This window comes from Snodgrassella sp. B3800 (genome assembly GCF_026535865.1).
Taxonomy (GTDB): Bacteria; Pseudomonadota; Gammaproteobacteria; order Burkholderiales; family Neisseriaceae; genus Snodgrassella; species Snodgrassella alvi_E.
In genome coordinates this window covers 210,364-262,674 of record NZ_JAFNPH010000004.1, presented here as the reverse complement: position 1 = coordinate 262,674, position 52,311 = coordinate 210,364, and the positions used below count along the sequence as shown (strand labels likewise).

Genomic DNA, 52,311 nt, shown 5'->3' with positions numbered 1-52,311 from the left:
TTCGGGCTGCATTTGCTGCTGAAACTGCTGCTGACGCTGCTGTTCGCGAATGATTTGCTGTTGCTGCTGACGGTCTAGCTGGGAAGCTACTTCTGTTACCGGAGAGGCGTAAACACTTATAAGACCACTAGCCAAGAAATTGATAAGCAATACGATTTTTTGTAGATACATTTTGCTCTTTAAATATGAAAGTAAATTATGACTGCCTGTGATCCATGTAGCTCTCAAGATAGGCAATATTGCCTTTAATAATGAGGCTGGTATTTTCGTCTTTAAATGGATAGTTAAGAGTAGAGAATATGATTTTATGGAGATTTTTATTCATTTAATCTGGCTGGTTTATAAAAAATATTGCGTTGTGGAATGCTGCCCCTATGCTAAAAATGAAGCAATTAGTCTGAAGATTTCAAATACTGTTTTATTTCCATTTATTTCCACATAATTTATAAAGAAAATTACTTGAGGTTAGACTTCTGTTTATTGCAACTACAATAATGGACAAATCTATAAAAATATTAGTAACAGGAAGACAATTGTTTCAGAAAGTTTCCAAAAATTATAATCGTCATGATTGCTTTTTAATATTAATTTTTATTAAGAACAATGGAATTTAGTCTATTTAATTACTACTAATATGCATATATAATATTAACAAATTAAATAAATATTATAATAACATTATGATATATATAATAAATATTTTTATTCAAATTTTATTCAATATTATTTTCAGATAAAGACTTTAGCATTAATGAACTGTTAATTTTTAGCAACAATATTAGCATTATCTCTTGATTGCCTATCTAAAATATGAGCCATATGCCATAAAAGATAATGAGATTAATTGATTAAATAGGGGTAAATAACCTGATTCTACTCATGATGTAGTAACTTTGAAAAATCGCATCGTGAAGGTTACTGAAATTTCGAAATCTGAAAAATTTCAAATATGCTATTTGTATGGAGTTGGTTTTATGAATGAAGGGAGAAATAAGCAATACATGTAAGAGACATACTTATAGTCTGCGTATTCAGACTTAGCGAGCCTTTCTTACATCTTTTCTACTCTAATTAAAATCAGTTTTTTTAAAAAGTCTATATGAATTATTTGGAAAAAATATTGGGTGACAAATCACTATATTGAATTGCAATTGCCCAGATGTAGATCTTAAACTTAATAGGAGGAAAAAAGATTTTTATTCTAAACATTTGTTTGCAGTTAAATAACTGATTTCCTTTAATACTTGGTCATTATCAATAAAATGAATAGTTTGCCATCCTCTTTTTTGAGCGGCTACACAATTTTCTTCTGTGTCATCAATTAGGATACAGTGTTGCGCAGTTGTGTCGGCTTGTTGCTCAGCTATTTGAAAGATGGTCTGGTCTGGCTTTCGGCAGCCAACCTTACAAGAATCCACTATTATATCCAGCACGTCATCAAGGTTTATCATAGGCCGCCAGTAAGCTTCCCATTCTCTGACATTATTGGTTAATAAACCTATGGTGAATCCGGCTTTCTTTAGTTGCCGAACTTTATCTATCATAGGTGTATTTGGTTGAATATTTTCAAACCATTGACGCCCGAAATGTTCCAGATCGGCTTTTGAAGTGTCAATATTTGGTTGGAGCTGGGTCAATCTGTTTTTTACCCGTCTGCCCCACTCTTGCTCACTGATTAAACCAATTTCTAGAGGCTCGAGTCCTGTATAGCCAAATTCAGCAGCAGTGTCTTTTACAGCTTGCAACATGATATTTGCTGGTAATTGGGTTTTCTGCTGGTATTGATAGATAATTACTTTAATTGGTGGCGTAAGTACGCCCCCGAAATCAAACCAGAATATAGGCTTATTCATGATAATGACTCTGCTTTAATGGGATAAAATTTTAAAGGTGACGTCAACACTCGCCATTGTTTTGTCTTTCTGTTTTATCACAATAGGGAACGTAATGGTCTGATTTTCTTGTGAGGTGTCCAGTACCATTTTTGCTTTATCTATCACGCAATCTACATCTGACCCTAATTCACAAAAGGCTTTGAAATTCAGGCAGCAAGAGATTAACTCAAGCAGATTTGCCGGTAGTTGAAAACATTTTCTGATAGCGATAAGAGCTGTTTGTTTGCAAAGTTCTACTAAGACCATGCCTGAAATATGGTCTACTTCATGGTCACAAAGTGCCGAATAGCCGGGATCGAAACCTAAAGTTGTTTGAATAGTTGCGTGATTTTCAATCAGGTTAGTTGCTACGACATTTTTACTCAGGTTTTTACCAACCATAAATGCTGGAAGAGGAAAGTAATTTTCAGAATAATAATCGTTGCCAAGCGAAACGGATTGAATGGCTGTTTTTTTTCTTAATTTGGTCCATAGTGCTTGGTTTAGCCAGTGCATGGTGGTCTGTGAATGAGCACACGGTAAATTGTTAATATAAAGTTGTTCACTTAATGTTAGACCGGTTAAAGTATCGCGTTTGGTTTTAAATGTCAGTATTTTAATGTCTATAAACACATCAGCTGGATGGTTAATCATTTTTAACAATTGATGATTTTTAATTTGTAATTGTGTGTTATCAATGATGAAAATATTGGAAAATGGTATCTGATAGAATTGATGTGTGATGCTAATGGCTGCCTGCCGAAATATTTCCTGTAGCAATATCGCATCATAATATCCCGTAAGATTATCATTGAAATACATATGCGTACGCGGAAGCTGTGCCGTGACTAGAAACTGATCTTGTTTGGTAGATTTTATTGAAGTGATAAACACTTCACTGATGGCACGTTTATGTACCAAATTTTTGTTAATACATTGAGCAGAATATGCCTTTGTACCCGCACTATTTTCAAGCCATAAATCCATTTTTCAGCCCCTATTTAAAATTTTATATTAATCTTTAAGTGATTATTATTATGTTTTGTATAGGTGGCAAATATAATCCGTGAATTATTTTAATGTGTTGTAAATTTTCAAAAAAATTTTAATTGAGTATTTATATTCAGGCTCGTTTTGAATTTTTATTTTCGGATACTTTGTAGTTATCAATTCTTCTCAATGCCGTTTGGTGGCCACACATAATATTAAGAAGTTTATATTAACTAGCTTTCTGATTGTGTCTGAATCGTTGTATTTTTATATATTTTGGCTTGCATTGTTATTTTGAGTATTACAGTAAAATATAAAAAGGAAGTTTTTTCTTTAATAAAGAAAAAACTTCCTTTCATGGCTAATAACTTTATGATTAATATCTATTGCTAGATGATGTAGGTTCGTGTAACGCTTTTTAATTGTTGCCAAAGTGATGATGCTGTATCCGTTGATAGTTGTACCAGTTTTTCTGATTAGCCATTAAATTAGTTTGGTTATGTTGCAGCTGATTATAATTTTGAGAATCATCTTTAATGTCCATACCGTCTTCATGAGTTTCTGCAACGGTAACACTGCCTGACTGGACTTGTTGCTGAAACTCCATTTTGCGTGCTTTCTTATCGAGCATGGAAATGTGAATTTCAGTATCGTATATGCTCTTCAGCTCCAGCAGCTTTTGATATGTGGCAATTAATTCTTTGTTTTCAGGCGTGCGCATGATTTGCCCTTCAAGAAATTCACGGCACTTATTAAATTCTTCGGTTCTCATGGCTGTCTTATTTTGATATTCATAATAATAATTAATTTTACACCATTTAATCTTTTACGCGTTGGAAAAATGAGTATATGACAAATTTATGCTCAAGTTGTATTGAAGCTACAAGTCAAATCTCCAGTGGCATTGAATTAATTGGATGAATCTATTGATATTTATGTTTCAAAATAAGAAATTGATTTGTTGTTGCTGAATGGTTTGTATATTGGATGGTTTTTCTGCTTAAATTTTAAGCACCTTAAAATTGGATTGATTCATCTTGTTTTTTTTAAGTTATCCACAGATATACTCACAAATTTTGTGAAATTTTAGTCAGGCATCTGCCCTAACAGCATAAAATGTATTTAGCATATAAATATTCTTTACAATATGATTTATATAAATTTTTATATTTTTATGATGTAGCACAAACTTTGCTTAATTTTTAAATATTGCGCGTTACTAAGGAAAGAGGCATGTCTGATTATGCTTTGAAGTTTGATACAGTTTTGGTTCCGAAGTTGGGGCGATGATGTTCATAAAATCAATTGTTTCTTATCATTATGGAAACAATCTATCAATACAATATAGTGATAATTCAATGCTGTTTAGGTGTGAGGAATTGAGCAATCTAGGCTGTTAATAACATCACTATTTATTAAATTTATAAATCAGCAAGTTATAAATTAGACTCTATTTTAGCCATTTTAGGTCTTGACATTAATTTTCTCATACCAATATATCTATTAATTAAAATTTTAATGAAGGAAATCTGATGCGATTCGATAAGCTTACAGCAAAGTTTCAGCAGGCATTGCAGGATGCTCAGAGCATTGCTTTGGGTCAGGATGCCGGATATCTTGAGGCTGTTTTTGTATTGAAAGCCTTGCTTGATGATGTGGATAGTGGCAGCGCTGCAATATTGACACAGGCTGGGGCCAATCTGGCACAAGTGAAACAGCAAGTTGAAACCACTATTAATGGTTTACCTAAGGTATCTGGTCAGGGCGGTGAAATTCTGCCGAGTACCGAGTTACAGCACATTTTGAACTTGATGGATAAGGCAGCTACCAAGCGCAATGATGCGTATATCGCCAGTGAATTATTTCTGCTAGCTGCGGTACAGGAAAATGGGCAATGTGGCCGTATTTTGAAACAAGCAGGCGCTACTGAAGATAAATTAAATATGGCTATTGATGCCGTACGTGGGGGGGCAAGTGTGGATAATCCTAATGCAGAAGACCAACGTGAAGCACTGAAAAAATATACAACAGATTTAACAGAAAAAGCCCGTGCCGGCAAACTGGACCCTGTAATCGGACGAGACGATGAAATCCGGCGCACTATTTTGGTGCTGGAACGGCGTACCAAAAATAATCCGGTACTGATTGGTGAACCGGGTGTAGGTAAAACTGCTATTGTTGAGGGCTTGGCTCAGCGGATAGTTAATAATGAAGTACCAGACTCTTTACGCAATAAACGGCTGCTGATGCTGGATTTGGCGAGTTTGATTGCCGGTGCTAAATTCCGAGGTGAATTTGAAGAACGGCTCAAGGCTGTATTGAACGATTTAGCTAAAGATGAAGGCAATACAATAATTTTTATAGATGAAATTCATACTCTGGTTGGTGCTGGTAAAGCTGATGGAGCCATGGATGCAGGTAATATGCTCAAGCCAGCGTTGGCGCGTGGAGAATTGCATTGTATTGGCGCAACTACTTTGGATGAATACCGCCAGTACATTGAAAAAGACCCAGCCTTGGAACGGCGTTTTCAGAAGGTGCTTGTGAAAGAGCCTACGGTTGAAGATACCATTGCAATTTTGCGTGGCTTGCAGGAACGGTATGAAATTTATCATGGTGTAGAAATTACCGATCCGGCTATTGTGGCCGCAGCTGAATTGTCTAACCGGTATATTACTGACCGCTTTCTACCCGATAAGGCAATTGACCTAATTGATGAAGCTGCTTCACTGATTAAGGTGGAAAGCCAGTCTATGCCGGAAAGCATGGATAAGCTGAAACGGAGAGAAATTCAGCTAGAAATTGAGCGCGCATCTTTGGTGAAGGAAGATGACGAAGCCAGTAAAAAACGTCTGGCTTTACTGGATGAAGAACTGGATAACGTTAAGCGTGAATTTGCCAATCTGGATGAAATCTGGAAAGCCGAGCGTGCTAAAGCCCAAGGCAGTGTAACCATTAAAGAACAGATTGATCATCTTAAAGTTCGTATGGATGCACTAAAACGTGAAGGCAAATGGGAGGATGTGGCCAAGCTGCAATATGAGGAATTGCCACGACTTGAAGCTCAGTTACAGGCAGCAGACAGTGGTCAGCATGATACACAGCCAAACAAACTGTTACGCACTAAAGTTGGCTCAGAAGAAATCGCAGAAATTGTATCGCGTATGACAGGTATCCCTGTATCGAAAATGATGGCTGGTGAACGTGAAAAACTGCTGAAAATCGAAGAAGTATTGCATGAACGTGTGGTAGGTCAGGATGAAGCTGTTAGAGCTGTAGCTGATGCAATTCGCCGCTCACGTTCTGGTCTGGCTGATCCTAATAAACCTTACGGCAGCTTTTTATTCCTTGGACCTACCGGTGTAGGTAAAACAGAGCTATGCAAAACACTGGCTAGTTTCCTGTTTGACAGTGAAACTCATCTTATTCGTGTAGACATGTCGGAATATATGGAGAAACACTCTGTAGCACGCCTGATTGGTGCGCCTCCCGGCTATGTTGGTTATGAAGAAGGCGGTTTCCTGACCGAGCAGGTACGACGTAATCCTTATAGTGTTGTGTTACTGGATGAAGTGGAAAAAGCCCACCCAGATGTTTTTAACATTTTGTTACAGGTACTGGATGATGGGCGTTTGACAGATGGACAGGGACGTACTGTCGATTTCAAAAACACGGTAATTGTGATGACATCTAATATTGGTAGTCAGGAAATCCAGAAGATGGCGAGTGATGATTACGAAGCCATTAAAGCGGTTGTAATGGAAGAAGTGAAACAATACTTCCGCCCTGAGCTGATAAACCGTATTGATGAAGTGGTGGTTTTCCATAGTTTGAATCAGTCTAATATCCGTGCAATTGCGAATATTCAGCTCGCAGGGCTGCGCAACCGTTTGGAAAAAATGGATTTGCACTTGCAAGTTGACGATGCTGCTCTGGATGTACTGGCTAAAGTGGGTTTCGACCCTGTATACGGTGCCCGTCCTTTGAAACGCGCTATCCAGACGGAAATTGAAAATCCGCTGGCTAAGGAATTATTAGCCGGTGATTACGCACCTGACAGTACGATTATGCTAACTGCTCAGGATGGTGTTCTGACTTTTGCCTGATTGTTGTAAAAGAAACCTGCTCAAAAGCAGGTTTCTTTTTAATAATGCATAACAATTGTATAAGCATAATTTTTGTATGATCAGAATTTGATTGATGGGTCACGAAATAGTCAGTTTCTAACTACATCTTTATTATTAACTAATTTCTCAACAATCTTATAAATGAATTCTCATTTATGTATTCTAATATTTAAACTATATTCGTTTAAATAATTAAAATTATTAATTTTCAGAATTTTATTTATTAATATCATTCAAAAACTTTGATTTTAATCTCTACCAGGTCTATATCTATTAAAATATAATTTATTAACATATTTACAACTCTATTTTAAAAGTAAGATAATGTTATTATCGCTTTTAAATATATTAGCGATGCATTACTTTTTATAGTTGTGATATTTTTTGGGAGATTTATATGCACTCTTCTTTAAAAACAATAAAAATAGCGCTATTAACATTATGTCTTTCAGCCGCCTTTAACACTCAGGCAAGCACAATTCAGAATAATTGTAAAACGCTACATCTGAATAACTGCCCTACACCTGTTGACAAAAAACTGCCAAATGTTAAAAACATGCTGACATGGAATCAGCAGCAGCGTGCAATTGGTTTTCGTAATGATTACCGCTCGTATGCTGGTGATGTATTTCATGCAGCAGGCGGTAAACCTTTACCACGTGCAACACAAAATCTTAATCAGGTAAGTTATCAGCTTCATGGCCAGTCTTATCTGTTGAAAGACTATTTAAAACGCAACAATGTAACCGGTATGATGGTTATAAAAGATGGTAAAGTGGTTTGGGATTATTATGCCAACGGTAATAACCCAACAACTTTATGGACGTCCCGTTCTGTAGGTAAATCGATTGTATCCACCCTAGTGGGTGTGGCTCTTAAAGAAGGTAAAATCAAATCTCTAGATGATAAGGTAGTCAAATATAATCCTGATGTACGTGGTACTGCATGGGAAAACGTTACAATTCGTCAATTGTTGCAACATACTTCTGGTGTTAACTGGAACGAAGACTACACCAATCCTCAATCTGATTTTGCGCAGCTAACCCAATGTGAAGCACATCCCAACACTTATACCTGTGTCAACAATCTAGTCAAAAACCCACAACGTAAGGCTTACGCCAAACCAGGTACAGCTTGGTCTTATTCTTCAGGTGGCGCATGGTTGCTAGGTGATACTCTTGAAAAAGCCACTGGTGAAAATATTGCCAAATATCTTCAGGATAAAATCTGGCAGCCTTTTGGCATGAGTCGTGATGGTGTATGGCATAGTTATGCGGTGGGCAAACATGATGTTGGTGCTCATGGTTTTAATGCCACACTTGAGGATTGGGGTAAATTTGGCCTGTTTGTGATGAATAACGGCAAATTACCAAATGGTCAGCAGATTCTGCCGGCAAACTGGGTAAAAGATGCGCGTAGCTGGAATCAGGCAAAAAATTCAGTAAGCAAGCTACATCCAGAGGGTACTTATGGTTATGAATGGTGGAATAATAGTGTACCGGCTAATGCTGCTGATGTAGCACCCAAAACTGGGCTAAACAGTAAAGATACCATGTGGGCTCTGGGTATTTACGGGCAGATTATAATGGTTAATCAGGCGCAGAAACTGGTTATTGTACAATGGTCTACATGGCCGAAAGCTGAGCCTTCTATGCTGGAGCAGCCATTGGAAGCATCACTGATGTTTAATGCCATTGCCAACAAACTGGCTTCTTAACTGCTATTATTAAGCTTAAGACCACTGCACCAGCAAGCTAAAACACGGTTGCTGGTGCTTTTTCTTGTATATATTAGATGAAAGAAATTGATTGTGGCAAAAGAGATTGAACGTAAATTTCTGGTAACAGGCAATAACTGGCGGGGTCTGGTACCTGCAAAACATTATTGTCAGGGCTACCTTTCCACCATCAAGGAGCGCACAGTGCGTGTGCGTTGCTGTGAAAATGAAGCATGGCTAACCATTAAAAGTACAACTCAAGGCATTACGCGTACAGAATTTGAATATCCTATACCGCCGGACGAAGCACGATATATGATTCAGCATCTGGCCGAACAACCTATTATTGAAAAATATCGTTATTGCATACCATTGAATGGTCTTGTGTGGGAAATTGATGAATTTCTGGGCGCTAATCAAGGACTGATTGTGGCTGAAGTGGAACTAAACCATGCACAGGATGAAATTATTTTGCCAGAGTGGATTGGCGAGGAGGTATCAGATGATCCACGCTATTACAACAGTAATCTGGTCAGCAAGCCATTTAGCCAATGGTAAAGTAAACTTTTATTGAAGCCAAACTGGCTTAACTGACCATAGATGTGTAGTTTATTCTTCACCCAACAGTTGTTCCCGACTTAGCAAGAATACAAAACCATCGCCACCGCTAGTGGATAGCCATGTAAATGGCAATTCTGGAAATGCCTGCTCAAGTATTTCTCGGTTATGACCAATTTCTACCACTAATACGCCATGAGGATTCAGATAACGAGCAGCCTGCTGAATGATTTGTCTGGTTACATCCAGCCCATCTTCACCACTGCCAAGTGCCAGCTCAGGTTCATGTAAATATTCTTCCGGCAGCTGCTCAACAGACTCTGCATCAACATATGGCGGATTAGAAACTATCAAATCATACGTATTGTCTATACCAGTAAATAAATCTGTATGAATTAAATTAATTCGTTCCTGCAATCCATAGTTTTCCACATTGATTGCGGCTACTTCAAGCGCATCTAGACTGATATCAACAGCATCAATTACCGCATCTGGATAGCAATGCGCCATCTGGATTGCCAGCGCCCCACTACCAGTACACAAATCCAGTGCACTGTGTACCAGCTCGTCATATTCAATCCATAACCGCAGAGGTTCGCCTAATAGTTCGTAAATAAATGAACGTGGCACAATCACACGTTCATCCACATAGAATTCATATTCGCCCTGCCAAGCCTGATTGGTTAGATAAGCTACAGGTATACGCTCACTGATACGGCGCTGTACCAGATGAAGCAAGGTACCTTTTTCTGTATCCAGTAACCGCGCATCTAAAAAAGGCTCCAGAGTATCCAGCGGCAAATGTAAGGTATGCAAAATCAAATAGGCAGCCTCATCATAGGCACTATTATTTCCATGGCCGAAAAACAGTTTGGCTTCTTCAAACTGACTGACAGTAAAACGTAAAAAATCTCGTACACTATGCAATTGCTGTGCAGCTGCATCAAATACAGACATGAATCACTCCGGCAATAAAATCAAATGCAGATTATATCAGCTTGTGCGGGAATCTTTCGGAGGCTATTCTGGCTTGCTGTACGTTCAGTAATGAGGGAGTAAGCGCTGATTATGCGGATGATTGACAAACGGCTTCAGCAAACGACGGAAATAGAGTAGATGCGAATGGTGTCTACTATCACCGGCCAGTGCCAGAAAATAATCTTGTACCAGTTGTGCCTGCTGCTCCATATTAAGCTGGCCGAAGTATTTAATTTCATTCAAAGGCGGATAACGGTAGGCACGGCGGTGATGATAACCTGCTTTCATTGCCAGGTAGACACCGGCCAATAAAACCGGAAAACCATGCTGGCTCTGCCATACATGTATTAATTCATGAATTAGCCATGCTTGCCGGCTTAAAGAGGTAGCTACAAAATCATCTGTGAAATAAGCAGCTGGAAAATAAATACGATTGCCGCAGGTAATGGCTGCATGCTGATGAAACTGCCACCAAGCTCCGAAAACAATCTTTACTTCTGACCAATTAGCTGCATGACCAAGTAAATTTGTAACCAGACGCAATTCATTATCTGTTAACGAACGCTCTATCATATTAATTCCGGATATTACGGTGTGTTTTTCTGTACGCTGCTACCCAATTCCAACCATTCCAGACCAAAAAATAGCCGAGAGTAGCCAGAATCATCCCTAGTACAGGTACGCCAACAAGCAAAGGTTTGCCAAATTGTATCACCCATTGCCACAACTCCGAACCCAGATGACCAATGGTTAAAGCCGGCAAGGCAGGCATTTCTACACCCCATTGCCCATACATCAGACCGGCACCTATTTCATAAGCACAGTAATAAAGAGGCACATAAGTTAACGGATTAGTATAGAGTGTAGTTAACAATGCCAGTGGTAAATGTGTACGAACAAGGTAAGCCACAATAAGTGCGGTAAAAAATTGTGTTGGACCCGGCATCAGACCACAAAACATTCCAACAGCCACTGCCGAAGCAGCCCGTTCACGATTAAGCTGCCAAAAATAGGGTTGGTCAAACCAGCGTGCGAATGGCTTAAACCAAGGCGAGGCAAATAATGAAGCTTGTGTCGGCATTTTGTATTTAATCTGCCGTATCCATTTAGCCTTTTTATTACGCATTACATCTCTCGGGACAAGAAAGCTGCATTGTTAAATATTCCTATACAGATCTAACTGAGTTGATGAAGTCGGAACCCTTTTTTGTTCATCTGCAAAAATTAATTTTTCTACAGCATACGATGTTTCTTTTTAACCAAAACATACACAGCACCATCATTGCGCTCATTAGGCTGAGCATAGGCAAGAACTTCGGGATGGGCCATCAGCCAGCGCCGTACCAGCGTTTTTAATATCGGCTGATAGTCTTTGGAACCCAGACCACTGCCATGAACAATTTCGCCCACGACACCGTATTGCTGTATATATGCGATAAATTCGTTAAGCACTTCCTGTGCTTCTTCTTGTCTGTAACCATGTAAATCCACATAAGCCACTATCGGCCAATGTCTGGCTTGCAAACGTTTAATATCAGCCATACCACGGCCATTTTTACTAAACACCACAGGTGTACTATCTTCCTGATTTTCACCAATATAAAAATAGCTTTCCGTATCCAGCAGCTCTTCCTGCTTCTGACGCGGTTTAATCGGACTAGTGTCACGTGGATGCTGAAACTGATTTCTGGCTTTTAACGGCACAATATCCTTACCCATCGCTTCACTGAAAGTGATATCTGTTTGACGCTTTGCTGCTTGCTGTGCCCGTTGCTGCTCTTCAGCCTGACGCTGGGCTCTGGCCAGTTTACCCAGTTGTTGCAACTTTTCTTGAAATGAATTTTCAGCCATATGAGTAACCATTCATATCTAAATACCATTTCCATGATTTTAGCAGAGGCGCAAACTCCAAGTTAAGCTTGACCTTTATTAACTTTGTAAGCGTTTAAGATAGGATTCGTGCTGATTTTCAGTTATCCTAGTGCTGTATAAAATATATTCATTCAGGAACAGATTTTATGACGGCAACCAATGTCTCTCCAAGCTCAGGTAAAGAAACTGATGTCATTATTGTCGGTGCCGGTCCGGCAGGATTGAGTCTGGCACGCGCACTGGCACCATCAGGACTATCAATTACCGTAGTAGAAAAGCAAGATTCGGCTACGCTGGCAGAACCACCGTTTGATGGCAGGGAAATTGCCCTGACCCATTACTCAAAGGAACTCATGCAACAGCTGGATATGTGGGACAAAGTACCGGCAAATGAAATTTATCCTTTGCGTGATGCCAAAGTAATCAATGGTTACTCGAATTATCAACTACATTTCGAACAACCCACTATGGCACGCGGTAAACCAGCTAATACTTTAGGTTTTCTAATCAGTAATCATCATATCCGCCGTGCGGCCTATGAAGCTGTCACCCCATATAAAAACATCAACTTGATTGGGGGACATAGCATTATTGATGTCAGAAATGAAGATAGCAACCACATCGAAGCCACTCTGGATAACGGGCAAACCATCAGCGCCAGATTGCTCATTGCTGCTGATAGCCGCTTTTCCAATACTCGCCGTCAATTAGGTATATCCGCTCAGATTCATGATTTCGGTCGTACGGTGATTGTATTCCGCATGCGTCATACCCTGAGCAATCAGCATACTGCGCTGGAATGTTTCCATTATGGCCGTACATTGGCCTTGCTGCCCTTAGAAGAAAATATGACCAACTGCGTGGTCACCATTAATAATGAACGCGCTGGTGAAATTCTAAATATGTCTCCTGCACAACTGGCGGCTGATATTACCAAGCAGCTGAAAGGCAAATTGGGTGACATGCATCTGGTCAGCACTGTGCATCATTACCCGCTTGTTGGCGTTCACGCCAATGCATTCTATGCCCATCGTAGTGCCCTGATTGGTGATGTCGCAGTAGGTATGCACCCAGTTACCGCCCATGGTTTCAATCTAGGTCTGAGTGGAGTTGGTATCCTGTCTAAACTGATCATTGAAGCGGTACAGAAAGGTAAAGACATTGGCAGCCAAACCCTATTGGCACAATACCAGCGCCAGCATATGCCGCATACACGGATGCTTTATCATGGCACCAATGCCATGGTGTCGTTGTTCACCAATGACAGCCATCCTGCTCGGCTGATGCGATCTCTGGTATTACGTATCAGCAATAATCTACCACCAGTGAAAAAACTTATCAGCAAACAGCTCACTGGCTGATATACAGATAATATTATGAAAAAATGCCTGCTGTAATTAATTTATAGCAGGCATAATTACATAAAATTTTCTGAGCTAAATTAGACCCTGATTGATTTGCTGTAACAATGCCGAAGGATGCTCACTTTGAGTAATTGGACGCCCCATAACCAAATAGCTGCTGCCTGCAGCCAAAGCAGCTTTAGGCGTCATGATTCGACGCTGATCGTCTTTGATGTCAGTACTGAGACGAATACCGGGTGTAACCAATAAAAACTCTTGTCCCAGCTGCTGACGCAATAAAGTGGCTTCCTGTGCAGAGCAAACTACGCCATTCATACCCGCTTGACGGCTCAATTCAGCCAAACGAACAACCGCTTCATCAATTGGCAGGTTCATGCCGGTTTCAGCCAGCTCTGACTGGGTCATACTGGTTAAAACTGTTACTGCAATCAATAATGGAGGCTGACTGTAATTGCTGACCGCTTCGGCTGCAGCTTCCATCATTCTGCGCCCTCCCGAAGCATGCATGTCTACCATCCATACACCCATGTCAGCAGCCACCTTACAGGCAGAAGCAACAGTATTGGGAATGTCGTGATATTTCAAATCCAGAAATATTCGATAGCCTTGCAACACCAATTGTTCCACCAGATACCGTCCGGTAGCGGTAAACAACTCTTTGCCGATTTTGAGTTGACATAGACTTGGTTCCAGCTGCTGCACAAAATCAAGCGTTTTTTCCGCACTGGCAAAATCCAGCGCCACAATAACTGGCTTAGCTGGTTGATCAATCAACGTGGTATCAAGCATTAATGGATTCATACTTTATATAGAAAAAATTACAAAATAATAAGGACTACTTAGCTTGTCAGAAGAGGGTTATCAGTCTGAATGGTTCTGCTTATAAAAAAGATAACTAAACGCTAAGTCCGCTTAGACCAATCCGTATCAGCTTGCAAACTAAATATCAATGCGGTTTGGGGTAAACGTTTCCCATTTATTGCAGGCTGGGCAATGCCAGAAAAACACTTGTGATTTGAAATGGCAGTGTCGGCAACGATACATCACAGATTTTTGCATCTGCAGTCCCACTACCGAACGCATCATATCCACTTCCGCCTTCCATTTCGGGTTTATACTATTCTGCAAAACCCCGAGCAAACGATAAGTTCCCGTGAGTGTAGGTTTGCGCCGTACCAAATCAATCACAATTTCCGTGGCTTTATCCTCACCATATATAGGTACTGACTTTTCATAAATCACGCCGGATAAATCCAACTGAGGAAAGGTCTGGGCAAATCCAATCAAAACTTCAATACCGTCGGCAGCTTTATGTAAACCATCATAAGCATCATACAGGCGCTCACCTACCTGACTCAGATACTCATAATTTTGCTTTTCTATGGCACTATAAGCATCTATCGCGGCCTGATAATTATGTTGTTTCAGCTCTACATCACCCAAAATCATATTCGCACGGCAGCATTTACGGTTTACCGCCAAAGCCTGAAAAATATATTCGCGCGCTTTATTGTATTCCGAATGGTATAAAGCCAGCTGAGCCAGCTCACAATAAAACTGGGCAATTTCAAACTGATATGTCTGATCACCAGTGCTTAACTCTTCAGCAAGTTTAATTGCTTTTTCCCAGTCGCGATCCTGCTGATAGATATTCAGTAGAATTTGTCGTGCCTGCCGAGCCTTACTGCCATCAAGCAAACCAACCAATATTTGTTCTGCACGATCTACTAGTCCGGCTGCCTGATAGTCTTGTCCGAGCTCAAAAGCAACAGTATCTCGTCGTTCTGCGATGGTTTCCGGTAATTCAAGCAAGCTTTGATGCAGAGCAATGGCTTTATCGTTTTCTCCACGCTGGCGATACAGCTTACCTAGTGTCAGATGCAATTCATATGTACTCTGTCTGGCATCATTCTGCTGATCCACTACTTCAGCAAGCTCACGTACCGCAACCGCACTTTTGTGTTCCGCCAGCGCATCCAAACTTTTGTAAAATCCTTCTGGAATAGCTTTTGCCTGTTTCAGCACAGCACGCATATCCACACGTGCTGCAAACCAACCCATAGCAAAAAATACCGGTAATAAAAAAACTGGCGCCAGCCACATCCAAAAATCATTGCTATCCATGCTGATTATTTACCTTCTGCTCTTCAGAATGATTTTGGCCGTTCACACCAGCATTGGTGGCAATAGTTTCAGTATGGACTGACTGACTGGCAGCTTTCGTTTGCTTATCAATTTTAACCTGCAATTGATTAACCTTACTGCGCAGTCTTAACAGACGACCAAACATAGCAAACACCCCAAACACCGCACCAATAATAAAAAATATCAGCAACAGTACAATCAGCGGTAAATTCAGCATCTGCCCAGGCAGATAATTAAATGTAATCAGTTGTGTATTACTTACAGCCAGTAACAGCAAAGCCAGTAACACCACTATCTTTATTAATGTGTAAATAATCTTCATACCCGTCTACCCCGTAAAGTACTGTTTTCAGAAAAAACAATCATATGCCAGATAACAGCCTGTTTAGCCGAGAAACAACACAGTTTAAACGATTTCACGGCTTTTTAGCAAAAGCAGCCCATGTTTTCAGCATTGGCAAGCAAAACAGGCAGTGTATAATATTTATGTTTACATAAAGTAACAGCAACCACTGGCTAAAGCTAAGACCTTAGGCTGTTGTTACATTGATTCTTGCACTGCCCAAGTCTTAGACCCAGTTTTGCCCTATCCCATGCAGAGCTGAGTTTCGGCCACGCAGCTTAATGTCTTATTTTGGAGAAGTTTTACTATGTCTATGGCCGATCGCGACGGTTTTATCTGGTTTAACGGTAATCTTGTCGACTGGCGAAATGCCCAAACACACGTTTTAACACACACATTACATTATGGCATGGGCGTATTCGAGGGTGTCCGTGCATACGAAACCTCAAAAGGTGCCGCTATATTCAGATTGCAGGATCACACCAAACGCCTGTTTAATTCCGCAAAAATTACCGGCATGCACCTGCCCTATACACAAGAACAGATTAATCAGGCTCACATTGAGGTAGTAAAGGCCAACAAACTGTCCTCCTGCTATTTCCGCCCTATGGCTTTCTATGGTTCTAACAAACTGGGGGTAGCGCCGGATCAGAATGATGTACAAGTCATAGTAGCAGCTTGGCCATGGGGTGCTTATCTTGGTGAAGAAGGCATGCAGCGTGGTATCCGCGTGCAAATCAGTTCATTTACCAGGCATCACCCTAATATCACCATGATTAAAGCCAAAGCAAATGGCAACTACATGAATTCTATTATGGCCAATACTGAAGCCACCCGTAATGGCTACGATGAAGCCATTATGTTAGATGCTAATGGATTTGTAGCAGAAGGTTCAGGTGAGAATGTCTTTATTATCAATGATGGTAAACTTTACACGCCAGCACTGGATGCCGCACTCGATGGCATTACACGTCGTACTGTAATGGCCATTGCTGCAGATATGCAGTTAACGGTAACTGAAAAACGCATTACCCGTGATGAAGTTTATTGTGCCGATGAAGTATTCTTTACTGGTACCGCAGCTGAAGTTACCCCTATCCGTGAAGTTGATGGACGCACAATCGGCTGCGGCGCACGTGGCTCCCTGACTACTGAAATCCAGCAGCGATACTTCGACATCGTTCACGGCAAAAATGCTAAATATGAATCATGGTTAACCTATATTGACTAAAACTCAGCCAGCAGGCCTGAATAAAGGTATTTCCGCCTATCAAGCCTGCTGGATTTTTTTTGTCTTATTGCCGATGTAAGGAAAATATAATGAGTCATTCAGCTCCATCTATGATCACCATCACTCCGCATGATTTACCACTGATATGCACCGGACCAGAAAACGAAACTTGGAACGGACATCCACGCGTATTCTTACCTATTCAGTCAAACAGCAGCATAGAATGCCCATATTGCGGCCAGCATTATCATCTGAATGGGATTGCTGAACAGCACCATTGATAAATAATTATTCTGCATAATAGTGTCAATATTAATCAACCGCGGGTATTGTGGTACAGTAATTAATAATTTTTCACTCAAGCATTGCAAGCATAAGAAGGATTTGTCATGACAGAAACCACACACAGCCGTCTGATCATTCTCGGTTCCGGACCTGCCGGCTATACCGCAGCCGTATACGCTGCCCGTGCTGGATTGAATCCTACTCTGATTACCGGTATGGCACAGGGTGGTCAGCTGATGACAACTACAGAAGTTGATAACTGGCCGGCAGATGTGAATGGCGTACAGGGTCCAGAACTGATGGAACGCTTTCTGGCTCACGCTGAACGTTTCGGTACCAAGATAATTTTCGATCACATTAATCAGGTACAGTTGCAGCAGCGTCCATTTACTCTCACCGGTGATATGGGTACATATAGCTGTGACGCATTAATTATTGCCACCGGTGCATCGGCTAAATATCTCGGCTTACCTAGTGAAGAAGCATTTGCCGGCCGTGGCGTTTCCGCCTGCGCCACCTGCGACGGATTTTTCTATAAAGATCAGGATGTAGCAGTGGTAGGTGGTGGTAATACAGCCATTGAAGAAGCACTCTATTTAGCCAATATCGCCCGTACTGTAACCGTCATTCACAGGCGAGAAAGTTTTCGTGCCGAAAAAATCATGATTGATAAGCTACTGGAACGGGAAAAAGAAGGCAAAATTATTCTGAAACTCAATGCCAATGTAGACGAAATTCTGGGTGACGATTCTGGCGTCAACGCAGTAAGAATCAACTATACAAACAATGAAAGTGAGCTTCTGGCCGTAAACGGCATTTTCATTGCCATCGGTCACCAACCCAATACCCAGATTTTTAAAGGCCAGCTGGATATGGATGCCACCGGCTATCTCATTACCAAAGGAGGCAATGAAGGTAATGTGGGTGCTACCAATATTCCAGGTGTATTTGCTGCTGGCGACGTAAAAGATCACATATACCGTCAGGCCATTACCAGCGCCGCTTCCGGCTGTCAGGCAGCTCTGGATGCAGACCATTATCTTTCCGGCTTAAGCAGCTAATAATTTTTTCAGATATTACCGGCCTATCGGCTTAGTAGCCTGCGGCCGGTTTTAAAGTTTCTACTCTATACTAGCATTTCGCCTAAAAGTAAATATTAGTTATAATGCGGGCTTTAAGCTAACACAAATCACGTTCAAGGATAATAAATATGGGCTTTTTGCAAGGCAAAAAAATCCTCATCACAGGTATGATATCGGAACGCTCTATTGCCTATGGTATTGCCAAAGCCTGTCACGAACAGGGTGCGGAACTGGCCTTCACCTATGTCGTAGACAAACTCGAAGAACGGGTACGTAAAATGGCAGCCGGCCTCGGCTCAGAACTGGTATACCGCTGCGATGTGCAGAGTGATGATGAAATCAATCAGTTATTTTCTGACCTCGGTCAGAGCTGGTCGCAACTAGACGGACTGGTACATGCCATTGCTTTTGCACCCAAAGAGGCTTTAAACGGTGATTTTCTCGATAGCATTACCCGTGAAGCCTTTATGACAGCCCATGAAGTATCTGCCTATAGTCTGCCTGCACTGGCCAAAGCGGCACGCCCGTTAATGACTGGTCATAACAGTGCCATTCTGGCGTTGACCTATCTTGGTGCAGTTCGTGCCATTCCTAATTATAACGTAATGGGTATGGCTAAAGCTTCGCTGGAAGCTGGTATCCGCTTTACTGCCGCTTGTCTGGGACAGGAAGGTATCCGCTGCAATGGCATTTCTGCCGGCCCGATTAAAACCCTGGCTGCCTCTGGTATTGCCAATTTCAGCCGCCTGCTGTCCCACGTTTCAGCACAAAACCCAATTCGCCGGAATATTACCATTGAAGAAGTGGGCAATACGGCAGCTTTCCTATTATCCGATTTAGCTACTGGCATCACTGGAGAAATCACCTATGTTGACGGTGGTTACAGCATCAATGCATTGGGTGTACCGGAAGATCTAGTCAGTACCCACAATAATGCTTGATTAACAAAACGTTGTTCCAAGCTGCCTGAATTCAGAATCAGGCAGCTTTTATTATTTTTACACTGCATAACGCTTTCCCTGCATGCCGGCTGGTTTAATCGCGCTAATATAAATACGCAAGTATTTCATTTATAAGCCAACCATGGAGGCAAATATGAAATTTTTAGAACAGTTTAAAGCTTTTTTAATGCGAGGCAATGTCATTGATCTCGCTGTTGGTATGGTAGTCGGTACTGCATTTACCAATATGGTTAAATCATTGGTTGACGATGTAATCATGCCCCCTATTGGCTTACTAATTGGCGGAGTAGATTTTTCCAATTTGTTCTTTACCTTGCGTGATGGTGCCAAAGCCCCCGGCCCTTACGAGACACTGGGTGCCGCTCAGGCAGCCGGAGCCGTGACCATTAATATCGGTTTATTTATTAATACAGTTATTAGCCTGATTATCGTTGGCTTTGCTATTTTTATGGTGGTAAAAGGGATCAATCGTCTGCATAAAAGCCCACCACAGCAAAGCCATACCAAGCAATGTCCTGAATGCTGTACCGAAATTCCGATTGAAGCAAAACGTTGTCCGAATTGCACTTCTGAGTTAAATTAATTTAAAAGATTAATCAGCATCCAAACCTAGTGTACACTGCACACAATTAATTAATTGATTCATACCCGATATGCAAAAGCTACATAAACCCTGTAGCTTTTTTTGCGCCGAAACCAAATGAGCATGTTACACGCCACTATGACAACAGATTTGCCTCAATAGTTGTCATCACATTTAAATGCTCATGTAAATTGTTTTGCCAGAATAAATCAATCAGACCAACAGGAACAGCCATGCAGAATCAACCCACTCCATTTTATAACCCTCTTCTAAGCTATGAAGAAAACTATCAGCAAGGTCCTTTTGGTGCATTCAGTCTGACACCACCATCTATACCAGAGAAAAAACAGCCAGAAACTTTTCTAAATCTGGAAGTGAATTTGCCTTTCGGTATTCCTGCAGGTCCATTACTGAATGCCAGCTTTATCAAAGCAGCATTTAACTATGGTTTTGATTTATGTGTGTACAAAACCGTACGTAGTCGTGCACATGCCAGCCACCCCCTACCTAATGTATTATCGGTGCACCCTGAAAACCAATTGTCTGCCGGCGTAGATACAGTTTTAGCTGATACCAATTACACCACGCCGTTATCAATTACCAATTCTTTTGGCGTGCCTTCCTTTAATCCTGATATCTGGCAGCCTGATATGGCTGCAGCTGTAAATGCTGCACATAAAGGGCAATTTCTGATTGGCAGTTTTCAAGGCACCGCAGGTAATGAAGCCAGTATCGAAAAAGATTATGCCAAAACTGCCCTTCTCGTAGCAGAAACAAAAGCCCCCATATTGGAGGCCAATTTAAGCTGCCCCAATGAAGGGGTAAACCAATTATTGTGCTTTGATTTTCCTAAGGTCGAACGCATAGCCAAGGAAATCAAAAACGCCGTACCTGATAAACCCCTATTTCTTAAACTTGCTTATTTTGCTAATGATGAAGCTATTTACCCGCTGCTGCACGTATTGGACGGTGTGGTAGATGGCTACAGTACCATCAACACATTGTCAGCTAGGCCGGTAAATGCAGATGGAGAACCAGCGTTGGGACAAAACCGACCTACAGGCGGGGTTTGTGGTGATGCTATTCGCTGGGCTGGCCTAGAAATGGTAGAACGTTTGCACAGATTAAGAACCCGACTAAATAATCACTTTGCCATAATCGGCGTAGGTGGTGTCAGCAATGCAGAGCATTATCTGGCTTATCGAGCAGCCGGAGCTGATGCAGTGATGAGTGCAACCGGTGCGATGTGGAACCCTCAACTGGCTTTGCAGATAAAAAGCAGTCTGAATAAATAAATAATTGCCGGTAACTTGATTAAGCTTACCGGCATTTTTATATCAATCCTTATTTCAGCGGCAGATACGATAAGGTTCATCCATGATGACAAAATCTTTTTCTTCAAGAGCTTCAGCAATCCACTCAGCCACCGCTTCGGTAGTACATATAGTTTCTATGTAATGGTTCAGAATGTTTGAAACAGGTATCTGATATCCTTTCAATCTCAAGCACATCGGAGCATAAAATGCATCTGCAATGCTAAAATCACCAAACAGATACGGGCTTTCAGATTCTGCAAGCAAAGATGATAAATGATTATCTAAAAAATTGATTTCATCTCTGAGTGTTGGAAAATCACGAAGTTTTATCTGTCCGATTTCAGGTAAGACTGCCTCAATATTCATGGCTAAATGCTGGCGTATATGACTATAACCACTGTGCATTTTGGCCGTTACGCTTCTTGCTTTTGCGCGAATTTTATAATTTTGAGGCCATAAAGGAAGTTGAGGATGCCGTTCGGCCAGATATTCGCAGATAGCAAGAGAATCGCTTATCACCAGTTCATCATCTGATAAAATCGGTACCGTACCATAAGGATTTAATGGCAAAATGGTTTGTTTGAACTTTGAATCGGCATCGAAGTTGTCAAAACGCACCATTATTTCTGTAAAATCTATCTGAAAATGTTTCATCACTAGCCAAGGTCGCATAGACCAAGTTGAATAATTTTTATTACCGATATAAAGAGAATAGCTCATCGCTTATGTTTTCCTTATAGAAAAATTTTTGTCAAAATAATTAATTTATTTACCTATTTTTTCTACTATATTAGAACATTTATACCATAAACAATGAAAGCCGAATCTTTCACCCTAATGCATAAATTCGGTACAATAAGAACTCAAATTTATTAGTCTTTACAACAGTCACACATACATGCTCAGCTATCGTCATGCATTTCACGCCGGTAATCATGCCGACATTCTAAAACATTATTGTCTGATATCAGTTCTAGAATATTTTAAGCTTAAAGACAAAGCATATTGCTATATAGACACCCATGCTGGAACAGGTCTATACAGCCTGAACAGCAAAGAGGCTCAAAAAGTAGGCGAATACCGTGAGGGAATTAAAAGAATTTTAGATGAAAAAAATCTGGATGCCAGTCTGCAAACTTTCCGTGAAGTAGTTATAGCCAGCCTACCAGATACAAAAAATTATTATTGTGGTTCACCATGGCTTGCTCAGGCAGTGGCTCGCGAACAAGATCGTCTGAGACTGTTTGAATTACATCCAACAGATGCAGAATTATTACGAAGTAATATGCGCAATATAAAATTGCCCAACCGAGCTCAGGTCTTTTGTGATGATGGATTCAAGGGTTTATTGTCAATGCTGCCGCCACCCAGCCGTCGCGCAGTAGTATTAATCGATCCACCCTATGAAGTAAAACAAGATTATCAGCAGGTTGTGGATACACTTAAAGCTGCAATAAAAAAATTTTCTAACGGCTGTTATATGGTTTGGTATCCTTGTCTGAGCAGCGTAGAAAGCCAGAAGTTGCCTATAAAACTGCAAAAACTTGTTCCAGATAACTTTGTACAAGCAGAACTTCACGTTAAATCCCCGCAGCCAGACGGTTTTGGTATGCATGGCAGTGGAATGTTTATTATTAATCCGCCTTACACCCTGCCTCAGCAATTAGCAGAAGTTTTACCAGCATTAACCCAGCTACTGGCACAGGATAACAGTGCCCAGTTTGTTTTACAGTCTCACATTGCCTGAAAATCATCTGCTTATCAGTCAAGCAAACAAGGCTACTGTATAATGGCCTAGAATTTTAAAAGGGAGTATTTGCATGTCCGTTTTACTGTCTGATTATTTGTATCAGCAACAACAAAACTATGCAGTCACACCATTATTACCTGAAGTTATCACCAGCATCAGCAATGCGTGTCTACTCATCAACCGCGAAATCCGCTTAGGTGCACTGGATAATATATTGGGTAGTGCCCATACTGGCAATATTCAGGGCGAGGAGCAGAAAAAGCTGGATGTACTGTCCAACCGGATAATGATTGATACATTGTCTTCCAATCCAGCCATCGCCGGTCTGGCTAGTGAAGAAGAAGATTCCTTTGTAAGTGCTAATAGCGATGGTCAATTTCTGGTTCTCTTTGACCCACTTGATGGCAGCTCCAATATTGATGTCAATATTTCCATCGGTACCATTTTTTCGGTGCTGGCAAAACCCACTGGTGCCCTGACTACCGAAAGCTTTTTACAGTGCGGCCGTCAGCAGCTGGCCAGCGGCTATGTTCTGTATGGTCCACAGACCATACTGGTACTGACGCTGAAACATGGCATCGCCATGTTTACCCTGAATGAACAAAACCAGTTTCAGCTGACACAGGAAAATCCGCAAATACCAGCCACTACAGCAGAATTTGCTATCAATATGTCCAATCAGCGACACTGGCAGCCGGCAATGCAGAAATACATAGCCGAACTGCTAGCTGGTAAAACCGGCAACCGCGGTAAAGACTATAATATGCGTTGGGTAGCATCCATGGTAGCGGAAGTGCATCGTATTCTAATGCGCGGCGGTATCTTTACTTACCCGCAGGATAATCGTAATCCTGACAAGCCAGGCAAGCTGAGATTAATGTATGAAGCTAATCCCATGAGTCTGTTAATTGAACAGGCACAGGGTGCAGCCACTGATACCAAACAAAATATTCTTGATATCCAGCCATGTGGACTACACCAGCGAGTTGCTGTCGTACTCGGTAGCAAAGAAGAAGTGGATTACGTCACTGCCATGCATCAAGCAAATTAACCATTGCAGCTAAAAGCTGCAACTTTTTGTTTCACTCCCGTCTGGAGATTTCCATGATTAAATTAACTACCAATTTCGGCGTTATCGGCATCGAATTAGACCATGACAAAGCACCGAAAACCGCAGCCAACTTCGAACGTTATGTACGTGAAGGTTTCTATGATGGCACCATTTTTCACCGTGTAATCGATGGTTTCATGATTCAAGGTGGCGGTTTCGACAAAGACATGCAACAAAAACCTACACATGAACCAATTGAGAATGAAGCGAATAATGGCCTGAAAAATGACCAATATACCATCGCTATGGCACGCACCATGCAGCCTCACTCAGCCAGCGCACAATTTTTTATCAACGTAAAAGACAATGACTTCCTGAATCACACCAAACCTGATTTACACGGCTGGGGTTATGCCGTATTCGGTAAAGTGGTTGAAGGACAGGATGTAGTTGATAAAATCAAAAGTGTTAAAACTGGTAATCATGGCGGCCATCAGGATGTACCAGTAGAAAATGTAGTAATTGAAAAAGCTGAAATTGTTTAATTAGCACAACAACAAAGCAGCCTTGACCGGCTGCTTTTTTAATATAGATATGCGTATAAAATTATAGAATTAAAATTTTGAACGCACAAAAATACCCAATCTTTCAACAGACAGGGTATTTTATTTACCTATTTATTGTAGCGGCTTCATATTCATTACTTCCATAAGGAAGTTTGTAAAAGCCGGATTGGCTGGTTTAGAACGCATTACCGGCCAACGCTGCTGCCAGCCAGACAAAGCATTCTGTATATAGGCCTTGGATTGTGCAGTATCAATTGTACCCTGCTGACTTTCCACTGCACTACGCAAATAAATGGCAAACATGTCATCGTCAACCATATTATGTCCTACCTGAGCCAAACGAAACTGATCCAGCAATTGTGCGGCCTGCACTTTGGTTATGCTACCCTGTGAAACCTGAAAACTTAAACGGGTAGCCTCATCGCGGATTTTGGCTACATCAGACCAGTGGCTGCTGGCCAGATGATACTCATTATTTACCGCAGTGCCGTCAACTACCTGTACCGGTTTGACTTCTTTATTTGCCTGCTTCGCGGATAAAGGTACATCTACAGATGAACAACCACCTAAAAAGGCTGCTACGACACATAATGCTAATGTTTTTTTCATCATTTGTTTACTCAACGTATATTGCTTAAAACAAAAATAAAAGCTAGCTAGCTTGAGCGTGTGGCTGTACATGATATCAGAAAAGAGGGTGTAAGCGACGCCTTTTGCTTCTCCAATGGTAAAGTTCCGAATATATCCACATACTGGTCTTTACATTTACACTGTTTATAAACAGATTTAAATAACTGATTTTTTTATGGATTTACAGAATTAAATCACTAAAAATTATTTCCTTCAATTTTATTAATTAATACAATATTTGTTTCATAAATAAATACATCGTCTATTTCTGATTTATGAACTAAACAAGAACCAACATGTTTTTTTTATGTATATAACCATTCTCTTTTTTAAGAATGAATATTATCGAATAATTTATAATCAATATAAGGATGGATAATTGAAACAGGTGCCATATATAATTTCCCCGAAATTTATGAATCTTAACTGAAGTAATGACATATAATTTATTTTTATAGTCTTTAGTTTCTATAATACGAATACATAAACAAACATCGAGATGATGATCCCTTATTGTTAAGGCAAGTGTATCCTTTTGTTTATCAATAATTGTAAAAAAATGGACTTTACTGCCTATATCTGGCTCTGTTTCTTCCAATTTATTGAATACATAAATTGATTTGATTCCGACTATTTTGCCCAAAAAATCCCTTATTTTAAAAAGCCCTGCCAACCATTTTAGTTGGTGGAAGGTCATCAATTTATAAGCTTCGTAGGCAGTGACATTTCTGCAGACTTCCTGAGACTGATAGCTTAAATAATCAACCTTTTCGTCTACTAATGTTATGTTACTCAATAAACCATTGAGTCTTTCAAAAGAAAGCTTTTGTTTTTTTCATAAGCCAATCAATTTTATATTGCTTTTGTTTCATAATTTAGTCAAAAAATATACTTTTATTTAAAATATTTGTTTCACAGCCTTGACTGCATAAAAAAACCGAACCTTTTTTCCGGTTCGGTTGCAATCATAGGGTTAAAATTTAGGCTAAATCTGCGAACAATGGTGTAGAAAGATAGCGTTCACCATAAGAAGGAATCAATACCACAATTAGTTTGTTTTTGTTTTCCGGTCTAGCTGCCAGTTGCAAGCCAGCCCATACCGCTGCACCAGATGAAATTCCCACTAAAATACCTTCTTTAGAGGCCATTGCACGAGCAGTATCAAAACAAACATCATTCGGAACCTGAATGATGCCATCATAAACATGGGTATTGAGGATTTTAGGTACAAAACCGGCACCAATACCCTGTATCGGATGTGGTCCTTTGCAACCACCAGACAATACGGCAGAAGCTTCGGGTTCTACAGCATATACTTCAACTTCAGGTTTTTTTTCTTTTAAAACTTCGCCTACGCCGGTGATAGTACCACCCGTACCAACACCAGCAACAAAAATATCTACTTTACCATCAGTATCGTGCCAAATTTCCTGTGCAGTAGTTTCACGATGAATTTCTGGATTTGCCGGATTTTCAAACTGCTGTGGCATAAAATATTTCTGCGGATCTGAATCCACGAAAGCCTGTGCACGTGCAATCGCGCCAGACATGCCTTCTGCTCCGGGTGTCAACACCAGTTCAGCACCGTATGCACGCAATAGCATGCGCCGTTCCTTACTCATGGTTTCCGGCATAGTAATAATTAATTTATATCCACGTGCAGCACATACCATTGCCAGTCCAATACCGGTATTACCACTGGTTGGTTCCACAATCACCGTATCAGAATGAATCTTACCCGCCTTTTCTGCCGCATCAATCATGCTAGCTGCAATTCTGTCCTTGACACTGTTGCCGGGATTAAAAAATTCCAGTTTAACCACCACTTTGCCCGGTAAACCGGCACTCAGACGGTTGAGTTGTACCAGCGGGGTGTTACCAATCAGGTCAGTGATGCTAGAGGCGATATTCATTGTCTATCCTTTGTTATGAGAAACTGCATTGATTATCATCATAGATTAAAACCACTATCAACCTAAATAATTTATCAGTGGGTTAATACAATTAATATTTATATAGGCGGTGAAAAAGGGAATTTCTGCTGAAATATGATTTTTTCTGATTATTACCTTAGAATGAGGTGATTAATTATAGCAGTAAGCCGCTGAATAATTCATATAATTTCTTAGTTGATGGCTAATTTAAGTAATCCAGCAGCCAAAGCTTAATGTTTAATTTTTAGCGCCATTTAAAAAAAGGACTACCTTTACGGTAGTCCTTTTTTAAGCCACTGATAAAATGCCGTTATTAGGCATCTACCTTGGCTGCTACATCTACATAATCCTGAATTTCATTAAAGTTCATATAGCGATAAATTTCGATGCCTTTATCATTAATAATGGCAATATTTTCGCGATATTCATCGATGTTCGGGATATGTCCGAGTTTAGAGCAAATTGCCGCCAGCTCTGCTGAGCTCAGATAAACTTGCGTATTCTTACCTAATCGGTTTGGAAAGTTACGAGTCGAAGTGGAAACTACAGTAGAACCTTCACGTGCCTGCGCCTGATTGCCCATACACAAAGAACAGCCAGGCATTTCCATCCGCGCACCTACTCGACCCAAGATACCATAATAGCCTTCATCAGAAAGTTCTTTGGCATCCATTTTGGTCGGAGGAGCCACCCACAGACGTACAGGTAAATCTGTTTTACCGTCTAACAAAGTAGAAGCTGCACGATAATGACCAATATTAGTCATGCAGGAGCCAATAAATACTTCATCAATATGTGTACCTGCTACATCAGACAAAGTTTTTACATCATCAGGGTCGTTCGGGCAGGCTAGAATCGGCTCTTTGATTTCATCCATATTGATATCAATAATGGCAGCATATTCTGCATCCGCATCGGCTTCGAGTAATTTCGGTTCAGCCAACCATTGTTCCATTTTCTGAATACGGCGTTTCAGCGTACGGGCATCCTGATAGCCATCGGCAATCATATTTTTTAAGAGCACTATATTGGATTTCAAATATTCTTCAATCGGCTCTTTATGCAGTTTCACTGTACAGCCGGCAGCAGACCGTTCCGCAGAAGCATCAGTCAGTTCGAATGCTTGCTCTACTTTCAAATCCGGCAAACCTTCAATTTCCAGAATACGACCGGAGAAAATATTCTTCTTACCTGCTTTAGCTACGGTGAGAAGTCCATCTTTTATAGCCTGCAAAGGAATGGCATTTACCAAATCTCGCAGGGTGATACCCGGCTGCATTTTACCTGAGAAGCGTACCAATACGGATTCAGGCATATCCAATGGCATCACGCCAGTAGCCGCAGCAAATGCTACCAAACCAGATCCAGCAGGAAAAGAAATACCCAGAGGGAAACGTGTGTGTGAATCACCGCCAGTACCCACCATATCCGGCAACAGCATCCGGTTTAGCCATGAGTGAATAATTCCGTCACCAGGACGCAAAGCTACACCGCCACGAGAAGACATAAATACTGGCAATTCCTTGTGGGTTTTGACATCCACTGGTTTAGGATAGGCTGCGGTATGACAGAAAGATTGCATCACCAAATCAGCACTAAAGCCCAGACAAGCCAGGTCTTTCAGTTCGTCTCGTGTCATCGGGCCGGTAGTATCCTGCGAACCGACAGTAGTCATTCGTGGTTCACAATAGGTACCCGGACGAATACCCTGTCCTTCCGGCAAGCCGCAAGCACGGCCAACCATTTTTTGTGCCAGACTAAATCCAGCTGTGCTCGGTGCAGGAGCCTGTGGTAAGCGGAATACTTCAGAATGTCCCAGACTTAATGCGTCACGAGCTTTTGCAGTCAGACCGCGGCCAATTATCAGATTAATGCGGCCACCGGCCTGTACTTCATCTAGAATAACCTGAGATTTGAGCTCAAATTCGGCGACAGTTTCGCCATTTTTGATTATTTTTCCTTCATAAGGCAGAATATCCACTACATCGCCCATGTCGAGTTTGGATACATCTACTTCAATCGGTAACGCACCTGAATCTTCCTGTGTATTAAAGAAAATTGGCGCAATTTTGCCACCTAAACATACTCCACCAAACCGTTTATTCGGTACATACGGAATATCTTGACCGGTATGCCAGATTACAGAATTCGTAGCTGATTTACGTGATGAGCCAGTACCTACAACATCACCAACGTAAGCCACCAGATTACCCTTGGCTTTCAACTCAGCTAATTGTTTAATCGGGCCTACTTCACCTGGTTTATCTGGATGTATGCCTTCACGTGGATTTTTAAGCATAGCCAGTGCATGTAGCGGAATATCCGGCCGGCTCCATGCATCCGGTGCCGGTGACAAATCGTCAGTATTGGTTTCACCCACTACTTTGAATACGGTAACAGTGATTTTTTCCGGTACTTTTTCACGAGAAGTAAACCATTCAGCATTAGCCCATGACTCTATTACTTCTTTTGCATACCGGTTACCGGCTCGCATTTTTTCTTCCACGTCGTGGAAAGCATCAAACATCAGCAAAGTATGTTTTAAAGCATTTGCCGCAGTAGCCGCCAACTCTTCATTATCCAGAAACTCAATCAGAGGCTGAACGTTGTAACCACCCAACATGGTACCCAGTAGCTCTACCGCAAACACGGGCGTGATTAATGGACTACTTACGGTTTTCTCCGCAATAGCACCCAGAAAAGATGCTTTGACCTTAGAAGCATCATCTACACCAGGCGGCACTCGATGTGACAGTAAATCAACCAGAAATTTTTCTTCCCCTTTGGGAGGATTTTTTAGTAATTCAACCAACTCTTCTGTTTGCTTCGCTGTTAGCGGCAGAGGCGGAATACCCAGTGCTTCACGTTCAGCGGCGGCTGCGCGGTAGGCTTCTAACATCTTGAACATCCTTAATGTAATGGTTTTTTAAGTTTTTCTTGTAGATTTATTATGCATTACTGCTGCAATAATATGAATGATAACCGAAAACAGGGGCGATTGAAACAATTTGTAGTGTGATGTAGTCAATATTAGAAAATGTAAAGATTAAAATAAAAGCAGCCCGTTACAGGCTGCTATAGAGTAATAAAAATGAATACAATCATGGTGATTTCACATTGATTACACCATTTTAATATTTCAAACTTTCTGAAAAATCTTAGAAACGATTTCTCTTCTTACCACTGGCATTTTTGCGCAAGCTTGAGCCCGCCTGACTATACTGGCTGCGACCGGTAGGATTTTGCAAAGCCGGCTGATTTAGTCTGGCCTGCTCATAAATCGGCATAACTTCCGGCAGCATTTTTTTCAGAGAGCTAATGCGTGCATTATTGCTCGGATGGGTAGACAAAAGGCTAGTACCATTATTATTGCCCAAAACCTTATTCATTTTCTCCCATACTGTTATGGCAGCATTGGGGTTGTAGCCCGCCTGTGCCATTAGCCTCAGACCGCCTGCATCTGCCTGAGATTCCTGATAACGGGAAAAAGGTAAAGTCAGGCCATATTGACTTAGCACATCTTTATACACACCGACATTATCTGCATTGGCACCGGTTTTAGATTGCACCACTGCACTGCCTACTTCCAATGCCACGCTAGTCAAAATTTGCTGGCCAGCAGCTTTTTTACTGTGCTCCTGCAATGCATGTGTCATTTCATGCCCAATAATCGCAGCAATTTCATCATCGGTTAAATTCAGACGATCAACAATGCCTGTATACACCACCATTTTACCGCCTGGCATGGCAAAAGCATTTGCTTCATCACTACGGATAACATTAAGCTGCCAGTCAAAAGGAACTCCAGTAGTGTTTGCTTGATTGGCGTAAGGTACCAGTCGTTGAAATACATTGCGTACCCTTCTGGCAACAGGTGTGTTGGTTTCAATCACCCCTTCTGCTTTAGCCTTACCTATCATCTGAGTATAGCTTTTGGCCGCACTGCTATTAAGAGTTTGGGTGTCATAGCCCATCACATCAGCCACCTGCGCACATCCACTTACAGCTATAAGCATGGCAGCCAGTGTAATTAGTTTAGATTGCCGTTTGATTGAATACATGATTTATCCACGGTAATACAACTGGTTGAAAAAATATCACTTTTTAATGTCCTACATTCAGTAATAAATGTAAAAAATGGTTTTATTATATGGTGTTTATTTAATTTTAAAACCACTCTTATAACATGTACGCATAACAACACTTATGCGTATATAATAAAAACAAAGATAAATGGCTCAGATTATCCATCAAAATTAATAATATTCAGCAAATTATTAGTAACATCCGTCTTTGCAACAGAACAAATATAACAAAATGATTAGAGCCAGCTTTTTTATACTTGTGTCGCGGTTTTACACCAATATTTGCACGCGGCACCACAAAGGCTACAATGCTATTGATTACCACAGAGATGATGTAAATTACGTGAAAATCCTTATTTTAGGCTGTGGACAAGTAGGTTCGACCATTGCCAGCAATCTGGCCAGAATGCCCAATAATGATGTCACTATTATTGACGTCAATGAAACTGCTTTACAGAAAATCAATCAGCGACTAGACGTACAAACCATTGTCGGCAACGGCGCGTGGCCGTCTGTCTTGTCTACAGCCGGTGCTCAGGATGCTGACATGATTCTGGCTCTGACCCAAAATGATGAAACCAATATGGCTGCCTGCCGAATTGCTTATGCGCTTTTCAATACGCCAAATCGTATTGCCAGAGTACGCTACAGTGATTTCGTTGAATTTGAAACAGGCAACAATCAATACAAAACCAGTTTAGACTTATTTAACATCACCGAAGCCATTAGCCCTGAACAACTTGTAACCGAACAGATAGTTAATTTGCTACTGCATTCTAGTGCCTTACAAATCCTGCGATTTGCCAACGACAAAATCCGTTTACTTGTCATCCGCGCTCAAAATGGTGGTATGCTGATTAATCAACCTATTAGTGCACTGAAACAGCATTTGGAAGAAGGCGTGGATTGCCAAATTTGCGCTATCTACCGCAATAACAGATTGCTGGTTCCCACTGGCAGCACTATCCTGCAGGAAGGTGATGAAGTTTTTGTTTTAACGCCAACTGCTTATTTGGAAAACATTATGCGCGAACTACGCCCAGTTACCAAGCGGACACGTCGCATTATGATTGCCGGTGGTGGCAATATTGGCTACCGCGTGGCTAAACAGCTGGAAGCTAGATTAGATATTAAAATTATCGAACGCAAACAAAATCGTGCAGAATGGCTTGCTGAAAACCTCAACAATTCGCTGGTTCTGGTAGGAAATGCTTCGGATGAAAGCCTACTGGAAAACGAATATATTGATGAAATCGATGTATTTTGTGCACTGACCAACGATGATGAAAATAATATCATGTCGGCCATGTTGGCAAAAAACCTCGGTGCCAAACGCGTGATGGCCATTATCAATCGTTCCAGTTACGTGGATTTATTGCAGGGCAGTGCTATCGATATTGTAATTTCACCGCATCTGATTACTATTGGTTCTATTCTGACTCATGTACATTTGGGCGATATCATGGCAGTGTATCCATTACGCCGCGGTTCGGCAGAAGCCATTGAAGTTGTATTGCACGGTGACCGCCATACTTCTAAACTTATCGGCCGCACCATGTTCCAATTACGTTTGCCCGCGGGGTGTTATTTTGGCGCGGTAGTACGTAACGAAAATATCACTATGTACCATCAGGATACAGTACTAGAAGATGGAGACCATGTAATCTTTTTCGTGGCTCGACGCAAAGCGGTGCAGGATCTAGAAAAAATGATTCAGGTTAAACTGGGCTTTTTTGCATAGGCAGCATGTTATGAGCCATTTCAGCAACCGCTTTACTGTGCATCATAAGGCATCAGGTTTCGTCAACAAAATTGCGCCCACCGCTCATATTGTGGCCAAAACCGGTTTTTTATTCTCATTATTGCTACTGGCACCGACGGTAGTCTCATTACTGTACATGGATCATGTGTTTTCAGCATTTGCAGTTACGGCTGCTATTAGCATGAGTGTGTGTGCGCTGACTTGGCTGCTGACGATGCGCTATAACCGTGAGCTGCGACCGCGTGATGGCTATACATTGGTCTTCATGCTGTGGATTGGCTTTGCCCTGATTGCCTGCCTACCCTTTTATATCTACTTGCCCGGACTGGGTTTTACTAATGCCTATTTTGAAGCCATTTCCGGTCTCACCACCACAGGTGCCACCATCATCACCAGTCTGGATACACTTGCCCCGTCACTAAATTTCTGGCGTCATATGCTCAACTGGCTGGGCGGCATGGGGATTATTGTGCTGGCCGTAGCCGTCATGCCGATGCTAGGCGTAGGCGGAACTCAATTATTTAAAGCAGAAATACCGGGTGTAAACAAAGACAGCAAAATGGCACCACGTATTTCAGAAACGGCCAAACGCTTATGGAGCGTTTATGTATTATTTACCTTTGTTACATTGCTGGCCTTACGTCTGGCCGGCATGAGCTGGTTTGATGCGGTTTGTCACGCCATGTCAGCTTTTTCCCTTGGTGGTTTCTCTACACACGACAACAGCATTTCCTATTTTAATTCTGTACCGATTGAAATTATTCTTAGCATTGCTACCATACTAGGTGCTATTAATTTCACTAATCATTTTAATGCGCTACAAAAAAAATCATTACGTTATTACTGGCGTGATGAAGAAGTCCGTGTACTATTATTTGTTTTGTTGTTCAGCATCATTGGCATCAGCTTGTATTTGTGGTGGCACAGTTTTTATTCGCTAGGTGAAGCATTTCGATACACGGCTTTCAATTTAATATCTATCGGGCTGGCAAATGGCTATTCCGATACTGATTTTGCCAAATGGCCATTAATCGCCTCCTTATGGATGTTTTTTCTGGCCAACATACTTTCTAACGGCGGATCAGCCGGCGGTGGTATTAAAACAGTGCGTGCGCTTGTACTCTTTAAATTCAGTTTGCGCGAAATGTTGCTGATGCTGCATCCCAATGCGGTAAGTATGGTTAAAATTAACGGCAGCCATATTCCCGACCGGCGGGCTTTAACAGTGATGGCCTTTGTGTTTGTGTACGTAATCACCATTATATTATTCAGCTTTGCCTTGATGATGAGTGGAATGGATTTTCTGTCTGCCCTGACAGCCGCAATCAGCTGTATCACCAATGCTGGCCCTGGGCTGGGTACTGTGGGTCCAGCCAATAACTTTGCTTTTCTTTCAGACCTTCAGAAGTGGTTATGCATCATCATCATGCTGCTCGGACGTCTGGAAATATTTACCGTCTTTATCTTGTTTACCCCTGCTTACTGGAAAAAATAAAATACAACTTGAGAAAATTTGAAGGAAAAAAATTGATTAAACACTTAAAGATGCTAAAAGCAAAACTGACTAACCAACAGCATCTCATTTCCGGCACTTTGCTGCTCCTTACCGCATGCAGCAACCAGCACGAAGTCGCGCTCCAGCCCATCAACAAAAACAGTGGTCAAGCCATCCTGCCGGGTACGCAAGCCACTGAAGCACCGGACAAAGTCATCAGCAGTTTTCAGCAATATCAAAATGCTCTTAAAGCAGCCAAAAATGGCGATGATATTTTACCGGCTCAGTTTCTGGCTCATCAGCCAGACAGCGCCATGAGCAATAGCATACGCAATAGTTGGTTACAGCAGTTAGGTAAACGTGGCAACTGGACAGTATTCCGCCAGCAATATGATTTTCTGGATAAAAATTTCCGCGATATGGAAACACGGTGCTATGCCGCACAAGCAGGCATAGATAATGACAATGAGTTATTAGCCAGTTTGAGCATGGAATCTGGCAATCTGCCATTAGGATGCAATCGCTGGCTTGAACAGGCTGCTGCACGCCAACAAATTAGTGCCCAAAATGGGTGGCGACGTGTACGCAACCTGTTGGCACTGAATCAAATTACTAATGCACGTAATTTAGCTCAAGCTTTAGGCAGTCCCTTACCAGATCCGTTGGGCAGCAGCACCGGTGGAAGTCAGGGCGCACAAGAAGCTTTACTGTATCAAGTTATCAATAAGGATAATCGTAACAAAGACAGTGCCGCTAGCACCCTAGAGCAACTATCAGCCAGTCTCACCAAAGAACAAATTGGCTTCGGCTGGGCGCAATTGGGCTTGGCTCAAGCAAATAGTCTCAATTCTGCTAAAGCTCTGAATTATTTTGACCGAGCCACCCCATCACAGATGAATAACGAAATGTGGGAATGGTATGCTCGCTCAGCACTGCGTCTGCAGCGCTGGCAAAAACTTAATAGCATCATCCTCAGCATGCCAACAGCGCTACAGCAGCAAGTTACGTGGCAATATTGGCTGGCTCGCAGTTACCGCTCATTGGGGCAAAATAGTCAGGCGAACGCCATATTCCAAAAAACAGCTCAACGCGGACATAATTTTTATGCGTTGCTAGCTAAAGAAGCTTTGGGCAGCAAAGCCAACACCAGCAGCACTGTGGGCAAAAGCAGCCAGCAAGTTCAGAACAGAATAGCAGCTGACGGTAATATCCACCGTGCGCTGACATTATTTAAAACCGCACAAGCAGAAAATAACTGGCCAATGCGCCGACTGGCTCAGCAAGAATGGCGTTATGCTACACGTAACTTCAACGACGACACCCAAATCGCAGCTGCCACCCTTGCAGAAAACAATGGTTTTTATGAAATGGGAATTTACAGTGCAGACAAAGCGGATAACCTCCTCAACTACGAATTGCGTTATCCGGCGCCATTTAAAGAGCTCGCCGTACCATTTGCTCAAGAAGCCGGTATAGACCCTGCGTGGGTATATGGCTTAATCCGTCAGGAAAGCCGCTTTATGATCGGCGCCCGCTCCAACGTTGGTGCAGCCGGCCTGATGCAAGTGATGCCGGCTACAGCCCGTGACATCGCCAGCCGGCTAGGTATGGATAGTAATGAGCTGTATACCATGCGCGGCAATATCCGTATGGGAACTTGGTATATGGGCAATGTACGCAAACAGTTTGGCGATGAAGTGCTCACCACCACCGGCTACAATGCCGGACCTAGCCGCGCTCGCCGATGGCAGGCAAATACACCTCTGGAAGGGGCCATTTATGCCGAAACTATTCCATTTGACGAAACCCGTACCTACGTCAAAAATGTTATGGCCAATACCACTTATTATGCCAACCTTTTTGGCGAACCGCGTACCACGCTGACAGAACGTATGGGTACCGTACCGGCACGGTAACCTGCTGGCACTTACCAGCCTTGCCAGCCTTAACCCGTACTTACTTTCCGCTACCTATAAATAATGCATAATTATCGTGTAAATTACTCAACCCTTGGGAAAGCAAATTATGTTGTTAGACCGCAAACGCTCCGCCGTATTAATGATTGATTTACAGACACGCTTGCTGCCAGCCATCAGCAACACCGATGAACTACTAAACAGCAATGTATGGCTGGCCGAATTGGCAAATGATATGGCCATTCCAACCATCATAAGCGAACACTGTGTCGATAAAATTGGCTCTACCCGTGAAGAAATCATTACCGCTGCGCCGCAGGCTAAAATTGTACAAAAACAAAGCTTTTCTGTATATTCTGCTGGTGTACTTACAGCTGATAATCTGCAAAATGCAAGCCAGATTGTCATATCCGGTATAGAAGCGCATATTTGTGTATTACAAACAGCTCTGGACCTACGTTCGCAAGGATATGAAGTATTTGTTGTAGCCGATGCCATAGGTTCTCGCCGTCAACGTGATCTGGAGCTGGGTCTGTCTCGCATGCAGTCTAATGGATGCAATATAGTTAGCCGAGAAATGATAGCATTTGAATGGCTAGGTTCAGCCAATAATCCACAATTTCGAGAAATTCACAAAAAATTCATTCGTTAATTTAGTCTGAGTCCTCACATTACCACTGCACCCTTAATAAAAAATGGGTGCAGTTTTATTTTCATCCTCAGCACAATATTACAAAATAAAAAGCCGAATCCGTACCACCCCAGATTCAGCTTCATTTAAAGGATAATATATCCATTCTCAATTTCTGAATAAACCAGCGTTAGCCTTTAACCTTCCCCATTAGTATCACTTCGGATAATCAAGAGCGGCAAATTAGTTTCACGCATCACTGTTTCAGCAAAACTACCCATAAGCAAATGCATTAGACCACTGCGTCCATGTGTACCTAAAATAATTAGATCACTACTTTTTTCGTCAGCATAATCCACCAGCATCTGAGCCATTTCCTTTGCTCCTTTATTAGCTATCAGCAAATGGCGGTGTACTCTGTCCTGCGGCAATTGTTTCAAAGCCTTATTTACCGCATCGTCCAGAACAGTATTCCCTTCAGACAATGCAGCCGCTTCGTAACTTTCATGCTGCAGAAACTCAGGTGCCAGCGCCATATATTCAGTCGGATTGGCCACATTTACCACTGTTAATTCTGCTTCTTCACTTTTAGCCAGTCCAATAGCATGCTCCAGAGCATTTTCTGAAGTATGGCTGCCATCCACCGCCACAAGTAAATGTTTGTACATGAAACTCTCCTTATCGTTTTTGCAATTCGAATCATCAGGCAGATACAGTATAATACCACTACCTGCTAAAAACGGCTTTTTGGATTTTACTACGTGTCGCAGATGTTCCATTCCTCAGTAAATTATCAGCGCCGCTTCGGTGGTATTGCACGATTATACGGCGAAGACTCCTTACAACGATTCGCCTCTGCACATATATGCATTGTTGGTCTCGGTGGCGTTGGCTCATGGGCTGCAGAAGCATTGGCACGCAGTGGTATCGGCTCTCTTACACTGATTGATTTGGACAACGTAGCTGAATCCAACATCAACCGACAGCTACCGGCTTTAATCAGCCTGATTGGCAAGCCAAAAGTAGAAGCACTGGCCGAACGCATTGCCGACATTAATCCCGATTGTCAGGTTAACTGCATCGAAGATTTCGTCGAGGTTGACAATATTAGCCAGATATTTAAACAACCCTTTGATTTTGTTATTGATGCTATTGATCAGGTGCGTGTCAAGGCAGCCATGGCTACTTACTTTATCGCACAGCACCAACCATTTATTGTTTCCGGTGGCGCCGGCGGACAGAAAAATGCCGCCCTAATTCAAAGTGCCGATTTAAGCCGTGTAACTAATGACCGCATGCTGGCCAGTATGCGTTACACCTTGCGCAAACGGCATGGTTTCAGTCACCAGCCGGCAGACAAGATGCACATACCCTGCATTTATTCGAGCGAAAATATTACTCCGCCACAAGCAGGTAGCTGCCAGACAGAATCAAGCGCTCCACAGGGGCTTTCCTGCGCTGGATATGGTGCTTCCATGGTGGTCACAGCCAGTTTCGGCCTGCGTTGTGCACAGGCGTGTCTTGATCATCTATGCAGACATACCTGAGCTCAAGCATGAATACCGTTAACCCAGCAGAACACACTGTTGCCATTTTATTCGGACAAGCTGTCACTGAAATTCCTCAGGATTTGTTTATCCCACCCGATGCATTACAAGTAGTTTTACAAAGCTTCGAGGGACCGCTGGATTTATTGTTATATTTGATCCGAAAACAAAATATCGACGTTCTCGATATTCCAATGCTCACCATAACCGAACAGTATCTCTCATACATTCAGCAGATGGAGCAGCATGAGCTAGATTTAACGGCTGAATATCTGCTAATGGCAGCGGTGCTGATTGAAATCAAAACTCGCCTGCTCCTTCCTGCTCCACCGGCCGCGGAAGAAGAAATTACTGACCCGCGCGCAGAACTGGTTCGCCGCCTGCTTGCTTATGAACAGATGAAACTGGCCGCAGCCGGACTCGATGCCTTACCTCGTTCTGGACGAGATTTCGGCTGGGCATGGCTACCAGTAGAACTCATTGCCGTCACTCAGCCACCTCAGGTACAGGTGGCTGATTTAACCCGCGCATGGTTAGCGATTCTGGCGCGTTCACAGCACAATCGCAGCCATAATGTAATTAAAGAAACCCTGTCAGTACGTGCCCAGATGAGCATGGTTTTGCGACACCTGCAAACTCGGCAGCAATGTTGTTTCACCGAACTTTTCTGCCGTAATGATAGTTTGGCTTTGGTCGTTACCACATTCATTGCACTGCTGGAGCTCGCAAAAGAAGGTTTGGTGTACATTACTCAGCAACAAACAGATGATCCGATATCAATTAGAGCTGTCAGTAATGAATCTACTGACAATTAAGCGCCACATCAGAGACCAGTCACATAGTGACAAGTTTATTGAAAAACCCTAATATAAATAAATTTATATATCTGGATAAAGTCATGGCTGTCAACCCTACTATATTTAATACCGCTTTTAATACTTGTCTGGATTTACCTCATTGCCGTTGGCTAAAAATTTATGGTGAATGCACATCCGATGAACCTGTCATCTCTGTTGACTGGAGAGATGAACTGCTGGAAAACAAAGAAAGTAGCAATATCCATGGTGGTGTTATTACGACGCTAGTAGATATGGCTTCAGCCTGTACTCTTGCCTCCCAGTTCGAACGGTTTGAATCTATAGCAACATTAGATATGCGAATCGATTACCTGAAACAACCTGTACCCGGACAAGCTATTCACGCACGTGCACATTGTTACAAAACCGAAGGACAGATCGCCTATATACGCAGCCATTGCTATCAAGAAGATGAAACCCAACCATTTGCGCTGGGCATGGCTACCTTTGTTCACAGACTAATATCCCTTTCAGAGCTACAGGTAACAGTGAAACAGCTCAAAAATGAGCGATCCGAATTAAAAAGAGCCACAATTAATTATGACGCAGAATTGAAAAGAAGAGCTTATGAGTTGATGCCTTACAGCAAAGCCATTAATCTAAAAATCGGTACAGATAGCGAAAATAGACGAATATATTGTCTACCTTTTTCTCAAGACCATATAGGTGATTTTATACAGATGGCATTACATGGCGGCTTAATTGGTGGTTTTTTACAAAGCTGTATAAATTTACATGTGATGGAAGAGCTAAATCTTTCTTCACCAGCCCGAATTATTGACTATTCAACTGATTATTTACTAAGTGGCAGGCCGGAGGACAGTTATGCCCGATGTGAGATCATTCATGCAGGTAAGCACATTTCACAGGTCACCGCAACCATGTGGCAAAGCCGAATTGAAAAGCCTATAGCTTTTGCTCGGGCACAGATACAAATGCCTGTAGTTGAATAAAGAAAATCAATTGTTTGTCCATTTCAGAAATTCAGTTACTCAATTTCTGTAACAGCAATATTTTAGTGAGTTGACCCAGCGTTATGGCTATTGATACCAACCGCCCGCCGATTATCCAGTCCTTACTGGACACAGACCTGTATAAATTCACCATGCTTCAGGTAGTCCTGCACCAGTTTCCACAAGCTACTGGGGTTTATGAATTTCGCTGTCGCAATAACCATGAAACCGCTTACCCGCTTGGGGATATTCTGGAAGAGCTTGACTGGGAATTAGATCGTCTATGCCAGATGAAATTCAACGAAGATGAATTACTATATCTGCGAAGCCTACGCTTCATCAAAAGCGATTTTGTCGACTACATGGAGCTGTTTCAGTTAAAACGTCGGTTTATCAGTACCAGTATCGATAACAATCATTATCTTAATATCCGCATAGAAGGCCCGATCATACAGGCCATGTTTTTTGAGATATTTGTTTTGTCGATAGTCAATGAACTTTACTTCCGTCGTCTAGAAACTCCTGAAATAATTGCTGAAGGAAAACGTCGATTAAAAAATAAAGCTGAGCTGATACACCAATATGCTAATGAACAACAACAATATAGCTCACCTTTTATTGTTTCCGATTTTGGTACCCGCCGACGCTATCGTTATACATGGCAGAAACATGTCGTAAAAACCCTTCGCGAAGCCGCTCCCAGCGTATTTCGCGGTACCAGCAATGTTCACATAGCCAAAGAATTTGGCCTAATACCTATCGGCACCATGGCACATGAATTCCTTCAGGCCTTTCAGGCGCTGGATGTACGTTTACGTGATTTCCAAAAAGCGGCTCTCGAAGCATGGGTACACGAATATCGCGGCGATTTAGGTATCGCTTTAACTGATGTAGTCGGCATGGATGCTTTCCTGCGCGATTTCGACCTATACTTTGCAAAGCTGTTTGATGGACTGCGCCATGACAGCGGCGATCCGTATATCTGGGGTGAAAAAGCCTACGATCATTATCAGAAACTGCGCATTGACACTCGTACCAAAATGTTAACATTCAGTGATGGACTCGACTTGCAGCGAGCATGGGATCTTTACGTCCATTTTAACAAACGCTTCAAAACCAGCTTCGGTATCGGTACTAACTTCACCTGTGACATGGGATTGACACCATTAAACATCGTATTAAAACTGGTAGAATGCAATGGCCAGTCTGTAGCCAAAATTTCTGATTCACCTGGCAAAACCATGTCTGATAACAGCACATTTCTGGCTTATTTGCGCCAAGTATTCGATATATCAGATATCAACAAATATTAAACAAAATAAAGCCAGTGTATTATTTATAATAGCAACTCAGATAGAAAAGTTACTTTTTTACCGGCTTTAAATCATTTAAAAAAACACACCTATATAGGACACACCAAAAATGAACAGAAATAACGATGCCAGCACCAACAGCATGCGACTGGATAAATGGCTATGGGCAGCACGTTTTTTTAAAACCCGAGCTCTGGCTCAGAAACACATCGAACTCGGACGCGTTTTGGTAAACGGAGCCAAAGTGAAAAACAGCAAAAATATTCAGGTAGGTGACAGTATAGACCTGACACTTAACTCATTGCCCTATAAAATTGAGGTTCAGCAACTCAATCACATGCGCCGACCCGCCTCTGAAGCACGTTTACTCTACAATGAAGACGAAAGCGTCGCCTCCAAACGTGCAGAACTCAAAGCCCTCAAACAGGCCAGCCAGATAAGTGCTTCTTATCCCGATGGTCGGCCAACCAAACGAGATCGCAGAGCGCTGGATAAAGTAAAAAGACACTGGGAAGACTGAATATAAATTCAACAGCAGCTCGGATAAAGCAAGCACCCTACTCATCTTACATAGTCAGCATATAATTATTAGGCTTAATGTGGGTATTCCTAACAAAATTACTCTTTTTAAGCGCCTTAGCTACCATTTCTTTATTGAATGGAACATGCAACACCGGCACCTGAGATTTTAACTTTTTAAAAAGCGGTAACTTATTCCAGAAATAGTGAACCTTAAAGTTCATATTATTTTTACCACTAACCAGCATATCTTTCTTTTCGCGTATTTCTGTATAAATCACAATTACCGGTAGCCTCAAACGCCCGATTCCATATTCAAGTTCCTCTTTCAAACTGCGTGACTGAAAAGTATCCTCACTTAATATTAAAATAATATTATCTGCTCGGTTTAAACGCTCTTTAATACGTGGCTTTAACACCCCTTCCCAATCGCTACCGTCGCGTACATCATATTTTTTAGCATGAATATCATCAAACAGAAATTGCTCATCCTGAGTTTTCCACGTTTTCAGCTGATTATAAAAAAAATAGTCTCTTTGTATTAATGCCCCCGCCGCATACTCATTAAATGGTTCATCAACATAAAAAATACTGTAATTACTGGGCATAACATTTCTCCTCAATTATTATCCAGACCATCACCACACATCGGTAAATATTACAGTAAATATAAACAAAATCCCACTAAAAAACTTTAAAATACAGACACATATAATCAAATGTAATAATTGAGATAAAAAAACCGCATCCAAAAGGATGCGGTTGATACTTACTTCTATAATTTATTTAATAGAAGAAGCAGCCTCATGCATAGCTTCAGACAAAGTCGGATGGGCATGAACAATACGGGTAATATCCTCACTTGAAGCTTTAAAGTCCATAGCCATTACAGCCTCGGCAATCAGCTCAGAAGCCACCGGCCCAATGATATGTACTCCCAGTACACGATCAGTTTCCTCATCAGCTAGAATCTTAACAAAACCTTTTGCCTGTCCCATACCCAGCGCACGACCATTCGCAGCAAAACTAGACTGACCTTTTTTATACTTCACGCCAGCAGCCTTCAACTGCTCCTCAGTCTGACCAACCCAAGCAATTTCCGGATGAGTATACATCACAGCAGGAATGGTATTCATATCTACAAACGGTTTCTGACCGGCAATACGTTCAGCCACAGCCACACCCTCAGCAGATGCTTTATGAGCCAGCATCGGGCCGCGTACTACGTCGCCAATCGCCCAAACATTAGGCAGATTAGTGCGGCATTCATCGTCCACTACAATAAAACCACGTTCGTCTTTTTGCAGGCCAACACCCTCAGCATTCAGACCCTTTGTATTTGGAATACGGCCAATCGCAATAATTAACTTATCAAAAGACTCGGTTTTTTCTTCACCGCCAACAGTATATTTAACCGTCACGCTGTTTTCAGCTTTAACAATTTCATTCACCGTCACACCCAGATGAATGTTCAGCCCCTGCTCTTTAGTGAAAACCTTAAATGCTTCTTTTGCCACCTGCTGGTCAGCAGCAGCTAAGAAAGTAGGCATTGCTTCCAGAATGGTTACTTCTGAGCCTAGACGATTCCATACAGAACCCATTTCCAGACCAATCACACCGGAACCAATCATACCCAGCTTAGTTGGTACAGCTTCAAGATTCAGCGCACCTTCATTATCCAATACATTAATATTATCAATTTCAGTAATTGGCAGCGGGCGCGGTACAGATCCGGTAGCAACAATCACATGCTTAGCTGTAACCTGCTGTTTGTTACCATTGGCATCTACTTCAATCTGCCATAAACCATCAGCCTGACCAACCAAAGAACCTTTACCAAAAATACTTTCAACTTTGTCTTTTTTGAACAGAAAACCAATACCATTTGTCAGCTTACTAACAATAGCATCTTTACGTTCAATCATTTTTTTTGCATCAAAGCCCTTAACCTGAACATCAATACCATGTTCAGCAAATTCAGATTGCGCGGCATGGTAATTCTCACTGGTCTGCAGCAAAGCTTTAGAAGGAATGCAACCTACATTTAGACAAGTACCACCCAGAGCCGGACCATCCCCTTTTTTATTTAAACCAGCATCAATACAGGCAGTTTTAAAACCCAGCTCAGCCGCACGAATGGCTGCAACATAGCCCCCAGGACCGGCACCGATTACCACAACGTCAAATTGAGACATTAAAATTCCTTTCAATCATGAATATTTCTGACTGATAAAATAAAACCGCAATGTGGCACAAACGCCATTTGATTCGGTGTGGCCAGCATTACGGTTTATCTTCATCAAGCTGCCATAATTTGAGAATACGGCAGCCAGCAAATCAAATTACAGTTCCAGCAACAAGCGAGCAGGATCTTCCAGCGCATCTTTAATAGCTACCAGTGTCAACACAGCTTCACGGCCATCAATCAGACGATGGTCATAAGACAGAGCCAGATACATCATCGGACGTACCACTACCTGACCATTTTCTACTACTGCACGTTCTTTTGTTGCATGCATACCCAAAATAGCAGACTGAGGTGGATTAATAATCGGCGTAGACATCATAGAACCGAATGTTCCACCATTGGTAATACTGAATGTACCACCAGTCAGGTCTTCCAGAGCCAGCTTACCGTCTTTAGCTTTAACTGCATAATCATGAATGGCCTGCTCAATATCAGCAATGCTCATCTGATCTGCATCACGCAAAATAGGTACAACCAAACCACGAGGACTGCCAATAGCAATACCAATATCAAAATAGCCATGATAAACAACATCAGTGCCATCAATAGAAGCATTAACCACAGGGTATTTCTTCAACGCAGCCACAGCAGCTTTAACAAAGAAAGACATAAAGCCCAGTTTAATACCATATTCTTTCTGGAACTGTTCTTTATAGCGGTTACGCAAATCCATAACCGGCTTCATATTCACTTCGTTAAATGTAGTCAGAATCGCATTTTCATGCTGAGACTGCAGCAAACGTTCAGCAACACGTGAACGCAGACGAGACATCGGTACGCGCTGTTCTACACGATCACCGGCAGCCACAGGTGTAGCAGCTTTAGTTGTAGCCATGGTCGGAGCAGCAGCCAATGCAGAGGCTGCAGCAGCAACGTCTTCTTTTAATACACGACCATCACGACCAGAACCTTGGATCGTAGCAGTATTTACACCTTTTTCCGCAGCCAGTTTAGCAGCTGCAGGCATAGCTACACCAGCCTGAGACTGATTTGCCTGTGCAGCAGGAGCTGAAGGTGCTGCAGCAGGGGCAGATTCTGCAGGGGCAGCAGCGGCAGCTGGCGCAGATGCTTCAGCAGTAGCTGAAGTATCAATTTTGGCCAGTAACTGACCAGCAGTCACAGTAGCACCATCTGCTTCAATAATTTCGACCAACTTACCTGCTTGCTGAGCAGGCAGCTCCAACACAACTTTATCCGTTTCCAGATCAATCAGGTTTTCATCACGCTGTACGAATTCACCCACTTTTTTATTCCAGGTCATCAGAGTGGCTTCAGTCACACTTTCCGGAAGCATGGGAACGGTTACATCAATAATCATGGATTACTCCTAAAAAAGGGCCAAAGGCCACCACACAGGTGGCCGGTTATTCATTACAGATTCGGATTATTTCAATTCCAGAGCATCATCAACCAATTGTTTCAGCTGAGCAACATGTTTGCTCATATAGCCCACAGCTGGAGAGGCGCTGGCAGGACGGCCGGCAAAAATAACTTTCTGCTTGCTGCTGGCAATCGCTTCAATGCGGTGACGGATCTGGAACCATGCACCCTGATTTTTCGGTTCTTCCTGAGCCCACAGAATTTCAGTAGCATTCGGGTAGCGGCTTAGTTCAGCAGCCAGTTGCTCGTAAGGGAAAGGATACAACTGTTCAACACGCACAATCGCGATATCCTTGCCTAAATCACGTTCCATACGTGCTTTATTGATATCGTAGTACACCTGACCGGCACACAGAATCACACGCTTAACAGTATTTTCATTGCCCTCAACCTGATCACCGATTACCGGTCTGAAAGAATGGCCTTCAGTGAAATCACTGAGCGGACTCATAGACTCATTGAAACGCAACAGACGTTTGGACATGAAAATAACTAGAGGCTTACGATACGGACGCAATACCTGACGACGCAACACATGGAACATCTGCGAAGCTTCAGACGGCATTACAACCTGAATATTTTCTTCAGAACACAATTGCAGCCAGCGTTCCAGACGACCAGAAGAGTGCTCAGGACCTTGTCCATCATAACCGTGCGGTAAAATCACCGTTAGACCACACAGACGACCCCATTTGGTTTCACCTGAAGTGATAAATTGGTCAATGGCAACCTGTGCACCATTGGCAAAATCACCAAACTGACCTTCCCAGATAACTAAACGATCTGGAGCACTGCAAGCAAAACCATATTCATAAGCCAATACAGCTTCTTCATTCAGAATGGAATCAATTACCAAGAAAGAAGCCTGATTATCACTCAAGTTACGCAATGGTACGTAAGCACCAGCATCACTTTTTTCCCGTTTCTGATCATGCAGCACAGCATGGCGATGCGAGAATGTTCCGCGACCGGAATCTTCACCAGAAATACGTACACCATTACCATTGGTTACTAAGCTTGCATAAGCAAGTGTTTCAGCCATACCCCAATCAACAGGTTGAGTACCCTCTGCCATAGCAACACGGTTAGCCAACATTCTTTTAACAGTATTATGTGGCGTAAAGCCCTCAGGCAGCGCAGTAAATTTAGCAGTAAGACGTTTAATATCGGCCTCAGGAATACCGGTTTCTACCGGATGATTCCAGTGAGTACCAATATATGGTGTCCAGTCTACAGCATGCTTGTGGTTGTAATCAGTCAGCGTGGTCTGTTCTACATGCTCACCTTTATCCAGCGCATCACGATAAGCCTGAATCATTCCATCAGCTGCTTCTTTGCTAATCACATTTTCATTTACCAGACGGTCTGAATACAATGCACGGGTACCCGGATGCTGATGAATCTTGTTGTACATCATAGGCTGCGTGAGCATCGGGTCATCACCCTCGTTATGGCCCAGTTTGCGGAAGCAAACGATATCCACAACTACATCTTTGCCGAAAGACTTACGATAATCCATCGCCAGTCCCATTACATAGCTCACTGCTTCAGGATCATCACCGTTTACATGGAAAATCGGCGCATCAACCATTTTAGCCAAATCAGTGCAGTACACGGTAGAACGGGTATCGCGTAAATCAGAAGTCGTAAAACCAATCTGATTATTAATTACAATATGAATCGTGCCACCGGTGGTATAACCACGGGTTTGAGACAGGTTGAAATTAGCCTGATTCACACCCAGACCAATGAACGCAGAATCACCATGAATCAGTACCGGTAATACTGCTTTACGACCTGACTCCCCACGGCGTTTCTGGCGTGCACGTACAGCACCTTCCACAACTGGATTCACAATTTCCAGATGAGATGGATTGAATGCCAGAGAAACATGCAGCGGACCATTACCAGTAGCCAAGTCAGATGTGAAGCCCATATGGTATTTCACGTCACCACTTGGTAGCGTCGTAGTATATTTACCTTCAAACTCGCTAAACAAATCGCGAGGTTCTTTGCCTAGGATGTTAACCAGCACGTTCAAACGGCCACGGTGCGCCATACCAATCATGACTTCTTCTACACCCTGACTGCCACAATGCTGCATCAGATAATCCAGCGCAACAATGGTACTTTCGCCGCCTTCCAGAGAAAAACGTTTTTGACCCACATAGCGAGTATGCAGGTAGCGCTCTAGGGTTTCAGCCGCAGTAAGCTGCTTCAGAATACGGCGTTTGTGTTCAGGAGTATAACTACCGGCAGACAAATCTTTTTCTACACGATCTTGCACCCAGTTACGCTCATCTGGACGAGTAATGTGCATAAATTCCACACCAACCGTACCACAATAAGTCTGATCCAGTTTATTTATAATTTCAGACAAAGGCAGCTGCTGGCTGCGGGAAAAATCACTGCCAGTATAGAATTTAGTAGACATATCAGCAGCAGTCAGACCGTACTGTGCCGGATCCAGCTCAGCCAGATATTCTTTTGGACGCCGTTTCAACGGATCCAGATTAGCATTACGGCTGCCCAGAATACGATAAGCATTCATCAGATTTAAAACTGATACTTGCTTTTGCAACATATTTAAATCAACACTGCCCTGTGCAGCACCATGCTGTTTGGACAGATTTACAAACGACTCTTGAATCGGTAATTGCGGTATATCTTTGGCAACATAGCCCGGCAAAGCAGCCACTTTGTCAAAATAATCTTTCCAGTATTCATCAACTGAATCTCTATCTTTCAGGTAGCTCTCGTATAACTCCTCTATATAAGGAGCATTGGCACCGTATAAATAAGAAAGACTGGTTTTTTCTTCCATCATGGTAAAAACCCTTTTTTACCTTAAACTATAAAACAGGAATATAACTATCCCCTACCAATATTCAACTCGAGAATCGAATGCCGATTCCAGATTACCGCATATCAACATACCGATTCCAGATCACCACGCAAACACATGGGGATGAAGCATTAGTATGTTTCAGGCAGCTAAAAAGCTGCCTGAATACACCAACTAGATTAGCGTTTATCTACAGGTAGATAATCGCGACGGCCGGCCCCAGTATATAACTGCCTTGGACGGCCGATTTTCTGATGTGGGTCAGCAATCATTTCATGCCAATGTGAAACCCAGCCTACTGTTCGCGCAAGAGCAAACAAAACAGTAAACATCGTTGTAGGAATGCCCAAAGCACTCAGAACAATACCAGAATAAAAGTCTACATTTGGATAAAGCTTGCGTTCAATGAAATAAGGATCTTCCAAAGCGATTTTTTCCAAAGCCATTGCCAGCTTGAATTTAGGACTATCGTGTAAACCCAGCTCATTGAGCACTTCATCACAAGTCTGTTTCATGATTTTGGCTCGAGGATCCATGTTTTTATAAACACGGTGTCCAAAACCCATCAGACGATAACGTTTTTCTTTAACTCCCTGCATAAATTCTTCAACGCGGGATACATCACCAATTTCATCCAGCATTTTCAGTACAGCCTCATTGGCACCGCCATGAGCCGGACCCCACAAACAAGCAATACCTGCTGCAATACAGGCAAAGGGATTGGCTCCGGACGAACCGGCCAGACGTACAGTAGAAGTGGAAGCATTCTGCTCATGATCAGCATGCAGAATAAAAATCCGATCCAAAGCACGTTCTAGCACAGGATTAACCACATAATCCTCAGTTGGCTTGGCAAACATCATATGCATGAAATTGCCAGTATAAGACAGACTGTTACGCGGATAATTGAAAGGTAAACCTTTTGAATAGCGATAGCACATGGCCGCCAGTGTCGGAACCTTGGCAATCATACGGTATTCAGCGATCCGACGATGCTCAGGATTGCTGATATCCAGACTATCCTGATAAAACGCCGCCAGTGCACCTACAACCCCCACCATCATTGACATCGGATGAGCATCACGACGAAAACCCCGAAAGAACCAAGTCAACTGCTCATGCACCATGTTATGACGCAACACACCCAGTTCAAATTTCTGTTTTTCGACTGCATTAGGTAATTCACCATAGATAAGCAAATAACAGGTTTCCAAATAATCACTCTGTTCTGCCAGTTGCTCAATGGGATATCCCCGATAATATAACTGCCCCTTTTCACCATCAATGAAGGTGATTTTCGATTCACAGGATGCGGTTGAAGTAAAACCTGGATCAAACATAAACATGTTGGTCGTACCATACAGTTTACGAATATCAACCACATCTGGTCCCAGCGTACCAGATAACACTGGCATTTCAAAAGGCTCTTGCCCCTCGACGTTGAGTATAGCGTTCTTGGTCATCCCTAACTCCTTAATTTTCAATTTTTCTATTTAAATAATCTAAACTTAAATACATTAACAAAAGTAAGGCGTTTCACAACCTCTCAGCCTGTCTGATTTTTTCCAGAACAGGCTCAAATTCAGGGTACGCACATTCTTCCGCTTTATTGATTAATGCCAGAATTTCCGGATCCGGCAAATCCATTAACGCCACAAAAGCTGCCAGCTCACTATCCGACAAATGGTCAAAAACCTGTGTCATGAATCTGCCTAGAATAATATCTAGTTCCAGCAAACCCCTGCGAGCTAACCAACGAATGCGGCGTTTGGCATTATCATCAAAGTGTTGCATCAAATTGCTCTTCTTAACATTAAATCTTTAATCTTGCCTATAGCTCGAGTCGGATTAAGGTGTTTCGGACAAACATCCACACAATTCATAATCGTATGGCAGCGAAACAAGCGATATGGATCATTAAGATTATCGAGTCGTTCATTAGTACGCGTATCACGAGTATCGGCAATAAAACGATAAGCATTGAGCAGACCAGAGGGACCTACAAACTTATCGGGATTCCACCAAAATGAAGGGCAAGAAGTTGAGCAGCAAGCACAAAGAATACATTCATAAAGACCATCTAGCTCCTTACGCTCAGCCTGTGTTTGCAAGCGTTCACGCGTTGGTGCTGCTGTATCATTAACCAGATAAGGTTTAATAGAATGATATTGATTAAAAAACTGCGTAAAATCAACAATCAAATCTCGGATTACAGGTAAGGCCGGCAAAGGTTTCAACACAATCGGCTGCTTCAGGCTACGAATATCCGTCAGACAGGACAACCCGTTTTTACCATTGATATTCATACCATCCGAACCACAGATACCTTCACGGCAGGAACGGCGGAAAGACAGACTATCGTCCTGTGCTTTCAGCTTAATCAGCGCATCTAGCAGCTTGACATCTGTTGGTTCAATTTCAAGTTCATAATCTTTCATGTACGGCTTAGCATCCACATCGGGATTATAGCGGTACACCTGGAAGCGGATTTTTTCCATCTTGATAGTTCCTTAGTAAACGCGTTCAGCCGGTTTTATATATTCCACACTCAAAGGTTTAGTGTGTACTGGTTTATATTCCAGATGCTGATCTTCAGCGTAATACAATGTGTGTTTCATCCAATTTTCATCGTCACGTTTAGGGTGATCATCAGAAGCATGAGCACCACGTGATTCTTTACGTGCAGCAGCAGAAACCAGTGTAGCCTGAGCCACTTCAATCAGGTTATCCAGTTCCAGCGCTTCAAGTCGTGCTGTATTCCAAACCTTACTCTTATCGTGAATCTGAGATTTAGCCACACGAGTAGCTATCTCATTGATTTTATCTACGCCTTCTTTTAACAAGGCATCGGTGCGGAATACACCAGCATGCGACTGTACACAACGCTGCAAATCAGTACGAACATCAGACACTTCTTCACCATTCGTCTGATTTTCCAGTCGGCTGAGACGTGCCAAGGTTTTCTCACCGGCATCAGCTGGCAATTCACGATGAGCAACCTGCTGATTAATATACTCAATCATGTGGTCACCGGCCGCTTTACCAAACACCACCAAATCAAGTAAAGAATTAGTACCCAGACGGTTGGCTCCGTGCACAGATGCACACGCACACTCACCTGCAGCATAAAAACCAGGTACAGGAGCTTCCAGATCATCACCTTTGGCCATAACTACCTGACCATGATAATTAGTCGGAATACCACCCATCATATAGTGACAGGTTGGCACCACCGGTATCGGGTCTTTAATCGGATCCACACCGGCAAACTGAATGGAAATTTCGCGAATACCCGGCAATTTTTCCATAATTTTCTGCGCACCTAGGTGGTCCACTTTTAGCAAAACATGATCTTTATTTTTACCGACACCACGGCCTTCATGAATTTCAATAGCCATCGCA

47 protein-coding genes (1 of these 47 only partly in view) are annotated in these 52,311 nt (G+C 42.2%); 22 read left to right on the top strand and 25 right to left on the bottom strand.

Features of this window, described 5'->3' with window-relative positions; genetic code table 11:
- Nucleotides 1-1,196: 1,196 nt before the first annotated feature.
- From J3U64_RS07975 to J3U64_RS07965, 3 genes are all read right to left on the bottom strand, one after another.
- Nucleotides 1,197-1,853 carry an HAD family hydrolase gene (locus tag J3U64_RS07975; protein ID WP_323811398.1) on the bottom strand — a complete coding sequence of 219 codons (657 nt, stop codon included), beginning with the start codon at nt 1,851-1,853 and terminating at the stop codon, nt 1,197-1,199.
- 15 nt (nt 1,854-1,868) lie between these two features.
- On the bottom strand, nt 1,869-2,861 hold the full coding sequence (locus J3U64_RS07970; protein ID WP_267408850.1) for an AfsA-related hotdog domain-containing protein: 993 nt from the start codon (nt 2,859-2,861) through the stop codon (nt 1,869-1,871).
- 421 nt (nt 2,862-3,282) lie between these two features.
- Entirely contained in the window at nt 3,283-3,636 is a 354-nt protein-coding gene (locus J3U64_RS07965) for a hypothetical protein (protein ID WP_100141483.1), read from the bottom strand.
- 760 nt (nt 3,637-4,396) lie between these two features.
- Here J3U64_RS07965 and clpB point away from each other — a divergent pair.
- From clpB to J3U64_RS07950, 3 genes are all read left to right on the top strand, one after another.
- A complete protein-coding gene (gene clpB, locus J3U64_RS07960; protein WP_267408849.1) occupies nt 4,397-6,970 on the top strand; it encodes an ATP-dependent chaperone ClpB in 2,574 nt (857 codons plus the stop codon).
- Between the two features lie 577 nt (nt 6,971-7,547).
- Entirely contained in the window at nt 7,548-8,708 is a 1,161-nt protein-coding gene (locus J3U64_RS07955; protein WP_267408848.1) for a serine hydrolase domain-containing protein, read from the top strand.
- Nucleotides 8,709-8,801: 93 nt separating this feature from the next.
- Nucleotides 8,802-9,266 carry a CYTH domain-containing protein gene (locus J3U64_RS07950; RefSeq protein WP_267408847.1) on the top strand — a complete coding sequence of 155 codons (465 nt, stop codon included), beginning with the start codon at nt 8,802-8,804 and terminating at the stop codon, nt 9,264-9,266.
- 51 nt (nt 9,267-9,317) lie between these two features.
- On the opposite strand, the gene prmB is transcribed toward J3U64_RS07950, so the two are convergent.
- From prmB to J3U64_RS07930, 4 genes are all read right to left on the bottom strand, one after another.
- Nucleotides 9,318-10,223, bottom strand: coding sequence for a 50S ribosomal protein L3 N(5)-glutamine methyltransferase (gene prmB / locus J3U64_RS07945; RefSeq protein WP_100156429.1), 906 nt, complete (start codon nt 10,221-10,223; stop codon nt 9,318-9,320).
- Between the two features lie 84 nt (nt 10,224-10,307).
- Nucleotides 10,308-10,817, bottom strand: a complete 510-nt coding sequence (locus J3U64_RS07940) for a type IV secretion protein Rhs (RefSeq protein WP_267408846.1) — start codon at nt 10,815-10,817, stop codon at nt 10,308-10,310.
- Between the two features lies 1 nt (nt 10,818).
- A complete protein-coding gene (locus J3U64_RS07935; protein ID WP_267408845.1) occupies nt 10,819-11,370 on the bottom strand; it encodes a DUF2062 domain-containing protein in 552 nt (183 codons plus the stop codon).
- Between the two features lie 107 nt (nt 11,371-11,477).
- Nucleotides 11,478-12,095, bottom strand: a complete 618-nt coding sequence (locus tag J3U64_RS07930) for a Smr/MutS family protein (protein ID WP_267408844.1) — start codon at nt 12,093-12,095, stop codon at nt 11,478-11,480.
- 167 nt (nt 12,096-12,262) lie between these two features.
- Here J3U64_RS07930 and ubiM point away from each other — a divergent pair, with 167 nt between their 5' ends.
- Nucleotides 12,263-13,477, top strand: coding sequence for a 5-demethoxyubiquinol-8 5-hydroxylase UbiM (gene ubiM, locus J3U64_RS07925; protein WP_267408843.1), 1,215 nt, complete (start codon nt 12,263-12,265; stop codon nt 13,475-13,477).
- Between the two features lie 75 nt (nt 13,478-13,552).
- Here the strand turns inward: ubiM and pyrF are convergent, their stop codons facing one another.
- The 3 genes from pyrF to J3U64_RS07910 all read right to left on the bottom strand — a co-directional run bounded on the left by pyrF (nt 13,553) and on the right by J3U64_RS07910 (nt 15,947).
- Nucleotides 13,553-14,281: an orotidine-5'-phosphate decarboxylase gene (pyrF, locus tag J3U64_RS07920; protein WP_267408842.1), complete on the bottom strand. Its 729-nt coding sequence runs from the start codon at nt 14,279-14,281 to the stop codon at nt 13,553-13,555.
- Between the two features lie 138 nt (nt 14,282-14,419).
- Complete coding sequence (gene lapB / locus J3U64_RS07915) at nt 14,420-15,604, bottom strand: lipopolysaccharide assembly protein LapB (RefSeq protein WP_267408841.1); 1,185 nt, start codon at nt 15,602-15,604, stop codon at nt 14,420-14,422.
- Nucleotides 15,597-15,947 (bottom strand): lipopolysaccharide assembly protein LapA domain-containing protein, encoded by a 351-nt coding sequence (locus tag J3U64_RS07910; RefSeq protein WP_100141493.1) that lies wholly within the window; start codon nt 15,945-15,947, stop codon nt 15,597-15,599. Before J3U64_RS07910 ends, lapB begins: the two co-directional genes overlap by 8 nt.
- A gap of 328 nt (nt 15,948-16,275) precedes the next feature.
- Between J3U64_RS07910 and J3U64_RS07905 the strand changes: the two genes are divergently transcribed.
- The 6 genes from J3U64_RS07905 to J3U64_RS07880 all read left to right on the top strand — a co-directional run bounded on the left by J3U64_RS07905 (nt 16,276) and on the right by J3U64_RS07880 (nt 21,406).
- A complete protein-coding gene (locus J3U64_RS07905; protein ID WP_267408840.1) occupies nt 16,276-17,199 on the top strand; it encodes a branched-chain amino acid transaminase in 924 nt (307 codons plus the stop codon).
- Between the two features lie 89 nt (nt 17,200-17,288).
- Nucleotides 17,289-17,480, top strand: a complete 192-nt coding sequence (locus J3U64_RS07900) for a zinc-finger domain-containing protein (protein ID WP_100141495.1) — start codon at nt 17,289-17,291, stop codon at nt 17,478-17,480.
- Nucleotides 17,481-17,588: 108 nt separating this feature from the next.
- Nucleotides 17,589-18,545 (top strand): thioredoxin-disulfide reductase, encoded by a 957-nt coding sequence (gene trxB, locus J3U64_RS07895; RefSeq protein ID WP_267408839.1) that lies wholly within the window; start codon nt 17,589-17,591, stop codon nt 18,543-18,545.
- Nucleotides 18,546-18,694: 149 nt separating this feature from the next.
- Nucleotides 18,695-19,507, top strand: coding sequence for an enoyl-ACP reductase FabI (gene fabI, locus J3U64_RS07890; RefSeq protein ID WP_100141497.1), 813 nt, complete (start codon nt 18,695-18,697; stop codon nt 19,505-19,507).
- Nucleotides 19,508-19,661: 154 nt separating this feature from the next.
- On the top strand, nt 19,662-20,111 hold the full coding sequence (mscL, locus tag J3U64_RS07885; RefSeq protein WP_267408838.1) for a large conductance mechanosensitive channel protein MscL: 450 nt from the start codon (nt 19,662-19,664) through the stop codon (nt 20,109-20,111).
- 233 nt (nt 20,112-20,344) lie between these two features.
- Entirely contained in the window at nt 20,345-21,406 is a 1,062-nt protein-coding gene (locus J3U64_RS07880; RefSeq protein ID WP_267408837.1) for a hypothetical protein, read from the top strand.
- Between the two features lie 54 nt (nt 21,407-21,460).
- Here the strand turns inward: J3U64_RS07880 and J3U64_RS07875 are convergent, their stop codons facing one another.
- Complete coding sequence (locus J3U64_RS07875) at nt 21,461-22,147, bottom strand: glutathione S-transferase family protein (protein WP_267408836.1); 687 nt, start codon at nt 22,145-22,147, stop codon at nt 21,461-21,463.
- Between the two features lie 178 nt (nt 22,148-22,325).
- Here J3U64_RS07875 and J3U64_RS07870 point away from each other — a divergent pair, with 178 nt between their 5' ends.
- The 3 genes from J3U64_RS07870 to J3U64_RS07860 all read left to right on the top strand — a co-directional run bounded on the left by J3U64_RS07870 (nt 22,326) and on the right by J3U64_RS07860 (nt 24,773).
- Nucleotides 22,326-23,174 carry a 23S rRNA (adenine(2030)-N(6))-methyltransferase RlmJ gene (locus tag J3U64_RS07870; protein ID WP_267408835.1) on the top strand — a complete coding sequence of 283 codons (849 nt, stop codon included), beginning with the start codon at nt 22,326-22,328 and terminating at the stop codon, nt 23,172-23,174.
- Nucleotides 23,175-23,247: 73 nt separating this feature from the next.
- Nucleotides 23,248-24,228 (top strand): class 1 fructose-bisphosphatase, encoded by a 981-nt coding sequence (locus J3U64_RS07865; RefSeq protein WP_267408834.1) that lies wholly within the window; start codon nt 23,248-23,250, stop codon nt 24,226-24,228.
- 53 nt (nt 24,229-24,281) lie between these two features.
- Entirely contained in the window at nt 24,282-24,773 is a 492-nt protein-coding gene (locus J3U64_RS07860; protein WP_267389994.1) for a peptidylprolyl isomerase, read from the top strand.
- 132 nt (nt 24,774-24,905) lie between these two features.
- Here J3U64_RS07860 and J3U64_RS07855 read toward each other — a convergent pair whose 3' ends face one another.
- From J3U64_RS07855 to J3U64_RS07840, 5 genes are all read right to left on the bottom strand, one after another.
- On the bottom strand, nt 24,906-25,403 hold the full coding sequence (locus J3U64_RS07855; protein WP_267403380.1) for a prokaryotic membrane lipolipid attachment site family protein: 498 nt from the start codon (nt 25,401-25,403) through the stop codon (nt 24,906-24,908).
- Nucleotides 25,404-25,704: 301 nt separating this feature from the next.
- A complete protein-coding gene (locus J3U64_RS09995; protein WP_416384987.1) occupies nt 25,705-26,220 on the bottom strand; it encodes a DUF2867 domain-containing protein in 516 nt (171 codons plus the stop codon).
- A 184-nt stretch (nt 26,221-26,404) separates the two neighbouring features.
- Complete coding sequence (gene cysK / locus J3U64_RS07850) at nt 26,405-27,337, bottom strand: cysteine synthase A (protein WP_100141505.1); 933 nt, start codon at nt 27,335-27,337, stop codon at nt 26,405-26,407.
- A 334-nt stretch (nt 27,338-27,671) separates the two neighbouring features.
- Nucleotides 27,672-30,257 (bottom strand): bifunctional aconitate hydratase 2/2-methylisocitrate dehydratase, encoded by a 2,586-nt coding sequence (gene acnB, locus J3U64_RS07845; RefSeq protein WP_267408833.1) that lies wholly within the window; start codon nt 30,255-30,257, stop codon nt 27,672-27,674.
- Nucleotides 30,258-30,516: 259 nt separating this feature from the next.
- Nucleotides 30,517-31,419 carry a M48 family metallopeptidase gene (locus J3U64_RS07840; RefSeq protein WP_267408832.1) on the bottom strand — a complete coding sequence of 301 codons (903 nt, stop codon included), beginning with the start codon at nt 31,417-31,419 and terminating at the stop codon, nt 30,517-30,519.
- A gap of 367 nt (nt 31,420-31,786) precedes the next feature.
- Between J3U64_RS07840 and trkA the strand changes: the two genes are divergently transcribed.
- The 4 genes from trkA (at nt 31,787) to J3U64_RS07820 (ending at nt 37,268) form a co-directional block, all read left to right on the top strand.
- On the top strand, nt 31,787-33,184 hold the full coding sequence (gene trkA / locus J3U64_RS07835; protein ID WP_267408831.1) for a Trk system potassium transporter TrkA: 1,398 nt from the start codon (nt 31,787-31,789) through the stop codon (nt 33,182-33,184).
- Between the two features lie 10 nt (nt 33,185-33,194).
- Complete coding sequence (locus J3U64_RS07830) at nt 33,195-34,700, top strand: TrkH family potassium uptake protein (RefSeq protein ID WP_100152094.1); 1,506 nt, start codon at nt 33,195-33,197, stop codon at nt 34,698-34,700.
- A gap of 50 nt (nt 34,701-34,750) precedes the next feature.
- Nucleotides 34,751-36,616 carry a transglycosylase SLT domain-containing protein gene (locus J3U64_RS07825; protein WP_416384989.1) on the top strand — a complete coding sequence of 622 codons (1,866 nt, stop codon included), beginning with the start codon at nt 34,751-34,753 and terminating at the stop codon, nt 36,614-36,616.
- Nucleotides 36,617-36,725: 109 nt separating this feature from the next.
- The gene (locus tag J3U64_RS07820; protein ID WP_267403335.1) at nt 36,726-37,268 is read left to right on the top strand and encodes an isochorismatase family protein; all 543 of its coding nucleotides are present in this window, start codon (nt 36,726-36,728) and stop codon (nt 37,266-37,268) included.
- Nucleotides 37,269-37,444: 176 nt separating this feature from the next.
- Here J3U64_RS07820 and J3U64_RS07815 read toward each other — a convergent pair whose 3' ends face one another.
- A complete protein-coding gene (locus J3U64_RS07815; RefSeq protein WP_100141511.1) occupies nt 37,445-37,915 on the bottom strand; it encodes a universal stress protein in 471 nt (156 codons plus the stop codon).
- A 102-nt stretch (nt 37,916-38,017) separates the two neighbouring features.
- Between J3U64_RS07815 and J3U64_RS07810 the strand changes: the two genes are divergently transcribed.
- The 5 genes from J3U64_RS07810 (at nt 38,018) to J3U64_RS07790 (ending at nt 42,437) form a co-directional block, all read left to right on the top strand.
- A complete protein-coding gene (locus tag J3U64_RS07810) occupies nt 38,018-38,794 on the top strand; it encodes a tRNA threonylcarbamoyladenosine dehydratase (RefSeq protein ID WP_267408859.1) in 777 nt (258 codons plus the stop codon).
- Nucleotides 38,795-38,802: 8 nt separating this feature from the next.
- Entirely contained in the window at nt 38,803-39,609 is an 807-nt protein-coding gene (locus J3U64_RS07805) for a segregation and condensation protein A (RefSeq protein ID WP_267408829.1), read from the top strand.
- An 83-nt stretch (nt 39,610-39,692) separates the two neighbouring features.
- Nucleotides 39,693-40,604, top strand: coding sequence for a PaaI family thioesterase (locus J3U64_RS07800; protein ID WP_267408828.1), 912 nt, complete (start codon nt 39,693-39,695; stop codon nt 40,602-40,604).
- Between the two features lie 83 nt (nt 40,605-40,687).
- Nucleotides 40,688-41,917: a nicotinate phosphoribosyltransferase gene (gene pncB / locus J3U64_RS07795; protein ID WP_267408827.1), complete on the top strand. Its 1,230-nt coding sequence runs from the start codon at nt 40,688-40,690 to the stop codon at nt 41,915-41,917.
- Nucleotides 41,918-42,026: 109 nt separating this feature from the next.
- Nucleotides 42,027-42,437: an RNA-binding S4 domain-containing protein gene (locus tag J3U64_RS07790; RefSeq protein ID WP_267408826.1), complete on the top strand. Its 411-nt coding sequence runs from the start codon at nt 42,027-42,029 to the stop codon at nt 42,435-42,437.
- A gap of 46 nt (nt 42,438-42,483) precedes the next feature.
- Here J3U64_RS07790 and J3U64_RS07785 read toward each other — a convergent pair whose 3' ends face one another.
- The 8 genes from J3U64_RS07785 to sdhA all read right to left on the bottom strand — a co-directional run.
- Entirely contained in the window at nt 42,484-43,044 is a 561-nt protein-coding gene (locus tag J3U64_RS07785) for a TIR domain-containing protein (RefSeq protein ID WP_267389982.1), read from the bottom strand.
- 174 nt (nt 43,045-43,218) lie between these two features.
- On the bottom strand, nt 43,219-44,631 hold the full coding sequence (gene lpdA, locus J3U64_RS07780) for a dihydrolipoyl dehydrogenase (RefSeq protein WP_267408825.1): 1,413 nt from the start codon (nt 44,629-44,631) through the stop codon (nt 43,219-43,221).
- A 147-nt stretch (nt 44,632-44,778) separates the two neighbouring features.
- Nucleotides 44,779-46,002: a 2-oxoglutarate dehydrogenase complex dihydrolipoyllysine-residue succinyltransferase gene (gene odhB, locus J3U64_RS07775; RefSeq protein WP_267408824.1), complete on the bottom strand. Its 1,224-nt coding sequence runs from the start codon at nt 46,000-46,002 to the stop codon at nt 44,779-44,781.
- 66 nt (nt 46,003-46,068) lie between these two features.
- Entirely contained in the window at nt 46,069-48,891 is a 2,823-nt protein-coding gene (locus J3U64_RS07770) for a 2-oxoglutarate dehydrogenase E1 component (RefSeq protein WP_100141519.1), read from the bottom strand.
- Between the two features lie 197 nt (nt 48,892-49,088).
- On the bottom strand, nt 49,089-50,372 hold the full coding sequence (gltA, locus tag J3U64_RS07765) for a citrate synthase (protein WP_100141520.1): 1,284 nt from the start codon (nt 50,370-50,372) through the stop codon (nt 49,089-49,091).
- Between the two features lie 73 nt (nt 50,373-50,445).
- The gene (locus J3U64_RS07760) at nt 50,446-50,703 is read right to left on the bottom strand and encodes a succinate dehydrogenase assembly factor 2 (RefSeq protein WP_100152102.1); all 258 of its coding nucleotides are present in this window, start codon (nt 50,701-50,703) and stop codon (nt 50,446-50,448) included.
- Nucleotides 50,703-51,407, bottom strand: coding sequence for a succinate dehydrogenase iron-sulfur subunit (locus tag J3U64_RS07755; RefSeq protein ID WP_100141522.1), 705 nt, complete (start codon nt 51,405-51,407; stop codon nt 50,703-50,705). Before J3U64_RS07755 ends, J3U64_RS07760 begins: the two co-directional genes overlap by 1 nt.
- 12 nt (nt 51,408-51,419) lie before the next feature.
- Nucleotides 51,420-52,311, bottom strand: partial view of a succinate dehydrogenase flavoprotein subunit gene (gene sdhA, locus J3U64_RS07750; protein ID WP_100141523.1) — the 3' portion only. It continues 878 nt past the right edge of the window; only the last 892 of its 1,770 coding nucleotides appear in the window; its start codon lies off the right edge, out of view; its stop codon occupies nt 51,420-51,422.

Bases quoted from the DNA above. Each gene is read 5' to 3' on its own strand.
- J3U64_RS07770 (WP_100141519.1), bottom strand. From the start codon at position 48,891: ATGATGGAAGAAAAAACCAGTCTTTCTTATTTATACGGTGCCAATGCT.
- J3U64_RS07830 (WP_100152094.1), top strand. From the start codon at position 33,195: ATGAGCCATTTCAGCAACCGCTTTACTGTGCATCATAAGGCATCAGGT.
- acnB (WP_267408833.1), bottom strand. From the start codon at position 30,257: ATGTTAGAAGCCTACCGCGCAGCCGCCGCTGAACGTGAAGCACTGGGT.
- mscL (WP_267408838.1), top strand. From the start codon at position 19,662: ATGAAATTTTTAGAACAGTTTAAAGCTTTTTTAATGCGAGGCAATGTC.
- J3U64_RS07810 (WP_267408859.1), top strand. From the start codon at position 38,018: ATGTTCCATTCCTCAGTAAATTATCAGCGCCGCTTCGGTGGTATTGCA.
- J3U64_RS07785 (WP_267389982.1), bottom strand. From the start codon at position 43,044: ATGCCCAGTAATTACAGTATTTTTTATGTTGATGAACCATTTAATGAG.
- J3U64_RS07965 (WP_100141483.1), bottom strand. From the start codon at position 3,636: ATGAGAACCGAAGAATTTAATAAGTGCCGTGAATTTCTTGAAGGGCAA.
- J3U64_RS07790 (WP_267408826.1), top strand. From the start codon at position 42,027: ATGAACAGAAATAACGATGCCAGCACCAACAGCATGCGACTGGATAAA.
- J3U64_RS07870 (WP_267408835.1), top strand. From the start codon at position 22,326: ATGCTCAGCTATCGTCATGCATTTCACGCCGGTAATCATGCCGACATT.
- J3U64_RS07755 (WP_100141522.1), bottom strand. From the start codon at position 51,407: ATGGAAAAAATCCGCTTCCAGGTGTACCGCTATAATCCCGATGTGGAT.
- J3U64_RS07875 (WP_267408836.1), bottom strand. From the start codon at position 22,147: ATGAGCTATTCTCTTTATATCGGTAATAAAAATTATTCAACTTGGTCT.
- J3U64_RS07930 (WP_267408844.1), bottom strand. From the start codon at position 12,095: ATGGCTGAAAATTCATTTCAAGAAAAGTTGCAACAACTGGGTAAACTG.
- J3U64_RS07880 (WP_267408837.1), top strand. From the start codon at position 20,345: ATGCAGAATCAACCCACTCCATTTTATAACCCTCTTCTAAGCTATGAA.
- J3U64_RS07760 (WP_100152102.1), bottom strand. From the start codon at position 50,703: ATGCAACACTTTGATGATAATGCCAAACGCCGCATTCGTTGGTTAGCT.
- prmB (WP_100156429.1), bottom strand. From the start codon at position 10,223: ATGTCTGTATTTGATGCAGCTGCACAGCAATTGCATAGTGTACGAGAT.
- J3U64_RS07865 (WP_267408834.1), top strand. From the start codon at position 23,248: ATGTCCGTTTTACTGTCTGATTATTTGTATCAGCAACAACAAAACTAT.
- J3U64_RS07840 (WP_267408832.1), bottom strand. From the start codon at position 31,419: ATGTATTCAATCAAACGGCAATCTAAACTAATTACACTGGCTGCCATG.
- J3U64_RS07855 (WP_267403380.1), bottom strand. From the start codon at position 25,403: ATGAAAAAAACATTAGCATTATGTGTCGTAGCAGCCTTTTTAGGTGGT.
- J3U64_RS07955 (WP_267408848.1), top strand. From the start codon at position 7,548: ATGCTGACATGGAATCAGCAGCAGCGTGCAATTGGTTTTCGTAATGAT.
- odhB (WP_267408824.1), bottom strand. From the start codon at position 46,002: ATGATTATTGATGTAACCGTTCCCATGCTTCCGGAAAGTGTGACTGAA.
- J3U64_RS07900 (WP_100141495.1), top strand. From the start codon at position 17,289: ATGAGTCATTCAGCTCCATCTATGATCACCATCACTCCGCATGATTTA.
- J3U64_RS07800 (WP_267408828.1), top strand. From the start codon at position 39,693: ATGGCTGTCAACCCTACTATATTTAATACCGCTTTTAATACTTGTCTG.
- J3U64_RS07820 (WP_267403335.1), top strand. From the start codon at position 36,726: ATGTTGTTAGACCGCAAACGCTCCGCCGTATTAATGATTGATTTACAG.
- gltA (WP_100141520.1), bottom strand. From the start codon at position 50,372: ATGACCAAGAACGCTATACTCAACGTCGAGGGGCAAGAGCCTTTTGAA.
- lpdA (WP_267408825.1), bottom strand. From the start codon at position 44,631: ATGTCTCAATTTGACGTTGTGGTAATCGGTGCCGGTCCTGGGGGCTAT.
- trxB (WP_267408839.1), top strand. From the start codon at position 17,589: ATGACAGAAACCACACACAGCCGTCTGATCATTCTCGGTTCCGGACCT.
- J3U64_RS07860 (WP_267389994.1), top strand. From the start codon at position 24,282: ATGATTAAATTAACTACCAATTTCGGCGTTATCGGCATCGAATTAGAC.
- cysK (WP_100141505.1), bottom strand. From the start codon at position 27,337: ATGAATATCGCCTCTAGCATCACTGACCTGATTGGTAACACCCCGCTG.
- J3U64_RS07905 (WP_267408840.1), top strand. From the start codon at position 16,276: ATGTCTATGGCCGATCGCGACGGTTTTATCTGGTTTAACGGTAATCTT.
- J3U64_RS07815 (WP_100141511.1), bottom strand. From the start codon at position 37,915: ATGTACAAACATTTACTTGTGGCGGTGGATGGCAGCCATACTTCAGAA.
- lapB (WP_267408841.1), bottom strand. From the start codon at position 15,604: ATGGATAGCAATGATTTTTGGATGTGGCTGGCGCCAGTTTTTTTATTA.
- J3U64_RS07910 (WP_100141493.1), bottom strand. From the start codon at position 15,947: ATGAAGATTATTTACACATTAATAAAGATAGTGGTGTTACTGGCTTTG.
- clpB (WP_267408849.1), top strand. From the start codon at position 4,397: ATGCGATTCGATAAGCTTACAGCAAAGTTTCAGCAGGCATTGCAGGAT.
- J3U64_RS07935 (WP_267408845.1), bottom strand. From the start codon at position 11,370: ATGCGTAATAAAAAGGCTAAATGGATACGGCAGATTAAATACAAAATG.
- fabI (WP_100141497.1), top strand. From the start codon at position 18,695: ATGGGCTTTTTGCAAGGCAAAAAAATCCTCATCACAGGTATGATATCG.
- pncB (WP_267408827.1), top strand. From the start codon at position 40,688: ATGGCTATTGATACCAACCGCCCGCCGATTATCCAGTCCTTACTGGAC.
- J3U64_RS07940 (WP_267408846.1), bottom strand. From the start codon at position 10,817: ATGATAGAGCGTTCGTTAACAGATAATGAATTGCGTCTGGTTACAAAT.
- J3U64_RS07970 (WP_267408850.1), bottom strand. From the start codon at position 2,861: ATGGATTTATGGCTTGAAAATAGTGCGGGTACAAAGGCATATTCTGCT.
- J3U64_RS07805 (WP_267408829.1), top strand. From the start codon at position 38,803: ATGAATACCGTTAACCCAGCAGAACACACTGTTGCCATTTTATTCGGA.
- J3U64_RS07825 (WP_416384989.1), top strand. From the start codon at position 34,751: ATGCTAAAAGCAAAACTGACTAACCAACAGCATCTCATTTCCGGCACT.
- J3U64_RS07975 (WP_323811398.1), bottom strand. From the start codon at position 1,853: ATGAATAAGCCTATATTCTGGTTTGATTTCGGGGGCGTACTTACGCCA.
- ubiM (WP_267408843.1), top strand. From the start codon at position 12,263: ATGACGGCAACCAATGTCTCTCCAAGCTCAGGTAAAGAAACTGATGTC.
- pyrF (WP_267408842.1), bottom strand. From the start codon at position 14,281: ATGAATCCATTAATGCTTGATACCACGTTGATTGATCAACCAGCTAAG.